Below are 54,741 nucleotides of genomic sequence, written 5' to 3' on the forward strand. Positions count from 1 at the left end.
CGCGTCGCGGTCATCGTCAACGACATGAGCGAGGTCAACATCGACGCCGCCCTGGTGCGCGGCGGCGAGGCAGCCTTGTCGCGCACCGAGGAACGCCTGGTCGAGTTGACCAACGGCTGCATCTGCTGCACCCTGCGCGACGACCTGCTCGAGGAGGTCGACCGGCTGGCCCGCGACGGCCGCTTCGACTACCTGCTCATCGAGTCGTCCGGCATCTCCGAACCCCTGCCCGTGGCGGCGACGTTCGCCTTCGCCCGCGACGACGGCGCCACCCTGGCGGAGATCGCCCGCCTGGACACCATGGTCACGGTCGTCGACGCCGCCGGCTTCCTGCCCGAGCTGACCAGCGGCGACGAACTCGTCGAGCGCGGCCTGGACCAGTACGAGGACGACGAACGCACCGTCAGCGACCTGCTGATGGACCAGGTCGAGTTCGCGGACGTCATCGTGCTCAACAAACTCGACCTCGTCGACGAGGAGTCGGCGGTGCAGCTGCGGGCGGCGCTCACCCGCCTCAATCCTGTGGCGCGCGTCGTCCCGGCCGTCCACGGCCGCGTGCGGGCCGAAGACGTACTGGGCACGGGGCTGTTCGACCTGGAACGCGCCCAACAGGCCCCCGGCTGGGTGCGGGAGCTCAACGGCGACCACGTCCCCGAGACGGAGGAGTACGGGATCTCCTCGACCGTCTTCCGCGCCGAACTGCCGTTCCACCCCGGCCGTCTGTGGACGTTCGTGACCGAGAAGCTCGACAGCGGCGCGTTCGGCGAGGTTCTGCGCTCCAAGGGGTTCTTCACGCTGGCCGGGCGCCGGCAGGTGACGGGCCTGTGGTCACAGGCCGGATCCGTCGCCCGCTTCGAGCCTTCCGGCGCCCGCGACACCGACAGCCCGGAAGGCCAGGAACTGGTCTTCATCGGCACGCATCTGCGCGCGGACGCGCTGCACGCGGCGCTGGGCGACTGCCTCATGGCCGACGGTGAAGGCCTGCCGCCCGTGGACCCGTTTCCCGCCTGGGACACCTACGGCATCGACGACACCTGCGAGCACGAGCGCCCGGAACCCGTGGCGCACGTCTGAGGAGCGCACGCCCCTGCCCTCAGTGGGAGTGAGGCTGGCGCTGGAACTCGTTCCAGGCGTGGCGCAGGGTGTCGATCACCTCCGGAGCGGCCCCGCGGCGCTCCAGGTACTCCCGGTACGTCTCGACGGTGGCCGCCGCGGGCCAGTGGGGGTCGTTCGCGACGGCGCGGGCGAAGGACCCCAGACGGTTCAGCTCGTCGGTGTGACTCGTGAGCCACCGCGTGAAGTCGGCTGTGTCGTTCATCGCATGTCTTCTCACAGAAGGAACGCCCACTGGTCCTCACCTGGCCGTCCGCCCCGCCGGCTGCCGTTTCTCCAGACTCCCACGAGCGCGCGGCAAGTCAAACCGGTCGTCGGGCGTCCCCTGGAGAGGCTCGCCTCGACGCTGTACGTATGCGGCCGGCGGCCCGCCGAGGGCGCGGTGGCGGGTACCGGGCTTGCGCCATACGGTGAACAGGTGCCCGCCCGTGACCGTCAGGAAGGGGCGCGCTGCATGTGCGCACACTCCCAGGACCCGGAGCCCCAGCCGGTGCTGTCCCCGCTGACGGGTGCGGCGATCTTCCTGGTCGTGACCATCGACCGGGGCGGCGAGCCGGTCGTACGGGACACGCTGTCCGAACTGAACGGGCTCCAGCGGGCGGTCGGTTTCCGGGCGACGCCGGACGGGAAACTGAGCGTGGTCGTGGGCATCGGTTCGGAGGCGTGGGACCGCCTGTTCGCGGGCCCGCGTCCGGCGGAGCTCCATCGTTTCCGCGAGCTGGCCGGAGCCCGGCACCGGGCGGTCTCGACCCCCGGCGACCTGCTGTTCCACATCCGCGCGGCCCGCCCGGACCTCTGCTTCGCACTGGCCGCCGAGATCATGGAACGGATCCGCGACGTCGTCACCGTGCGTGACGAGGTGCATGGGTTCAAGTACTTCGACGTGCGTGACCTGCTCGGTTTCGTGGACGGCACGGAGAACCCTACGGGCCGGGCGGCGAACGCGGCGGTCCTGATCGGCGACGAGGACCCGGAGTTCGCCGGAGGCAGCTATGTGATCGTGCAGAAGTACGTGCACGATCTGGAGGCGTGGAACGCCCTGCCGGTGGAGGCGCAGGAGATGGTGATCGGACGCAGGAAGCTGTCCGACGTCGAACTGGACGACGCGGTCAAGCCGGCCGACTCGCACGTGGCGCTGACCACCATCGAGGACCCGGACGGGACGAAGCACGAGATCCTGCGCGACAACATGCCCTTCGGAGCCGTGGGGCAGGGCGAGTTCGGTACGTACTTCATCGGTTACGCCCGTACTCCGGCCGTGATCGAGCGGATGCTGGAGCGCATGTTCCTGGGCGACCCGCCGGCCACCCACGACCGGATCCTGGACTTCTCCACGGCGGTGACCGGGTCGTTGTTCTCCGTGCCCACCAGTGACTTCCTCGACGACCTCCCCGATGCGCCGACCGCGCGCGAGGGTGAAGAGGGCAAGGAGCGCGAGGAGGGCGGCGGTGTCGAGGAGGCCGAGCCCGTGCCGGCGGCGGTCCGGCCGCCGGCCGTGGACGGCTCGCTGGGGATCGGCGATCTGAGGATGTGACAGGAGGCGAGCATCCGCGATGGACAATCTGCATCGTGAACTGGCACCCATCTCCGCCGCCGCGTGGGCCGATCTGGAGGAGGAGGCGCGGCGTACGTTCAAGCGGCACGTCGCGGCCCGCCGCATCGTCGACGTGCCCGAGCCGTGCGGCCCGGAGCTGGCGGGTGTGGGGACCGGGCACCTGCGGACCGTGGCGGCGCCGGCCGAAGGGGTCGAGGCGCGGGTACGGCGGTTCCAGCCGCTGGTCGAGCTGCGGGTGCCGTTCACCGTGGACCGGCAGCAGGTCGACGACGTCGCGCGCGGCGCCAAGGACGCGGACTGGCAGCCGGTCAAGGACGCGGCCCGGCAGATCGCCTTCGCCGAGGACCGCGCCGTGTTCGAGGGCTATCCGTCCGCGGACATCGCCGGTCTGCGGGAGAGTTCGTCCAACCCCGCCCTGACCCTGCCGGCCGAGGCGCGCCAGTACCCGGACATCGTCAGCAAGGCCCTGACCGCGCTGCGGCTCGCCGGTGTCGGCGGCCCGTACGCACTGGCGCTGAGCGCCACGGCGTACACCGCTGTCAGCGAGACGTCCGACTACGGCTACCCGATCATCAAACACATCGCCCGGGTGCTGGACGGCGACATCGTCTGGGCGCCCGCCATCGAGGGGGCCTTCCTGCTGTCGACGCGGGGCGGGGACTTCGAGCTGCGCCTCGGCCAGGACCTGTCCATCGGTTACCTGTCGCACGACGACACCAGCATCCGGCTGTACTTCCAGGAGGCACTGACCTTCCTTGTGTACACCGGCGAAGCCATCGTGGCCGCAAGAGAGTTGACTCCCTCGTCCGCCGCACCCGCTGAGGGTCGGGCATGAAAGCCGCCATCGTGGGGGCCGGCGCGGTCGGATCGGCCACGGCGCTGTCCCTGGTCGAACGCGGGGGAACCTGCCGGGAGATCGTGCTGATCGACCGCGACACCGCTCGCGCCGACGGCGTGGCCGCCGACCTGCGCTACGCCGCTCCACTGTCCCCCACGGTCGACGTACGCTCCGGCGGCTACGGTGACCTGGCCGGGGCCGCCGTCGTCGCCATCACCGCGGGGGTCAACGAGAAGGCCGGCGGCGCCACCGACCGGTCCGAGCCCCAGGGGCGCCTGCGGCTGCTGGAGACCAATGCCAGGGTCTTCGCCGACGTCGTCCCCCAGGTGGTCGCGGTCGCGCCGGAGGCGGTGCTGATGGTGGTCACCGACCCACCGGACCCGCTGGCCGACCTCACCCGTCATCTCGCCGGGCACGACCGGGTGTTCTCGACCGGCACCCTCATCGACAGTCTCCGGTTCCGCGTGCAGCTCGCCGACCGCCTGCGGGTGCGACCCCGTGACGTCCAGGCCCTTGTGGTGGGCGAACACGGCACCTCCGAGGTGCTGTTGTGGTCCTCGGCGGGTGTCGGCGGCATCCCTGTCGCCGAACTGCTCGCCCAGGACGGCCGGTCGGTCGAGGACATACGCGAAGAGGTCGAGAACGACATCCGGTACGCCAACATCACCATCATCGAGGGCACCGGCGCGAGCCAGTACGGCATCGGCGCCGTCTCCGCCCGGCTCGTCGAGGCGGTCCTGCGCAACGAACGCGCGGTGCTGCCGGTGGCCGCGTACTCCTCCGCCCACAAGGTCACGCTCTCCCTGTCCAGCGTTCTCGGAGCGGGCGGCGTCCAGCAGATGCACGAGCCCGCCATGACGTCCGAGGAGCGAGGGGCCCTGGAGGAGAGCGCCCGGGTGCTGCGCGAAGCGGCCGAGCGGGCCATTGCCGTGGGGGGTACGCTCGGATGAACGGGATCTCGGGACTCGTCGTGACGCACGGCGTCGGGGCGTGGAGCGCCATCAACGGTGTGGCGGGCGCCTACAGCGAGACATCGACTACGGCCCACGCGGCCCCCAACACCGCCCGGGCGTCCAGATCTGACCGCCTCGAGACGGCATGGTCGACGACGGCCCGGCCGGCAACCTCGGAGTGCCCGCCGGGCCGACGTCATCCGTGGGAGGAACGCCCTGGCACCGAGGGCCCGGCGTCCAGATGAGCCGCGATGCGTGCGATCGTCCGGGCGTTGTCCTCGAACAGATGCGCCTGCATGCCCGCCGCCCGGGCGGCCTCGACGTTGGCCGCCGCATCGTCGACGAAGAGACAGTTCCGCGGCGATACATCCAGGCTCTCGCATACGGCCTCAAAGGCCCGCGCGTCGGGTTTGCCGACACCGATCTCGTGCGAGTAGACGATCTGCTCGACCAGTTCGTCGAAGCGGTACATCTCCGTCTCCCGCTCCCGGGCACCGACGAAACTGTTGCTCAGGATGCCGAGCCTGCATCGCCCGCGCAGCGCCCGCACGTAGGAGATGAGTTCCTCGTTCGGTGTCCCCAGGTACTCGTGCCAGAGGTCGGCCATGAAGGCTTCGACCTGGGACGCGTCGAGACGCAAGCGCGCTGCCACTTGCTCGCGCACCTCTCGTTCGCCGACGCTCCCGACGCCTCCGGCGGCCCACACGTCGCGCATCCGCTCTGTCACGGTACCCAGTGGCAACTCCAGCCGTTCTTCCCACCTTTGCACCCATCCCGTGGCCGGCGTGAACTGCAGCACGCCGCCGATGTCGAGAATGACGCAGGTCGGGTTCACATGAACTCCCGCTGTTAGGGGGTCGGTTCGGTGGTGTGCCAGGGGGCGTTGGGGTGGGTGGGGCGGGCGTTGGTGGTCAAACGGAGGGCGTAGACCGGGGCGTCGGTGGTGTGGGGGACGGGGCCCAGGTAGTGGTGGCCGGTCATGTGGCACCAGGCGGGGAGGTCGAGCGGGGCGGCGGGGTCGGTGGCGATGACGTGTACGTGGGTGCCGGGGGCGGCGCCGTCGATGGCGGCGCGGAGTCTGAGCAGGAGGGTGACGCACAGGAGTCCGGTGCCGTCGACCGTGATGTCCGCCTCGCCGGCGGCGGCGGTCACCGGGTGCCTGCCGCGGAGGCGTTCGTCGCGTCGGTGACCGCGGCGGCGATCGCGGTCGCGGCTGCCGCGATCTCGTCCCGGGTGGTCCAGCGGCCGAGGGAGAGCCGGACGGCTTCCAGGGCCCGCACGGGATCGGTGCCCATGGCGGTGAGGACGGGCGAGGGGGTGTGGGTGCCGCTGTGGCACGCCGAGCCGGTGGAGGCGGCGATCCGGGGTGCGCCGTCCAGGACGCGGTGTCCCGGTACGCCGTCGATGCTGATGTTCAGCGTGTTCGGCAGCCGCTGTTCGGCGGGCCCGTTGAGCCGGACCCGTCCGGGCAGGGCGTCCACGAGTCGGTGGTGCAGTTCGTCGCGGAGGTCCCTGATCCGCTCGTGCGCACCGTCGGCGAGGTCGTCGGCGGCGAGCTGCGCGGCCGCGCCCAGGGCGACGGCGAGGGCGACGTTCTCGGTGCCGGCGCGCAGCCCGCGTTCCTGGCCGCCGCCGTAGACGACCGGCTCCAGTCGCACGCCGTCGCGCACGAACAGGGCGGCCGCACCCTTGGGCGCGTACATCTTGTGCCCGACGACCGTGAGCAGGTCGGCGCCCAACTCCCGTACGTCCAACGGGATTTTCCCGGCGGCCTGAGCGGCGTCGCAGTGGAACAGCGCTCCGGCCCGGTGGGCGGCGTCGGCCAGTTCCCTCACCGGCTGGAGGGCGCCGGTCTCGTTGTTGGCGGCCATGACCGACACCAGCACGGTGTCCTCGTCGAGCGCGGCGGTCAGCGCGGCCGGGTCAACCAGGCCCTCGCGGTCGACGGGCAGCACCGTGATCCGTGCGTCGTGGAGGCGTTCGAGGGCCTGGCAGGTGGCGAGGATCGCGGGATGTTCGGTGGCCTGGGTGATGACGTGGGGGCGGGTCCGGGTGGCGGCCAGGGTGGCTCCGCGCAGGGCGAGCAGGTCGGCCTCGGAGCCGGAGGCGGTGAAGACGATCTCGCCCGGACGGGCACCGATCAGCTCGGCGACCCGGGTGCGCGCCGCCGTGAGGGCGCGGCGGGGTTCGCTGCCGTAGGGGTGAGTGCTGGAGGGGTTGCCGAAGTGACCGGTCAGGTGGGGCAGCATGGCCTCCACGACGCGCGGGTCGACGGGCGTGGTGGCGTTGTAGTCGAGGTAGACCGGTCCGCCGGCCAGGCCCGGGTGCGGCGGCGGACGGTGGGTCATGCGCCGGCTCCCGCGTCCACGGGCAGCTCCGCCAGGCGCCATTCGAGCATGCCGTCGTTGAGGCGGATGGCTCGGCGTCCGTTCTCGGTGAGGAGGCGGACGGCGTCGTGGGCGAGGACGCAGTATTCGCCGCGGCAGTAGACGACGACCTCGGCGTCCTCGGGCAGCTCACCGACGCGGTCGGCCAGTTCCTCGACGGGGATGGAGACGGCGCCGGGAATGTGCCCGGCCCGGTACTCCTCGACCGGGCGCACGTCCAGGAGCACCACCTGCCCGGATTCCGCGCGGGTGCGCAGATCGTCCCGGGTGACCGTGCGGCCGCCACCGTCGCCGAGGTAGGCGTCGCGGGCGGCCGGAACGCCGGCCTGATGGGTCTCGGCGACCTTGCGCAGCAGGGCGAACAACTCGGCGACGTCGTCACCGGCGAGCCGGTAGTGGATGCGTACGCCCTCACGCCGGGTGCTGACGAACCCGGCTTGCTTGAGGGTCTGGAGGTGCGCGGAGGCGGTCGTCAGGTTCAGTCCCGCCGCCTTCGCGAGCGCGTCGACCGTGCGCTCGCCCTGGGCGAGGAGGTCGAGCAGTTCCAGCCGCTTCCCGCTGGCCAGCGCCTTCCCGCTGGCCGCGAACGCGTCGTAGAGCCGCGCCTTCGTGGCCGTCTCCGCCATGATCTCCTCCCTATCCTCCAAAATTCTATGGAATATGGTACCCGAGCTGCCGCCGGACAGCTGGGGGTCGTGGCGTTCGCCGCACGGGCGGCCGTGCCGTCCTCTTCACCGGTTCACCGGCTGTGGGCGGTGACGGCGATGGCCGGCAGGACGGCCAGGGCGAGGACACCACCGGTCAGGGCGAGGACGGGATAGCCGGCGAGGTCGACGACGATGCCGGAGGCCAGTCCGCCGGTGGCGCCCGCGATGGCGATGGAGACGTCGACCATGCCCTGGGTCTTGGCGCGGGTCGCCAGCGGCACCGCGTCGGTGATGATCGCGGTCCCCGAGACCAGGCCGAAGTTCCAGCCGAGGCCGAGCAGCGCCAGGGCGAGCGCCAGCAGGGCGACGGAGTCGCCGGGGACGACGGCGGCGACCAGGCCCGCGACGAGGAGGGTGACCCCGGAGGCGGCGGCGAGCGCGATGCGGCCGTAGCGGTCGACGAGGCGGCCGGTCAGCGGCGAGGGCAGGTACATCGCGCCGACGTGGATGGCGATGACCAGGCCGGAGGCGGCGGTGCCGTGGCCGTGGTCGTGCATGTGGACCGGGGTCATGGTCATCACCGCGACCATGACGAGCTGGGTGAGGATCATGACCAGGGCCCCGAGCACGACGCCGCCGCGCGGCTTCGCCGGCGCCTCCTCGGCGGCCGGGCCGGCCTGCGCCGGCCGCGCGGCGGGGGCCTGCTCCGCTTCGGCGAGGGTGCGGGCCAGCAGAAGGGGGTCGGGGCGCAGCCAGAGGGCCAGGACGAGGGCGGCCGCCGCGTACGCGGCCCCGGCGAGAAGGAAGGGCCCGGCCAGGCGGGGGATGCCGAGGGCGGCGGCGAGGTCGCCGGTGGGGGCGGCGAGGTTGGGACCGACGACGCCGCCGAGGGTGGTGGCGACCAGGACGGTGGACACGGCGCGGGCACGGTGGGTGGGGGCGGCGAGGTCGGCTCCGGCGTAGCGGGCCTGGAGGTTGGTGGCGGTCCCGGCACCGTAGACGAACAGCGCGATGAACAGCAGGACGGGGCTGCCGAGGCCCGCGGCGGCGAGGACGCCGGCACTGCCGACCGCGCCGGTGAGATATCCGGCGGCCAGGCCCGGGCGGCGGCCCCGGGCCTGGGATATACGGCCGACGCCTATCGCGGCGAGCGCGCTGCCCGCGGTGAACAGGGCGCTGGGCAGTCCGGCCAGACCCGTGGTGCCGAGCATGTCCTGGGCCAGCAGGGCTCCGACGGTGATGCCCGCCGCGAGCCCCGCCCCGCTGAGGACCTGGGAGGCGACGAGGACTTTCAGGATGCGGCGCTGCACGTCGGGGCCGGCGGCGAGAGTGGACGAAGCTGCGGTGCTCGTCACGGGTGGGGCTCCTTTCGGTGGCGGGCAGTTCCCGCCACCCGGTGGGATGGGGTGCGGGCCGGGCGGCCAGGCGTGGCCAGGCGTCGAGTGCCTGGGCGCGGTCGGCCGATCAGGTCGGCGGGGTCCCGGCCGTCAACGGACCCCGGGCACGGTTCTCGGTCATGTTTCTCCTTGTGGCGGCGGACGGAACGGTCGCACGTCTCCACGGCAACCGCTCCGATCAGGCTTTATACCGCCCGGAGACGGATGTGTGCCCCTCAGCGAGGATCCCGACCAAATTCCTCCATAAATCCATGGAATATCGTAGGTGACGACGGTGGGTGCAACCACATGCACTCCCCTCGCACCGCGTCCCGGACGGCCGCACCGGCCTGGCCGTCCTCGACGGCGGGCCCGCCGACCACGCCGCCGCCACCGGCGGCCACCTGACGCAAGACACACAGGAGAGCGACCGATGAACACCCCTCCCACCGTCGAGGCTTCGGCGGTCCCCGCGCCGGTACGGCTGGGCCTGCGGGAGAACTGGCTTCAGTTCACCCTGCTCGTCGTCGTCAACACCTGTGTGGGCGGCCTGGTCGGACTGGAGCGCACGACGGTGCCGCTCATCGGCACCGGGGTCTTCCATCTCACCAGCGACCTGGCCGTGTTCTCCTTCATCATCGCCTTCGGCATGACCAAGGCGTTCACGAACCTCGCCGCCGGGGCGCTCACCGCGCGATTCCGCCGCAAGCAACTGCTGGTGGCGGGCTGGCTCATCGGGATCCCCGTGCCCTTCGCCCTCGCCTGGGCACCCTCGTGGGGCTGGATCGTCGCCGCGAACGTCCTGCTCGGCGTCAACCAGGGCCTGACCTGGTCGATGACCGTGAACATGAAGATCGACCTCGTGGGCCCCGCCCGCCGGGGCCTCGCCACCGGTCTGAACGAAGCCGCCGGGTACGCCGCCGTGGGCGCCACCGCCCTGCTCACCGGCTACCTCGCCACGTCCTACGGCCTGCGCCCCGCCCCCGAGCTGATCGGCGTCGTCTTCGTCGTCGCCGGGCTCGCCCTGTCCGTCGTCGTCCGCGACACCGCCGTGCATGTCGCCCTCGAACTCTCCCAGCACCCCGCGCTTGTGCCCGCGGAGCGGAACACCGGCCTCGCACAGGCTTTCGCCCGCACCTCCTGGCGCCACCGCTCCCTGCGCGGTGCCAGCCAGGCAGGCCTGATCAACAACCTCAACGACGGCCTCACCTGGGGCGTCTTCCCCCTGCTGTTCACCGACCACGGCCTCGGTCTCGCCGCCGTCGGCCTGATCAAGGGCCAGTATCCGCTGCTGTGGGGCTTCGGGCAGATCGCCACCGGCCACTACGCCGACCGCGTCGGCCGCAAACCCCTCATCGTCACCGGCATGCTGGTCCAGGCCGCCGGCTTCGTCCTCGCCCTCGTCCTGCTCCCGCGTCCCCTGCTCGCCGGCATCGCCTCCGCCGTCTTCCTCGGCATCGGCACCGCCATGGTCTACCCCGCCCTGATCGCCTCCGTCTCCGACCACGCCCACCCCACCTGGCGGGCCAACGCGCTGGGGACCTACCGGTTCTGGCGCGACATCGGCTACGCCGCCGGAGCCCTCGTCGCCGGTGTCCTCGCCGACGCCCTCGGCCTGAACGCCACCGTCATCGCGGCCGCGGCCCTCACCGCCGCCTCCGGCCTGCTCGCCGCCCGCTGGATCACCGACCGCCCCGCCCACTGACCATCCGCACGCCGCGTCCCGGAGGGTACGCGTCCCCGCCGACCGCCTCCCCGGCAGCCGAAGCCGACGCCCGCATGGTTGAGTTGCGGACATGAGCACCCTCGCGGCCCACGCCATCAGCACCAGGCGGCTCGACCTGCTGCCGCTGCACGTCGAGCACGCCGAGGAGATGGCCGCGGTGCTGTCCGATCCGGCCCTGCACACCTTCATCGGCGGCACGCCGGACACCCCGCGAGCCCTGCGCTCGCGCTACGAGCGCATGACGGCCGGCTCTCCCGATCCGGCCGTCTCCTGGCTGAACTGGGTGATCCGGCTCCGGGAGGAGTCCTGCCTGACAGGCACGGTCCAGGCGACCGTCGGCCCCTCCGGCCACGGGCCCATCGCCGAGATCGCCTGGGTGGTGGGGGCCCCGTGGCAGGGACGAGGCATCGCCGGCGAGGCCGCCCGGGCACTCGTCGACTGGCTGGGCCGCCGGCCGGTGCGGACCGTCGTCGCCCACATCCACCCCGACCATCGGGCATCCGCTGCCGTCGCCACCGCCGCCGGGCTCGCGCCCACCGACGCATGGCACGATGGCGAGCGCCGTTGGTGCCTGAGCGTCAGCCGATGATTTCGGCAGGCTGCGTCACGGGCTTCAGCGCACCAGTTCGTCGGCCAGGAGGTCCATCAGAAGGCCGTCGTGCCAGGTGCCGTCCGTGCCGCGCTCGTACTGCCGCATGATGCCTACGGGCCGGAAACCGGCCTTGGTGTAGCAGCGGATCGCCCCGGTGTTGTCGGCTGCCGGGTCGATGACGAGGCGGTGGTAGCCGTGGGTGTCGACGAGATGACAGGCCAGGGTCCGTACGGCGTCGGTGCCCAGGCCCCTGCCGTGCACCGCGGGATCGAGGAAGATGTCGATGCCGGCGTGCCGGTAGTCCGGCTCCTCCTCGGCATGCCACTGGATCATGCCGATGGGCCGCTCCCGGAAGTCGACGGTCAGGCACCGGGTGTGAGGGTCCTCCAGATCGGCCGCGATGTCCGCCGCGAGGTCGTCCCCGCCCCTCCACCGTGCGCGTACTTCCGGTGTGGCCCGTATCTCGGCCAGGGCGGGGATGTCCTCGCGGGCCGTGGGGCGGAGGACGACAAAGGCGCCGCGCAGCTCGGTCATGACCAAAAACTTTACGGGAGTCGGCCACGCGCGGTGTGTTCGCATTTTCGCGGCGTCCCAAGACCGATGTGCGGGCCGACAGTTGCGATCGCGGGCGCGAGCCTGCTCGTGATCGAGATGCGGGCTGCGGGGGGCGGTGCCAAGAATCGATCTGAGAGGCAGTGACGCCGACTACAGAAAGGCAGTCGATCATGCGAAGCAGGATCATACGCGTTCTGACCGCCAGCGTCGCCGCAGGCATGCTCGCCAGCGGAGCAGCCGTGGCCTCTACAGGAACCGCCTTCGCGGTGCCGGCGAACGCCAAGGTGTCCGACAGCCACCACGCGTCCGCAGCGGACCCCACCAAGACGCCGCGCCACAAGAGGTGCCCGAAGGGTGAGCACTACAAGAAGGTCCACGGCAAGTGGGGCTGCCACAAGAAGTAGCCGCCGTGCCGGGCGCCGGGGACATTCGGCCGACATCCGTGCCGACTGCGCCACTCCCCGGCGCCCGTCATCGCGCGCGGTTTCCGCCCTCGGAACGCACCTCCGCCCTGCCGGCCAACAGCCGTCAGGGCGGAGGAGGTTGTGAACCCGGAATGAGGCGGGGCGTCAGACGGACACCGGGGCGGCCAGCTTCGGGTCGTCGTAGAGGCTCTCCGCGTGGTCGGCCGGGGAGGCCGAGGCGTTGTCGTACTTCGAGTGGTCCAGGATCTTCTCACGGGCCGAGACGAGCACCGGGACGAGCGCCTGACCCGCGACGTTGGTCGCCGTGCGCATCATGTCCAGGATCGGGTCGATGGCGAGGAGCAGGCCCACGCCCTCCATCGGCAGGCCGAGGGTGGACAGGGTGAGCGTCAGCATGACGGTCGCGCCCGTCAGACCGGCGGTGGCCGCCGAGCCGATCACCGAGACGAAGGCGATGAGCAGGTACTCCTTGATGCCGAGCTGCACATCGAAGATCTGCGCCACGAAAATCGCGGAGATGGCCGGGTAGATGGCCGCGCAGCCGTCCATCTTGGTCGTCGCGCCGAACGGCACGGCGAAGGAGGCGTAGTCCTTCGGGACGCCGAGGCGGATCGCCGACTGCTGGGTGACCGGCATGGTGCCGACCGAGGAGCGGGAGACGAACGCCAACTGGATGGCGGGCCAGGCGCCCTTGAAGAACTGGATCGGGTTCAGCTTCCCGACGACGGCGAGCAGCAGCGGGTAGACGCCGAACAGGACCAAGGCGCAGCCGATGTAGATGTCGGCGGTGAAGGTCGCGTAGTTGCCGAGCAGGTTCCAGCCGTACTGCACGATGGCGCGGCCGATGAGGCCCGCGGAGCCGATCGGGGCGAGCAGGATCACCCACCACAGGGCCTTCTGGAGCAGCTCCAGGATGGACTCGGAGAGCGTGAGGACCGGCTGGGCCTTCGGGCCGATCTTGAGGATCGCGATACCGGCGACGACCGCCATGAAGACGATCTGAAGCACGTTGAGCTCGGTGAACGGCGTGATGACGTCGGTCGGGATGATGCCGGTGAGGAAATCGAGCCAGCTGCCGGCGTGGTCCGGCTTGCCGCCGTCGGCCGGGGTGAGGGCGGAACCGGAACCCGGGTTGGAGACCAGCCCGATGACGAGGCCGATGACGACCGCGATCAACGAGGTGATCATGAACCAGAGGAGGGTGCGGCCGGCCAGGCGGGCCGCGTTGTTGACCTTCCGCAGGTTGGTGATCGACACCATGATCGCGAAGAAGACCAGCGGTGCCACGGCCAGCTTCAGAAGCTGCACGAAGATGCCGCCCACCTTGTCGAGGGTGGTGGCGAGCCAGGACACGTCGTAGGTGCGGGCGACGAAGCCGAGGATCAGGCCGACGACGAGACCGAGCAGGACTTGGGCCCAGAAGGGGACGGGTATCCGGAAGCCGGAGTTCGCGGGCTTCGGATCAGCGGTGTTCGCGGACACGGACACACTCCAGTAGGGACGCGCGGAAAAATGGGTTTGAGCGGGGACTTACAGGAGCGGCGCCCGGAAGAGACGTCAACAGCGCCGCTGCATCGATGAGTTCGCGGTCAGGCGCGACAAGCCGCGGACACGCAGCGGCAGAGATCGACATGCAGGCGCGCCACGAGCGGTACGCCCATGACGGCACGCCAGACGCCGTAGGAGGCGTCTGCGCGGTACGCGGCTGCTGTCTTCACGGTAAAACGTTAACACTTCTACTTTGAGAACCTCAAAGGGACCCTTTGGATCGAGGGTGCCCTTTTCCTGTCTTGCGGGGACCCCCTTCCTCCGAGGAGCCGGCTCTCGCAGGGATGCCCTCCTGCCGAAGCGCCGACATCCGGTCTGTTTCTGCGCCGCCGGGGCCCCAACAACGGCCTCGAGAGGCCCGCGGATGTGACGCCACCCATAGGACCCAGATCACGTCCTAAGCCCGGTCGTAGCGAGCATGTCGCCCCAAGCAGCAAAGAAAGCCCCACTATGGAACATTTCGGGCATTTACTACGTAGTCGGGTAGTACGTCACATCATTGCGCCCCGTCCGGTCGACGGCTAAACATTGCTGTCGTTGCTCCGAGCCACGGGACGCACGACCGGCGAATTCCGCCGGCTCCGCCCGCTCCGGCCCGTGCAGCGCGGGGCTCCGCCCCCACGCCGCCGCAATCGATTGCGGTAGCACCCCTGACGACGTCCCCCACTGGAGGGTTACTTCCGTATGACCACGGCCACTCGCACCAACCGCTTCGCCCGCCTGCGCACCCTCACTCTCACCGGCATCGCCACGACCGGCGCCGCTGCCGCCGCCCTGACCCTGATGCCGTCGCCCGCACAGGCCGCCGAAGCGACCCAGGTGCACGCCGCCTCCGTGGCCGCGGCCCGCTCCACCGACAGCCACACCGCCTACAGCGGCAAGACCGGCTACAGCAACAACCTCGACGGCTGGATCAAGCAGTCCCTGGCCATCATGAAGGCCAAGGGCATCCCCGGTAGCTACGAGGGCCTGCACCGCAACATCATGCGTGAGTCCGGGGGCAACCCCAACGCCCAGAACAACTGGGACATCAACGCCCGCAAGGGCACCCCCTCCAAGGGTCTCCTCCAGGTCATCTCCCCCACGTTCAACGCCTACCACGTCGTCGGCACGGCCCACAGCCTCACCGACCCGGTGGCCAACATCACCGCGGCGGCCAACTACGCGGCCCACCGGTACGGTTCCATCGACAGGGTCAACTCCGCGTACTGATCCCGCCCACGCGGTACTGATCCAGCGCACGCACACGCGCACGACAGGGCCGGTGCCGGCAGCGACAACCGCTGCCGGCACCGGCCCTTTCCGTCGCTGGAGGCGTCGGCACCCTGTGTAGTCACCGAAGGGGCGGACAAATGCCCAATAAAGTACCGTGTGATGGTCGCGGCGAGCGCGGCTCGCCACGAGGAAACAGCCGCGAGACAGGCGGCTGTGGGGAGGCCACCGCACCCGCACAGGCCAGGAGACGAACCCATGACATCACGTGTCCGGCAGATCAGGAGCCGCCGTTCCACAGCCCTGCGCTGCGCGGCACCGCTGGTCACCCTGGCGCTGGCCGCCACCGGCTGCGGTGCGTCGGTCACGCCCGGGCGAACAGGCGACTCGCCCCGCTCCCCCAGCACCAGCGACGCACCCCCCGCCGCGGCGAGCACGCCCTCGCCGACACGGGCCGCCACCTGCACCGACCGCTACTTCTCCGGAATGACCACCGCTCAGCGGGTCGGGCAGCTCCTCATGGGCGGGATCTCCGCGGCCCACCCCGACCAGGCCCAGCTGCGCACCCTGCGCGACAACCACGTGGGCGCCATCATGCTGACCGGCCGCAGCACCGCCGGCACGGCGGCGACCAGGAAGACGGTCGACGGCTTCCGGGGCCAAGCGGATCAGGTCGGCGGCCGCCGCGTCGGCCTGCTGGTCTCCACCGACCAGGAGGGCGGCCAGGTACAGGTGCTGAACGGCCCCGGCTTCTCGGCCATACCCAACGGCCTGACCCAGGGCAGCTGGCCGACCGCGACGCTGCGCAGCCAGGCCGCCGGATGGGCCAAGCAGCTGAAGGCCGCCGGGGTCGACCTCAACCTGGCGCCGGTCGCCGACGTGGTGCCGGCCGCCCTGGGCACCCGCAACATGCCCATCGGGTCGTTCAAGCGGGAATTCGGCCACACCCCGGAGACCGTGACCTCCCACTCCGGCGCCTTCGCCGCGGGCTTCGCGCAGTCGGGCGTGATGACCACGCTCAAGCACTTTCCCGGGCTGGGCCAGGTGATCGGCAACACCGACACCACGGCCAACGTGGTGGACTCGGTGACGACCGCGAGCAGCTCCAGCCTCGAGCCCTTCCGGGCCGGGATACGGTCCGGCTCCCCCTTCGTGATGATCTCGTCGGCCACCTACACCAAGATCGACCCCAAGCACCTCGCGGCCTTCTCACCGACGGTCATCAGTCAGCTGCTGCGCGGCAAGCTCGGCTTCAAGGGCGTGGTGATCTCGGACGACATCGGGAACGCGGTCGCGGTGCGGTCCTTCAGCCCCGCCCAGCGTGCCGTGAACTTCATCGCGGCGGGCGGAAACATGATCCTCACGGTGCGGCCGAGCACCGTGCCCGCGATGACGCAGGCCATCGAGGCCCGGATGCGGCAGGACGCGTCCTTCCGAGCCAAGGTCGACGACAGCGTGCGTCGGATCCTGGCCGCCAAGCAGTCCGCGGGACTGCTCGACTGCCACTGAGGGCCCTGCCTGAGAGTGCCACTGAGGTCCTGCCTGAGATCAGGCGCTCAGGTCAGGTGCTCAGGGTGCGTGATCAGGTACTCATCGTGCTCGGGTCAGGTACTCGGGATTACGCCTGAGATTCCTCAAGCGGCGGCTGCCATCGGGCGGCCGCTGCGGGCGAAGGCGTTCCAGAGCTGGACGAGCAGACGGATGACGAGCGCCTCGATCACGGCGACCGCCACCTGCGTGAGGAGCGAGGTCAACAGGTGTGGCACGGGGGTGCCGCCCTTCTTGTGCATGTTTGGGTCACTTACCTTTGTCCGGTACCGCGACGTCGCGCGAACCGACCGCAGGTGACCGCGGGATTAACTTTCGGTTGCGCCTGGGACCGGGGGCGCGCGGGGTCAGCCGGCCGTGGTCGCGACCATGAGCCCGAGACCGATCAGTACGACGCCCGTGGTCCGCCCCAGCATGCGGTGGGTCCCCGGCCTTTCGAGGACGCGCCCGGCCCTGGACAGCAGAAGAGCATAGCCGCCCAGCCAGGTGAGGCTCAGGGTGGCATGGAGGAGGACCAGCAGCGTCATGGCCCAGGCGGCGGGCAGCTGCGGCGGGGCCAGGGTGGGAAGCAGTCCGGAGTAGAAGACGGCGATCTTCGGATTGAGGGCGTTGCTGACCAGACCGGTCCGCCACGGGCTCCCGACGGCGGGGGAGCCGGTGCCCGGGAGGGCGGTCCGCGAGGCGCTGCGGCGGTTCTGCCACAGCGCCTGCGCGCCCAGGAAGACCAGGTACCCGGCGCCGAGGAGCTTGACGACCAGGTAGGCAGTGGGTGAGGCGGCGAGCACGGCCGCGAGTCCGGCCACGCTCAGCGCGCCCCAGAGCAGCAGCCCGGTCACGATCCCGCCCACGGTGCGCAGCGCGTCCCCGGGCCCGGCCACCAGGGCGCGCCGGGTGACCACCGCCATGTCCGGGCCGGGCACGACGGTCAGCAGGCCGAGAACACCGAGCGCGGCTGCGAAGTGGGTCAGCACGCCGGTCTCCTCCTGATCGGACTGACAGGGGTGGGCAACACAGGGGTCCTTCCGGTGGGGCGCGTTCAGTGGTCGGCGGCGGAGTGCGGGTTGGCGTCCCGGCCCTCGGTGCTCAGCAGCACGACCACCGAGGTCGCGTCGAGCCCCAGGGCCGTACGGCGCTCGTCGCCGCCCAAACCGGTCAGCACCGTGCGGAGGCCGGCGAGCGCGGCGGCCCCGCAGGGGCCCGAGGAGACCCCGAGGGCCGCGAGGCGGACGGCCGCGCGGGCGCTGTCGGCGTCGGGGACGGCCACAGCGGCGTCCAGCCCGCCGTGCAGGTAGGGCCAGGCGATGCTGGAGGGGGTGCCGCAGTTCAGCCCCGCCATGGTGGTGTCGCCGCCGGTGACGGTGACGGGTTCGCCGCGGGTGAGGCTTTCGAGCACGCAGGCCGCTGCCTCCGGCTCCACCGACAGCAGCGCCGGAGCGCGCCCCGAGGGGCGGCTGCGGTAGTGCGTGACCACGGCCTGGGCCAGGGAGCCCACGCCCACCGGAATCGAGACGAGGTCGGGGCCGTCGACGGCCCCTTCGGCCGCCAGTTGCTCGTCGATCTCCGCGCAGAGGGTCGAGTAGCCCTCGACGATCCACCCGGGGATCCGTTCGTAGCCGGGCCAGGCGGTGTCCTGGACCAGGACCGCGTCCGGCGCGGCGGCCGCCTCGGCGGCCCGGCGCACGGCCTCGTCGTAGGTCCCCAGGACCTCGGTCACCTCCGCCTTCTCGGCGGTTATGGCCGCCACGGCCTGCGGATGCACTCCCCGCGGCACGAAGACGTGGGCGTGCTGCCCGAGCAGGCGTGCCGTGCGGGCCACCGCCCGGCCGTGGTTGCCGTCGGTGGCGGTCACCAGCACGACCGGTCCCGCCTCCCCGCTGCTCGCGGCCCGCTCGGCAAGGGTCCGATGGACCGCCCAGGTCGCGCCCAGCGCCTTGAACGCGGGCAGCCCCAAACGGCACGACTCATCCTTGACGAAGACCCGACCGACGCCCGACTCGGATGCGAGTGAGGGGAGTTCGGTCAGTGGAGTGGGTGAGTAGCCGGGCAGCGCGGTATGGAAATCCCGCACCTCGGCGGGTGCGGGCCCACACCGCCAGGTGCGGGCCCGGGGGCGCACGGACCACGGCGGCGTACGGCGGCGGGAGGCGTTGTCAGACACACGTTCAGGGTCCGATGCCCTCCTATGATCGGTCCAGCGAATGTTTTCGACCTATAGTCGTCGGAGAAACCGATGGTTCAGCGGGTCGCTCCGCAACGACGAGGAGAGTCTCCGGCGATGTTCGATCTGCACCGGCTGCGGCTGCTGCGTGAGCTCAAGCACCGCGGCACCCTGGCCGCTGTCGCCGCCGCCTTGTCCTACGCCCCCTCCTCCGTCTCCCAGCAGCTCTCACAGCTGGAGGCCGAAGTCGGCGTTCCCCTGCTGGAACCGGCCGGTCGGCGGGTGCGGCTGACCGTGCAGGCCGAGATCCTCGTCGCCCACACCGAAGCGGTCCTCGAACGCCTGGAGCGCGCCGAGGCGGAGATCGCCACCTCGCTGTCCGATCTGACCGGAACCCTGCGCATCGCCTCGTTCCAGACGGCCGCCCTGGCTCTGGTCCCCACCGCGCTCGGCCTGTTGCGCGACCTCCACCCGCAACTGCGCGTCCACGTCACGCACATGGGGCCCGAAAGGGCCCTACCCGCCCTGCTGGCCCGAGACTTCGACCTGGTCCTCGCCGAAGAATACCCGGGCAACCCCAATCCGCGGTCTTCCGAACTCGAACAGGAGGACCTGCTCGACGACCCTCTGCACCTCGCACTGCCCGAACCGGCCGACAGCCCGGACACCGACAGTCCAATGGCGGCGCTGCGCTCGCTCCATGGGCACCCCTGGGTGATGGAACCCGAAGGCACGGCCGCACGGCACTGGGCCATGACCCTGTGCCGCAACGCCGGCTTCGAACCCGACGTACGGTTCGAGACCACCGACCTGCTGCTCCACCTCCGTCTCGTCGAGCAGAAGCACGCCGCCGCCTTCCTTCCGGACCTGGTCTGGTACGGGCACTCCCCTACGGTCGCTCTGCGGCAGCTCCCCCGCGGTCAGCGCGCGCGCCGTATCTCCACCGTCGTACGCCGCGGCCGCAGCCGTCACCCCGCCGTTCTCGCATGCCGCGACGCCCTCCTGCGTGCGGTCGCCCTCCACTCCGGCCGGGCATAGGGCGGCACAGCGCTCGAACTCATTTCGAGAGGGGCTGCGCGAAGCCGTCGACCTCGATGACGGCCCTGGTGAAATCGAGGGGTGCTTCCTGCGGCACGTTGTGGCCGGCCTTCAGCGTTTTGTGCGCGTACTTTCCGGAGAACCATTTGTTGACCCGGCCGGGTGGATTCTCCGTCGCCGTCGCTCTGGTTCCCGACGTCCTCCCGGGCAGAACGGCACCCGGCCGCGTCAGTCCTCCGCGTCGGGAACCTCGACAGGCGTCAGTGTCACGGTGCCGTCGTCCGCGACCGACCAGCCGGGGTTGTGGCACACCTCCCAGCGGTGGCCGTCGGGGTCGGCGAAGTAGGCGTGGTAGCCGCCGAACGCCGCGCGTTGCGGCTCCTTGAGGACCGTCGCCCCCGCCGCACGGGCCCGCTCCACGGCCGCGTCCACGTCGGCGGGCGCGTCGAGGTTCTGCGCGAGGGTGAAGGGGGTGCCGGCCACTGCCGCCTGCCCTGTGTCGGCGCCCAGGTCGGCCAGGGAGAAGAGCCCCAGGGCCAGCCCCCAGCCGACCTGGTAGAAGACGATCTCGTCCAGATCGAGCAGAGGCGTCCAGCCCAGGCCTTCGCTGTAGAACCGGCGGCTGACTGCCAAGTCCTCCACGCCCAAGGTCACCAAGTTCAACTGCTGCTTCATCAATCACCCCATATGCCGCGGGAATTGCCGTCCGGGCACCACGCTATCGCCCACGACGGGGGCGGCCCGGTACACGGCGTGGCGGCCCGTTGGTTGCCCCTTTGGTCGGAACCGATGCGTGAACTCCCGGCAGCACTGATCGTGTTGTGCCAGGTTGGGGGTAGATGTCGGCTTGATGGAGTACGTACGGGTCGGGAGGTGCGCGTGAGCGGGCTGGCGGCGTCGTTGTGGGACTTGGGCAACGGGCAGGGCGTGCGGCAGCTGTCCGAGCTGGGGCTGGCGCTGCTGTTGTCGAGCCTGATCGGCTGGGAGCGGGAGGCCAAGCAGAAGAGCGCGGGCCTGCGGACGCACACGCTGGTCGGTATCTCCAGCGCCTTGATGATGGAGGTCTCGCAGCACGGGTTCACCAATGTCCTGGGGCTGGAGAACGTCTCGTTCGACCCGTCCCGGGTGGCGGCGCAGATCGTCTCGGGCATCGGGTTCATCGGCGGCGGACTGATCTTCGTGCGCCGGGACGCGGTACGGGGCCTGACCACCGCGGCGACAGTCTGGCTGACCTGTGCGGTCGGCATGGCCTGCGGCGGCGGACTGCCCATCCTCGCGACGGCGACCACCATCGTGCACTTCCTGGTCGTCCGCGGATATCCGCTCCTGCTGTCCACCCGCCTGATGCCCGGCACGTCCACCAACATCTTCGAGGCGCGTCTGACCTACCGTACGGGCACGGCGCTGCTGCCGCGCCTGATGCAGGTCTGCACCCGTCGGGGCTTCCGCATCCTCCAGGTCGGAGTCGAGCGGCTGCCCGGCCGCACCGACGACGCCGCGAAGGTGCTGCTGGAGCTGGAAGGCACCGAGGATCCCGCGCAACTGGCGTCCGAGCTCTTCCAGGACGACGGGGTGATCGACGTGGAGATGACGACGGGCGACGAGGAATAGGCGGGTACCCGCGCCTCGTCCGCGCCCCCACCCGTGACCGGGCGGGTGCGGGATTCCGTCACACCCGGCATCGCAGGCAGGCGCGGACCTCACGGCCGCCGCGTGTGTGGTGGACCTCGGTCGACTCCGCGAGGTAGCGGACGATGCCGGTGCCGCGGCCGTGTTCGTCCGGGGCCGTCTCGCGGTGGTGGTGCTCCACGGCGGTTCCGGAGTCGCTGACGACGATGTGCAGGGTGCCGTGGTCGAGGAGGAGCAGCAGCGTCATGTGCTCGCGGCCGTACTGGGCGGCGTTCGCGGCGAGTTCGTCGACGATGAGGACGGCGGAGTCCCGCTCGCTCCGGGGGACGCGCCAGCACTCCAGCAGATCCGCCGCGAAGTGACGGGCGGCCGAGACGTGCGCCTCCTGGGCGGGGAGAGTGAGCATGGCCTGGTGACGGCAGTGCGAGAGCAGTGGTGGGCTCGGACAGGCGGGATCGGTCACAAACATGGTCTTGTGGCTCTTCTGTGGGGTGCGGAGGCCGGAATCCGAGGGGTGGCCCGGGAATCGGGTGGAATCGCTGCGGCGAGGCCCGAGTTGGCCCCTCATCCAGTTGCACGGAGAGCGGGTACCACGCGGTTCGGGACTGATTGCATCCTTTGCCATATTTCTGCGGGTGCGGGCTTTCGCGCGCCTACGCTCGCATCGTGACCAGCTTCCGACCGTCGCCCGTGACGATCTCGAAGTGCTGGATGGCTCCCGGTGAGAGCGGGACCGCTCCTGGAATCGTGGTGCCGGGAGGGTACTGGCCCGCCCGCCAGGTGGCGGCGTCCGCCCTGGCCCCGCCGGGCCCGATCGCCTGCAACCGGCAGATGACGCCCGCGGGCGCCCCTCCGGCGGAGACCTGGAGGACACTGCCCCACGCCGAGGGCGAGACCTTCACCGAGGCGGTGACACCGGTGACGGAATCGTGTCCGGAGAAGGTGCGTGACGGCGCCTGCGCGGTGGGGCCGGGCGGCGTCGCCTCACTGACCACGGATCCGCCGGCCGCGAGCCATGTGCCGCCGATCGACGCCGCGATGAGCGCCAGGGAGGCGGCGGCTCCGGCCCACTGGAGCCGCCAGGTCCTGCGGCGCCTGGCCGCGGCCTGGTGGAGCATCCGGTCGAGGAGGCTCTCTTCGGCCGCCTGAGGGGCGGCAGGCACGTCGGAACGTGCCGGAGGAGCGTCCGACGCGGTCTCGGCTGCCCGCCGCACCAGCCGGTCGGCGAGGTCCCGGCTGACGGCGGGCATCCCCCGACCCGCGGCTTCGGCTTCGACGTCGGCGGCAGCAGCTCCGGCTTCGGCTTCGGCTTCGGCTTCGGTAACCGTCGCGAGCAGGGCCGGCAGTCCCGCCAGCTCCGCGTGCTCGTGCCGACACTCGTCGCACACCGCGAGGTGGGCCCGCACCTCCTCGCTCTCCGCCGGGGACAGCGTGCCCAGGACGTATCCGCCCAGCGCCGGCCGGAGGGCGTCGTGGTCCGCGGTCATGGTCGCCACCTCCTCCACGCCGCCGTCATGGCTCGATCCCCCGTTCCCGGAGCGCGAGCCTGAGGGCGTGCAGGGCGTAGTAGGTCCGCGACTTCACGGTGCCCAGCGGGATGCCCAGGACATCCGCGGCTTCCGCCATGGTCCGGCCCCGGTAGTACGTCTCCAGCAGTACGGCGCGATGGTCCGGGGACAGCGTCCGCAGGGCGTCGGCCACGGCCCAGCTCTGCAGCGCCTGCTCGATCTGGTCCTCGCCCCGCGTCTGCTCGGCGGCCTGCTCCAGGGCCTCGCCGTCCACCTCGGGCGGCCTGGCCTTGCGGGCGCGGTGGCCGTCGATGACCACGTGCCGGGCGACCGTGCACAGCCATGCGCGCGCCGGACCGCGAGCCGGTTCGAACGCGGCGGGGTGCTGCCACGCGCGCAGCAGCGTCTCCTGCACGACGTCCTCGGCCCACTGCCGGTCCCCTGAGGTCAGTCGCAGCGCGTAGTGGAACAGGGGTCCCGCATGCTCGGCGTACAGGGTGCGGAGCAGTTCCTCGTCCGTGGTCGAAGCGGTCCCCATACCAGGGACACGGTGCGCGGAGCGGTCCGGATCGGCCGTTGGACCACGTTTTCGGTGAGTCCATGGCATATGCCGATCATCACGCAGATACGCCCCTTTGTCGTGCCGCACCCGGCAGGCCGCCGCCGTCACGGAGAGGCCCCCCAGTCGGTCACGGAGAGGCCCCGCAGCCGGGCACAGAGAAGCCACACAAAGGTGCTCGGACACCGAACCGCCCGCCGCAGCCGACCGAAACCGGCGCCCTGCTGCTCCTGGCCGCCTGGCAGGCTGCGGCTACGGGGTTCTGCGGCCACCCGCGGCCACGGCCGGGGACAGGTCGTTGACGAGCGCGTCGCGGGTGGCGACGGGCTTGAGTCCGTAGCTGCGTTCGACGGTGGCGATGATGGAGGTGGTGTCGTAGACGGTGTGGTCGACGGCCGAGCGCGGCAGCGAGCGGGAGATGATCAGTGCGGGGATGCGGGTGCCCGGGCCCCAGGTGTCATGGGCGCCGCGCGTGGGCGAGCCCGGTCCGGGGGGCGGCAGATGGTCCCACTGGCCGCCGAACTCGTCGTAGGTGACGACCACGAGCGTGTTGCCGGCCTGCGGGCCCTCCGTCACCGCCTTGAGCAGGTCGACGAGGTGGTCGCTGCCGTCCGCTTCGCTGGCGTAGCCGGGGTGTTCGTTCTCGGCGCCGTAGGGCTTGACGAAGCTGACGGCCGGCAGCGTGCCGGTCCTGGCCGCGCGCAGGAACTCCGTCTCGTCGCGCAGGTGGCTGCGCCCCGGCGTGCCGGGGGCGTAGTCGGCGAAGTAGTTGAACGGCTGGTGATGGTACTGGAAGAGCGGTCCGGGGTGCCCGGCCTCCGCGTCGTTCCAGCCGCCGGAGTACCAGTTCCAGGAGACGCCGGCGGCGGTGAGCCGGTCGCCGATGTTGGGGTACTTCGCGTCGTCGATCAGCGGGATCCGGGCGCCGCTGCCGTACGGTGCGCTGGCCGGCTGCACCGTGTTGACGGCCAGGTTGCCGCAGGCGTGCGCGTAGTCGGCCGGGTCACCGTCCGGGCAGGCGGTGGTCAGTGCACCGTCCGCCACCGGGCCGGTCGCCTTGTACAGCGGGTAGGAGGCGGGCATGCCGTTGCCGTCGAGGACCGTGTTCTTCGCGCCGGACGCTCCGGCGCTGGTGTCCTCCGGCGCCCGCGCGGCGATCAGGTACTGGTGGTTGAGGAAGGAGCCGCCGAACGCGCCCTGGAAGAAGTGGTCGGCCAGAACGTAGCGCGGGGCGCCCGGCGCGTGCAGGTAGCGGTGGACCGGCAGTGACGCGGTGTCGTAGTGGCCCATGGTGAGGCCGACCGCGTCGGAGGCGGTGACGTAGCGGTCCTGCCGGCCGCCGTCGATGGCGTACCGGTTCTGGTAGAAGCGGTGCACCAGGTCCCGGGTGCAGCCGCCGGGCAGGGCACCCGGGGAGTCCTTGACCACACCGTTGTCCGCGCGGACTCCGGGCGCGGGGCAGGTGCGGTCCTGCGGTCCGATGTGGTCGTCGATCGTGAACGGCTCGTTGGTGAACGCGCTCGCCTCCACCCCGTGGGCGGTGTCGCTACAGGTCGACTCCAGGGGCGGGCTGGTCAGGTTCACGTCGTTCTGGAGCAGGCAGCGATACGGCGTGCCGTCCTGGGCGCGTTGCGTGCGCTGCTGGGCGGTGGCCTGGGCCAGGCCCTCGACCTGCCGGCCGCCGACCGGTCCCCAGGTGCCGTAGAGGTTGTCGAAGGAGTGGTTCTCCTCGTAGATCACGACCAGGTGCTTGTAGCCGCCGGGCAGCGTGTGCGGCGCGGACTGCGCCGGTGCGGCGCCCGAGGCCGCCGAGGGCGTCATGGCCAGGATCAGGGCGGCCGTCGTACCGGCCGCGACAGCGGGCAGTCGGCGTCTGGCAGGCGGCCGGGGTCGTGTGCTGCGTCCCATAAGGCTCTCCAGCGGTGGTTGACGACATGTCAGTGTCCGGCGCCGGCATGCCTCGGGCAACCCGAGGCAGCCGGCGCGGAGAAAGGTAGTGGGTCGATGCGTCTTCCGGCAGGGGGCGCGCTCAGCCGTAGGCCTACGGCGGCCCGGTAGGTAGTGAGGACCGGGGCCGTACCCTGGGAAAACCCACGTGTCCCAGGCGTCTCGGGCATCGGCGTTTCGGCCACCCTGCCACCGCTCGGCGGCGGCTCCACTGCGGCGACAGCGCGAGCGAGCCCTTGCTCCGCAAGGGGCCCACCGCGTCCGGAATCGAGCGTGTTCGAATCTCCCGGCACCTCGTTGTACCGGGCACTGCCGAGCCATCCAGGCGCGGTGCGAGCCCCAAGGAGGGATGCAGGTGACGGTGACTGACGCCTCGACCGCGAACGGGAAGACACCTCCCCCGCCACCGCCGGCCACGATCACCTTCGAGGGCAAGCACGGCAGGAACCCGCTGGCGGAGGCCGGTTTCGGCGCCATGTGCCGCCGGCTTCCCGCCGTGCTCGGGCACACCGCGCGCATGGCCTGGTCCGTCGACAGGACCGGCGTCGTCCTCCTCCTGGCCTGCCAGCTCCTCACGGGCGCCACGGCCGCGCTCGTCCTCGCGTTCACCGCGCAGGCCATGACCCACATCCTCGGCACGGGCACCGTGTCCGAACGCCTGCACGGCGCGCTGCCCGCGCTGATCGTGGTGATGGCCGCCGCGGGCCTCGGCCGGATCAGCAGCGCCCTGTCCTCCTATGCCGACGGGCGGATCACACCGCTGCTGATGACCGAGGCGGACATCGCGCTCGTCGCCGCCGTGTGCCGGGTCGAGGCGTCGGCGTACGGCGAGAACGGCTTCGCCGACCGGCAGGAGGCCGCCGAGGTCGGTGTCACCCGGACCCGGTTCATGGTGCAGGACAGCCAGCGGTTCACGGCCGCCCTGATCCGCATGATCGCGGCGAGCGGTGTCATCACCGCCCTGCACCCGCTGATGCTGCCGCTGCTCCTGCTGGCCGTCGTCCCGGCCGGCGTCGGCGCCGTACTGTCGGCACGCGTCGACTACGAGACCCACTACCTCAACGTCGGCGACCGCAACGTGCGCTCCATGATGCGCTGGTGGGCCACCTACTCGCGCTTCGGGGACGAGGTCCGCGCCAACGGCATGACCGGCTACCTGGTCTACTGGTACCGCGCACTGTCCGACCGCATCGACCAGCGCACCCTCACCGCCGCGCCCCGCATGCTGCGCATCGTGCTGGCGAGCAGCGCCCTGGGCGGCGTGTTCCTGCTCGGCACCTGGGCCACCCTCGCCTGGCTGGCCACCACCGGTCGTGTCGCCCTCCCGGTCGCGGCCACCGCCGTGGTCGCCGTGCAGACCACGCTGGCCGCGCTCTCGCAGTTCGTCGTCAACGGCGCCGCCATGTTCCACACCTCGCTCTACCTCGCCGACATGCGGTCCTTCCTCGACATGGCCCGCGAACGCGCCCCCAGGCGCGGTGAACTGACCATCCCCGAACGCGTGGACGAGATCCGGCTCGACGAAGTCGTCTACCGGTACCCGGGCAAGGACGAACCGGCGGTCAACGGTGTGTCGCTCACCCTGCGCCGCGGCCAGATCCTCGCCGTCGTCGGCGAGAACGGCTCCGGCAAGTCCACCCTGGCCAAGCTCATCACCGGCATCCTCCTCGCGGACAAGGGCCGCGTCCTGTGGGACGGCACCGACCTCGCCGACGCCGACCCCGACGCCGTATGGCGGCGCACCGCCCTCGTCCCCCAGAACTTCGCCTGCTGGCCCCTGCGCACCCGCGAGAACATCACCCTCGGCCAGCCCCGCACCCACGACGACGGACCGGTCTGGGAAGCGGTCGAGGCCGTCGGCATGCGAGAGGCGGTCGAAAAACTGCCCCAGCAGCTCGACACCCTCCTCGCCAAGGAGCTGTGGGGCGGTGCCGAACTGTCCGGCGGCCAGTGGCAGCGCCTGGTCTGCGGACGGGCGCTGTACCGGCAGACACCGCTGCTGATCCTGGACGAGCCGACCTCGCAGATGGACCCGCGGGGCGAGCACGGCATCTTCGGGAAGATCAAGGCCATCGCCGGCGAACGCATCACCATCGTCGTCACGCACCGCCTGGAGAACACCAGGATCGCCGACCACGTCGTGGTCATGGAGGAGGGCCGCATCACCGAGCAGGGCCCGTACGACGAACTCGTGCAGGCGAACGGGGTCTTCGCGGACCTGCTGCGCCTGTCCCAGGACCGCTGACACCAGCCGGCACGACGGCGGCACGGCCCGCCCGCGGTCAGGCCTGTGCACGGCCGCGGGTTCCTGTTTCCGGTGGGATCGGGCCGCGCCGCGCGGGCCCCCGGTCGAGGTGCCGTCCGGTGTGCGAGGGTGACCCCATGAAAGCCGAGAACGCCGAGGCAGCCGAGGCCGGTTTCCCCGCTCCCGTCCGTGTCGTCGTGGCGGCTCCTCAACCGGACCGCGTGGTGCGCGCGGTGACGAACCTGGTGGCGGCGGCGGATCGGCCCGTCGAGGTCGAGGTCGTCGTCCACGGCGCCGGACTGGACCTCGTGCTGGGGGAAGAGGCGGGCGAACAGGTCACCCGGCTGCTGGAGACCGGGGCGCGGGTCCTCGCCTGCGCCAACAGTCTCTCGGGGCGCGGACTGACCGCCGACACCCTCGTGGCCGGCGTGGGGGTCGTACCGGCCGCCGTGTGGCACCTGGCGCTCCGTCAGCACGAGGGGTGGGCCCTGGTCCCGCTGTGATGACGCGCCCGGTCCCGGCTTCGATACGCCCGGGGGTACCTGGGCTATGGTGTCGGGACCGACGAAGTGGAGGAACGGCGATGCGTCGCAGGCGGCACGGTGCCATGGGCGCCGGCCTCGCGCTGCTCGTCCTGCTGGCCGCGCTGTTCTGCGCCACGACCGCCTCCCCGCCCGCGTTCCGGGCGGCGTCCTCCTCCACCGCGGCCGACCCGCACGTGGCACCGTGTCCCGAGACGCTGGACGACGCCGGTCACGGCGCGCCCGCCGCCGCGGGAAACGGGCCCTGCCTGAAGAAGGCGCAGCCGGAGCAACAGCACCCGCGGTTCGGTGCGCTGCTCGCCCGTGCCCTGCCGGCGCACGCCGACGACACGGCACCGGCGTGGACGTCCGCGCACCGGGACGTCCGGCGCCACGGACCGGAACCGTCTCCTCCCGACCTCACCGAACTCTCCGTACGACGGGTGTAGGCCCGCGCGCCGTGTCCGCGCGTCCCTGTCACCCCGTACGACCGGAGAGTCATCCGTTGTCCGTGTCCCGCTCCCCCCGTGCGGCGTGGGCCGCCCTGCGCTGCTGGCCCCGACGCCGCTGGGCCGCTGTCGCGGCGGCCACGCCGTTGGCGGTCCTCGTCCTGGGCGTGCCCACCGCCCTCGTCCCGACCCCGCTGTTCTCCCGCTCGGTGCCGCCGGTGTGGTGGAACTACCCGATGCTGCTCCTCACCGCCGTGCTGTCGGCCGTGGTGCTCGCCACCTATGTGCGAACCGGGCCCGTCGCGGGCCGTGACGACGCGACCGGACGTTCACTCGGGTCGGCCGGCGCGGTGCTGTCCTTCCTCGCGGTCGGCTGCCCCGTCTGCAACAAGGCGGCCCTGCTTCTGCTGGGGGCCTCCGGCGCGCTGAGTTACTGGGCCCCCCTGCAACCCGCGGTCGCGGTGCTCGCCCTCGTCCTGCTGGCCGAGGCCGCGCTGCGGCGCCTGGCCACCGAGGCGGCCTGCCCCGTGCGGCCCGTCGCCTGACCCCTGTCCTTCCCCTCTCCATCCAGTCTCCTTCTCCTCTACGCCCCTCTCCTTCGCACACTTCACTTTCGGAGGTGTCCCATGCCTTCCTCCCCTCGTGCCCACCGTCGCCGTCTGACCTGGATCGCCGTGGGCGGCGGTGCGGCCGCCGCCGTCGCCGTGGCCGCCGCCCTCGGCGGCGGTTCCGGGGACTCCGTGTCCCGGGACCGGCCGGCCGCCGCCGTCCCGCCGTCCGCCGCCGTGTCGCCGTCCGTCGCCGGAGCCACCCCCGACGAACAGCAGAAGTCGCTGCTCGCCCTGGCCCGCAGGGACCAGAAGGACCCACTGGCCCTGGGCCGCGCCGACGCGCCCGTCGTACTGATCGCCTACGAGGACTTCCAGTGCCCCTTCTGCGGCAAGTTCGCGCGGGAGACCAAGCCGGAACTCGTCCGGTCGTACGTGGACAAGGGCCTGCTGCGCATCGAGTGGCGGAACTTCCCCGTGTTCGGCGCCGAATCGGAGCGCGTCGCCCGCGCCTCCTGGGCCGCTGGACAGCAGGGGCGGTTCTGGCAGTTCCACGACGTCGCCTACGCCAAGGAGCGCCCGCGCAACAAGGGCGCCTTCTCCTCCTCCCGGCTTCGCGAGATGGCCCGCGAGGCGGGCGTCGCCGACCTCGACCGCTTCGAGGCCGACCTGAAGTCCCAGGCCGCCGAGGCGTCGGTGAGCAGGGACCAGGAGGAGGGATACGCGCTGGGGGTGTCCAGCACGCCCGCCTTCCTCGTCAACTCCACACCCGTCCTCGGCGCGCAGCCGCTGAGCACGTTCACCGCCGCCGTCGAGAAGGCCGCGAAGGAAGCCGGGCGATGAGCGGGATCACCGCCGCGACCGCCTTCCTCGGCGGCCTGCTGGCACTGCTCAGCCCGTGCAGTGCGCTGCTGCTGCCGGCGTTCTTCGCCTACTCCTTCACCGGCCGCACCCGACTGTCGCTGCGTACCGCCGTCTTCTACGCGGGGCTGTGCACCACGCTGGTGCCGCTCGGTGTGGCCGGCTCCTTCGCCAGCCGCCTGTTCTACGGCCACCGCGAGCTGCTGGTCCTGCTCGGCGGCTGGACGATGATCGCACTGGGACTGGCGCAGATCCTGGGCCTCGGCTTCGGCTCCCGCCGTCTTCAGCAGGCGGCGGGCACCCGCAGGACCGGGTCCGCCGTGTCCGTCTTCGCCCTGGGCGCCGTCTACGGACTGGCGGGCTTCTGCGCCGGTCCCATCCTCGGCGGCATCCTCACCGTCGCGGCGCTCGACGGCAGCCCGCTCCACGGCGGGCTCCTGCTGGCCGTCTACGCGCTGGGCATGGCCGTGCCGCTGTTCGTCCTGGCGCTGCTGTGGGACCGCTGGGACCTCGGGCGCCGGCGCTGGCTGCGGGGGCGCGCGCTGCGGTGGGGACCGCTGACCGTGCACACCACCTCGCTGGCCGGCGGGATCCTCTTCGTCCTGCTGGGCGTCGTGTTCCTGCTCTTCGACGGCACCTCGGCACTGCCCTCCCTCCTCGACATCGACACCGAGGCGGCCTGGGAGAGCGGCGCGAGGCGGCTCGGCGAGGCCGTCCCGGACCGGGCTCTCCTGCTGGTGCTGGCCCTGGCCGGCGCCGGTACGGCGGCGGTGGCCGTGCTGCGGCTTCGCCGGCTCCCGCGCGGGGAGGGCGGAGAAGGCACCGACTCCGCCGCCTGACCGGCCGGAAGATGCCCCGTGTGCCGTGCGCGGACGGGGCATCCCGCCGGTGTCCCGTCCGCGCACGGCACACGCGACTCCCGTCAGTCGTGGTCCGGGCGCAGCCGGCGGTTGGTTCCGGACCGGCCGATGTCCAGGTCCAGGAACGAGGTCGACGCGGTGCCGCCGTTCCAGAAGCCGAGCAGATCGACGTCGACGAGGCACAGTCGGTGTCTTGCCGCGAACTCGCGGCCGGCCGGGTGAAGACGCAGGAGGCGACGAAGACCGGGACGTCGGCTCGGTGCTCGGCTCGCGCGGCGCCGTTGAAGGTCTGGAGGTCACGGCTGCCGACGGTGCGGTGCTTGGCGTACCGCTTGCACTGGATGACGACGCGGCGGCCGTCGGGCAAGCGGCCGGTCACGTCCGCGCCCAGATCGCCGGCGCCGCCGACCCGCCGGACGTCGGTGCAGCCGTCCCGGCGGCACAGTTCGGCGACGTACTCCTCGAACTGCCGGTCGTCCATCGCCCACACCGCGTCCAGCGACCGGCGCGCCTGCCGCCGCGCCTCCTCGGCGAGTCGGGTCCTCTCCGCCTGTGCCTCGCGTCACCCGGCCCGTACCAGGCCCGTGACGACGGCCGCGGCCACGACGGCGGTCAACGCCACCAGCAGCGCGATCCCCATCCGGTTCCGTCCCCTCCCCCTTGCGGCGGCGCACCGCCGCACCCCCGGGCGGTGTGTTCCCCGTCGGCTACGATCTTCACAGCCTGACGTGTCCGACCTGTCACGGCTACGGCCGTGTTCAGCCGATCCACCGCACCTCTGAGGCGCCGGTCGCGCGCGGGACCGCGCAGCGGGCGGCGCGGCTGCGCGCAGAGAACCAATGAGGGAGACCGATGATCTTCATCACCGCCAAGTTCCGTGTCCGCCCCGAGTACGCCGACCAGTGGCCGCGGATCGCCGCCGAGTTCACCGCGGCCACCCGCGCCGAGCCGGGCTGCCTGTGGTTCGACTGGTCCCGCAGCGTCGAGGACCCGACGGAGTACGTCCTGGTCGAGGCCTTCCGCGACGACGAGGCGGGGGCGGCCCACGTGCAGTCGGAGCACTTCAGGGCCGCGCAGCGGACCCTGCCGCCCCATCTCGCCGAGACGCCTCGGATCGTCAACACGACCCTGGCGCAGGACGACTGGTCGCTGCTGGGCGAGATGGCCGTCTCCGGACAGGAATGACCCATCGCCTCGCGGGAGTTCTCCCGCGAGGCGGTTCGACGAGGGGGCGGGTCAGCCCAGTTCGACGCGCTCGCCGGTGTGCCTGACCACGGTGACGGTGTCGTCCGAGGTCGAGGTCCACTCGGTCACCGGTGTGAAGTGCCCCGCGTCCAGGTCCTCCTGTGAGACGACGTGGTACGGGAAGGCGCACGTGTAGGAGGCGTGGGCCGCGAGGCCGCGCCACCGGCAGTTGCGTGAGTCGGCCGCCGGGTCGAGGTCCTTGAGGTTCCCGCTCGGCACCACCGTGGTGGCCGCGTCGGACAGGTTGGTGACGGTGTAGGTGAAGACCAGCCTGTCACTGGCCTGGTAGCCGTCGTTCCGCGGGTTGGTGAGCGTGCCGCCGGTCACCTGGATGCGGCCCGGTGTGTTCTCGTCGGCCGTCTTCGGCACCTCGACGGTGAAGGAACCCCGGGAGGTGCGCCCCTTGGTGTCCGTGAGCGTGGCGGTCACGGGGTAGGTGCCCCCGGTCGCGTCCTCGGGGACGGTGAGGTCGACGGTGACGGTCTTGGAGGAGCCGGGGGGGATCCGGTCCGGCGGCGTCAGTTCGTACGTCCAGCCCGCCGGCACCCCGAGGGTGAGGTCCTTCACCTGGAGGGCCGACCCGCTCTGGTTCGCCACCGTGAGATCGAAGGCCGCCGTGCCGCCGCGTTCGACCGTGAGGTTCTCGGCCGTGAGCGGCGCGGCAACGCCCTGGAGCCAGGCGAGGTTGAACCGGGCGAAGCGGATGCCGCCGTTGCCGCCGTCGGGCTCGTAGAGCAGGCCGACGTTGCCGTCGGGCAGGGTCGCCAGGGTCGAGTAGGCCATGCCGTCCGGCTGGAAGACCCGGGCGACCGGCCACGTCTCGCCGTCGTCGAAGCTCATCCGGACGATGCCGTTGGCCCGTTGGCTGGTGGAGCCCGCGTTGGAGAACAGCAGCACCTTGGCGCGGTCCGACCCCTGCGGCGCGTTGGGGAAGGCGCGGGCGATGGAGGCGTTGTTCGCCGGGTCGGGCAGTTCCCGGTCGACGGTCACCTTGCCGTAGGTGACGCCGCCGTCGTCGGAGATCGCGACCTTGCGGTATCCGGAGCGGCCGGAGTCGCGGGAGTTGAGCATGACGCGGCCGTCGGAGAGCTCCACGGTCTTGTTCTCGTCCATGCCCGAGCCGACCGGTTCGCCGGCCTTCCAGGTCCTGCCGTGGTCGTCGGAGTACACGGACACGGCCTGGAAGACACCGGCGCCGTTGATGATCGTGTACTGCTGGAGCAGCCGCCCGGCGTACTTGCCGTACTTCAGCTGGATGCCCTGGCCCGACGCGGCGAACCGGGAGCGCCAGCCGAGGTCGGCGGTGACGTCCGAGGTGATGACCTCGTGCTGCCAGGTGAGGCCGTCGTCGTGGGAGACGCTGACCTCGGCGTGGAGCACGTTGCGGTCCTGGGGGTCGACGCCGGGCCGGGACCCGCCGAAGCCCTGGTCGAAGGACTTCACGTGGAAGTTGAAGATGTCGCCGGTGGAGCGGTCGACGAGGTAACTGGGGTCCGAGTAGCCCTCGATGGGCGCTTCCCGCTTGCCCCCGTGGACGATCGTCTGCTCCCCCCACGTGGCGCCGTCGTCGGTGGAGCGGCGCTGCAGGATGGAGTTGGGGCCGGGGGCGTCGATCGCGGTGGGCCGGCCGTCGTAGGCGGCGAGGATGTCACCGCGGTTGGTGACGGCCAGCGCCGGGATGCGGTAGTTCGGGAAGCCCTCGCCGTTGGCCGCGAGTTGCTGCTCCGCGTAGAAGGGCTTGCCGGCCTGAGGGGGCGTGGCATCGAAGTCCGGTGCCTGCTTGGTGGCCGCGGTCGCGGGCACGCCGCCCGCCAGTGCCACGACGGTGGAGAGCCCCACCAGACCTGCTCCCCATCGGAGCCTTCGCCGGAAGTGAGACATCGCTGTCCTATCGCTCAGAACGGCAGGGCGTCTGCCGTCGACGCGGATCATATGATGTCTGACGTCTGACGTGAACCCCTTCAGTTCTCTGTGCTGTGCCACGACGGAACACGGCTCGCCACGGCGCTGAATCCCCGTCAGGTACTCGCCGGAGACGGTCTCGACGTGGGCGGCATCGTCAACCACACTCGTCACAAAGGCTGTTGTGTGACTCTCCAAGACGACGGTGAAGGGATCGACGGTATGAAGCCCACGTTCCGACGTCCTGTCCGGCGCGGCCTCGCCGCCGTGCTAGCCGCCACCGCCGCGCTCGCCATGGCGGCACCGGCGACGGCCGCGGACGCCGGCACCGCCGGGTCCCGCGCACCCGCGGTGCCGCTGCGGGTGGCGACCTACAACATCCACGCCGGGGCCGGCGAGGACGAGGTCTTCGACCTCGACCGCACCGCACGGGCGATACGCGATCTGCACGCCGACGTGGTCGGCCTCCAGGAGGTCGACGTCCACTGGGGCGCCCGCAGCGACTTCGCCGACGAGGCCCGGGCGCTGGCGGAGAAGCTGGGCATGCGGGTGTTCTTCGCACCGATCTACGACATGGACCCGGCCACCCCGGGCGCGGACCGCCGCCAGTTCGGCGTCGCCGTGCTGAGTCGCCACCCGGTGCTCGAGGCCGAGAACCACGAGATCACCCGGCTCTCCACCCAGACGCCCGATCCGGTGCCGGCCCCGGCGCCCGGCTTCGCCGAGGTGACGCTCAACGTCAGGGGATCGCACGTGCACGTCTACGACACGCACCTGGACTACCGGGCCGACCCGTCCGTCCGCAGGGCCCAGGTCGGGGACATGCTCGACGTGCTCGCCGCCGACCGCGGCCCGAAGATCCTGGTCGGGGACTTCAACACCGGGGCGAACGCTCCGGAGTTGGCACCGCTGTGGCAGCGGCTCAGGGACGCCGCCCCGGACGGCGGCGGGACGTACCCGGCCGTCCGTCCGCAAAAGCGCATCGACTTCGTGACCGTCTCCCCCGACATCACCGTGGCCCGCGCCCGAGAGATCGCCACGGAGGCGTCCGACCACCGCCCCGTGGTCGCGGACCTGGAGCTGCACCGGCGCGGCCGCTGAACATTCACGCCAGCGCCGGCGTCCACGACGCGCCGGCCCGTCTCACCCGCCCCAACGCGACGCGGGCGTCACTCCGGTGCCGGCTGCACCGCGCGGCAGGCCATCTGGAGGGCGAGTCGGTGGCCGGGATCGTCCAGGTCCACGCCGAGCCGGTCCCGCACCTGTCGCAGCCGGGCGGTCACGGTGTTGCGGTGGATCCCCAGGGCACGTGCCGTGGCCGTCGACGAACCGCCGTTCTCCAGGAAGACCCGCAAGGTGGTCAGGAGGTGGGCGTGGTCCGCGTCGCGCAGCGGCGCGAGCGCGGTCTCGGCGAAGGCCTGAGTGATGTCGGACTGCTGCCAGGTGGCCAGCAGCCGGGCGACCTCGAGTTCGTCGGTGAGCTCCACGGACGGACGGAACTCCCGGACGCCCGCCAGGCGCGCGGCGTTGCGGACTTAGGTGAGCGTGTCCGCGAGCCCGCCCGGCCCCTGGTGCAGCCAGCCGATGCCGGCCACCGGCCGTCACCGCCCGGGCAGTTCGGCGAGTGCCCTGCGGACCTCGCGCAGCAGCAGCCGGGCCTCGTCCGGCGCGGGTTGGCGGACGCTGCTGGTCCACAGGGCCCAGCCGCCATCGCGTTCGGCGACGGCGTGCGCGGCGACGCCGTGCCGGGCGAGGGCCGCGTTGGGCGGCCTCGCCCGCTGACCGACGGGAACGGGATCGCCCGAACTGCACGCTCACCTTCCGGTGTCCACGGCTCCGGTGTCCACGGCGATCCGGCCGGCGGCGGTGGCCGCCGAAGCGTGGGCCGCGACCCGTGCGGGAGCGGTCGCCGCGGTGCGGGCACGGAGTTCGCGACACGGCGAGAGGCGTTCTCACGGGGCGAGAACGAGGTGTGCGCGAGAGCCCTCGATACGGCACGGTCGAGGTCTCGTGCGAGGCGGGGACGATCGTTTACGCTGACGCCCCCGCCGCTCCGCACGGCGACCGCTGACGCCCCATGGGCAGGCCGAGGAGGGCTTCATGACAAAAGTGGTCCCTTGCGGTGCGGGCGACGCGGGTGGTGCGGGCCGGTCCGGGGTGTCACCAGGCGTCTCGTTCCAGCGCGGCCTCAACGTGCTGATCAGCGTGGCCGAGTCGGGTGAGGCCCGGGTCGAGAAGATCGCCGCCGACGCCGGGATCCCGGTGAGCACCGTCTACCGGTATCTGCGCACCCTGCGCGAGCTGGACCTGGTGGAGGAGCGCGCGGGCACCTACGCTCCCGGCTGGCGGCTGCTGGAGATCTCCGGTCAGCATCTGACCCACACCCGCCTGGTCGAGTTGGGTCACGGGCTGCTCCAGGAGCTGACGGACGCGACGGGCGAGACGGCCGTGCTGACCGTGCGGGTCGGCACACGGGCCATGTGTCTGCGGCAGACCCAGTCGCCCCACCCGATCCGGATGGCGTTCCGGATCAACCAGTTGCTGCCGCTCTACGCGGGAGCGGGCCAGCGCCTGCTGCTGGCCCATGCGCCGCGTGCCGTGATCGACCACGTGCTGGAGCAGCCGCTGCGCGGCATCACCGCCCGCACCCTGGGACGCGCCCAGCTGGCCACCGAGATCGACCGGGTCCGCCAGAGCGGTTTCCTGGTCACCAGGGGCGAGTTGAGCGAGGGCGCGGTGGCGGTGGCGGTACCCGTCGTGGCGGGGGGCGAGGTGCTGTGCGCGCTGACCGTGGCCGGGCCCGAGAACCGGTGCGGCTCGGCCTGGCGCCGGCACGCCCAGAGCAGGCTGCGGGCGGCCGGCCGACAGCTCGGCGAGCTGCTGGAGCACCGGGCCGCGCCGCTGCCCATCGGGTGAACGCCGGCCGCGGGCACCCGCCGGACGGTCCCCCGCGGCTCCTCAGGCCGGGGTGACCCGGACCGGCAGGCGCGTCCAGCCCCGCAGTGTGTTGTGCAGGAACGGCACCGGCTCACCCACGAGTTCCACCGTCCGCACCCGCCGGGCCAGTTCGCTGAACAGGACGTCCATCTCCAGCCGGGAGATCGGCTGGCCCACGCACTGGTGGATGCCGATGCCGAACGCCAGGTGCCCGGAGGCGTCCCGCTCGATCCGGTACTCGCCCGCGTCGTCCCCGAACCGGCGCGGATCACGGTTGGCCGCGCCCATGAACAGCGCGATCTTCGTGTCCTCGGCGAGGGGCACCCCGTGGAACGCCGCCTCGCGGGAGGTGGTGCGGAAGAAGGACTGGAAGGGCGACTCGAAGCGCAGCGCCTCGTCGACGGCGAACCGGGCCAGCGCGGGGCTCTCGTGCAGGGCCGCCCATTCGGAGGGGTGGGTGGCCAGGCATTTCATGGTGTTGCCGATGGCCAGTACGGTCGTGTCCAGGCCTGCCGACAGCAGGGCGCGCACCAGCCGGGTCGCCTCGTCCGGGGTGATCACGCCCTGGTCGGCGTACTCCCAGATCTTGGCGCCGAGGCCGTCCGGGGTCAGGTTCTCGCGGGCGCAGTTGCTCATCACCCACTCGACGGTCCCCTCGCCGGCGGCGAAGTACCGTGCGTAGCGGGCGTCTTCGGGGCCGAACGCGGAGAAGTTCATGGCACCGTGCGGCAGCAGGTTCTCCGCTCGCCCTTCGCGGGGTATGCCGACCGCGTTGCCGAACACCTCGATCGGGAACAGCTCGGCCAGTTCGGTGATGGCGTCGAACTCGCGCTGTTCCAGGACCCGGTCCACGAGCCGCACGGCGAACTCATGGAATACGGCACGCAGCACCCGGATGTTGCGGGGGGAGATCACTCCGGCCATCGCGGTGCGCAGCGGGGTGTGCGCGGGCGGGTCCGAGTCGAGGATGCCCGCGGGGCGCCACGGCGGCTCCTGGTGGTAGTTGCGCGGACCGACCCCGGCGCCGGAGATGAAGGTCTCGTGGTCGGCGAGGATCTGCCGGCACTGCTCGAAGCGGGTGAAGGCGTGGACGCCGTACCGCTCCAGCCAGACCGCCGGTCCCGCCTCGCGCATGCGGTCGAACAGCGGGTACGGATCGGTCAGGTTGGCGTCGTCGTAGGGGTCGTCCGGGATGGATGCGACGACGCCGTCGGCGGCGGTGCTGGTCATCAGGCCCCCTCGGGTGGGCGCGGGTGGTGGTCGAGTCGCGGGCCGGCGGTGTGCGCGGGCGTGCCGGACGACGGGCGCCGGGCTGCGCCGCCTCGTGCCGGGCACCGCGCAGGAACGGTAGTTCGGCGGCGGGCGTCCGGGACACGGCTGTTATCGCCTGCTGAGAAAGGCCGTTGCCGCGTGGCGGCCGCGCTCCGCACGATGCGGCGGTCGGTGCGCCTCGAAACGCGCCCCGCACAGGCCGAGTCGGAGACGGAGGAGCCATGTCGGCGCAGCAGTTCGTGACCGTCACGGTCGAGGAGGTGACGACGGAGGCGGCGGGAGTCGTCTCCCTCGTCCTGGCGGCGCGCGACGGCCGGGCCCTGCCGCGGTGGACGCCGGGGGCCCATATCGACGTCGTGCTCTCCCGCGATCTGATCCGGCAGTACTCCCTGTCGTCGGCTCCGGACGAGGCACGCTGGCGGATCGCGGTGCTGCGCGAACCCGGCGGGCGCGGCGGCTCGGTCCACCTGCACGACCGTGTGCGCGCCGGGGACACCCTGCTGGTGAGCACCCCCCGCAACACCTTCCCGCTGGACCTCGGAGCCGACCGCTGCGTCCTCGTCGCGGGAGGAATCGGGATCACGCCGCTGCTGCCGATGGCGGCCGCGCTCGACGAGGCGGGCAAGGACTGGACGCTGCTGTATCTGGGGCGGGCCGCCGCCTCCATGGCGTTCACCGCGGAGCTGGCCCGGTACGGGGACAGGGTGCGGCTCCACCGCGACGACGAGTCGGGCGTCGCCGACATCACGGCGGAGCTCGACAAGCTGGGAGCGGCGGACGCCGGCGTGTACGCGTGCGGTCCGCCCGGACTGCTCACCGCCGTCGAGGACTACGCCAGGACCCGCCCCGGGACCAAGCTCACCGTGGAGCACTTCACCGCCGATCCCGGCGGCGCGCGCCGCGAGGGCGACCGGCCGTTCACGGTGCGGACCCGCGACGGCCGCGAGATCACCGTGGGTGCCCGCCAGTCGATCCTCGACGCGCTGTCGCAGGCGGGCGTGCGGACGCTCAGTTCCTGCCGGGAAGGCGTCTGCGGGACCTGCGAGACGGCGGTTCTCGGGGGCGAGCCGGACCACCGTGACCGGGTGCTCGGCGAGGAGGAACGCGCCGCGGGCGAGACCATGATGATCTGCGTCTCGCGGTGCCTGGGCGAACGCCTGATCCTGGACGTATGACTACCGGCGGCTCACCAGCGGCGTCCGAAGCGGAGCCGGGGCGGTGACAGCACCGACGACAGACCGTGCCCACCGCCCGGCACCGCGCGCACGCCGGCCTCCGCACGAGCCGGACCGCCGCGTACGGCGGGAGGGTCCACGGTGTCGTCCCGATCGAAACCGAGCCGGTTCACCACCTCCACCACGCCGTCGACGCTGTCGCACAGCCGCACGGTGACCGGGATCAGGCTCCTGTGCTCCACCGTGCCGCTGAGTACGACCCGGCCCTCGGCGACCTCGACCGCGAGCGCCGAGGGCCGCAGGCCCAGCGTCCGTACGATGACGTCCTCCAGGATTTCCCGCTGGATCTCGCGGTCCCGGCGCAGGAACAGCCGCACCAGGTCGCTGCGGCTGATCACGCCGATCAGCCGGCCGTCGCCGTCCACCACCGGCAGGCGCTTGACCTTGTGCCGCTCCATCGTCCGTGCGGCACGCACGGCGTGCCAGCCGGGCTCCGCGACGACGGCGGGGCTCGTCATCAGCTCCCCCGCGTTCCTCCCGACGCCTCCGCGGGTCTGCTTGCGGAGCAGGTCCGCCTCGGACACCACTCCGATCGGCCGGTCCTCGTCGTCGACCACCGGGACGGCGGTGATGTCGTACTCGTCGAGGACGCGTGCGATCTCCTTGAACGCCGTGCCCGGTCGCACACTCACGGCGGTGGGGCTCATCAGCTCGCCCACGCTGCGTCGTCTCATCACTCGGCGCCCTTCCTGTCGCCTCCAGTCCACCGCACGCGCCGCCTTGCCGCCGAGGCCGAACAGTCCCTGCCAGGACCCCGAAAGTCCCTTCGTCCCCCGCGTGGTCATCCGTTTCGGCCGATGGCGGATTCTCGCCCGCTGAGAACGGCTCGTTGGCGCCTGCCGGTCGCCGCCCTAGCTTCCAGGCACCGAGCCGCCGTCCCGCGTACCCCGCGCACCGGAGCGCGAACCGGTGGCCGGCCGACAGGGCCCGCGCCGTCCCAGCCGCTTCACCGCGGTACGGGGCCGCGCGCCGAGGACTTCGACAGGAGCCGTCCATGCCTCTTTCCCGCCGTCGGGGCGCGTCCTGTACCGCGCTCGTCATGGCCACCGCCGGCGCCTGCCTGCTGGCCGCCTGCGGCTCCGCCACGAAAGCACCACCGGACCGCGCCGCCGCCGCCACGAACGCGCCGCTGCACTCGCTCATGCGGAACGCGGCGGCCGGAAAGACGACCCTCGACGTCGCCAGCAACATCGAATACCCGCCGTTCGAGTCCTACGCGGCCGACAACACCACAGTGCAGGGCGTCGACCGTGAACTCGCGGACGAATTCGAGAAGTTGCTGGGCGTCAAGCTGGTCTTCCACAACACCGCGTTCGACGCGATCATCCCCGGCCTGGCCGCCGAGCGCTACGACCTGGCGATGTCGGCGATGTCCGACACCGTCGAGCGGCAGAAGCAGGTCGACTTCGTCGACTACCTCCAGGCCGGCGGCGGCATCATGCTGCCCAAGGACAACCCCCGCAAGGTGGCCGCCCTCGACGACCTGTGCGGTCTGAAGGTGGCCATCGACAAGGGGACGACGGAGGTCCAGGACGGTCAGGACCAGATCAAGAAGTGCCGGGCGAACGGCAGGCCCGCGCCCGAGATCTCCATCTTCCCCGGGCAGAACCAGATGGTGCTCGCCCTCCAGAGCGGACGGGCCGACGCGGCCCTGATCGACTCGACCGCGGGCGGCTACGTGGCCGGTCAGACCGGCGCGTTCACGATGCTCCCGCCGTACGAGAGCGGCAGCTTCGGCATCGTCTTCCGCAAGGGCGACACGGCACTCGAGCAGGCGTTCGCCAAGGCACTGGAGCGGCTGGCGCAGGACGGCACCTACCAGAAGATCCTGGCCAAGTACGGCCAGGAGACGGGCACTCTGGACCGCTTCCCCATCAACGGGGTGACGTCATGAGCAGCCCCGCCCCCACCGTCGAGGCCAAGCCGGCCGGGCAGGAGGGCGACCCGGTCGTACCGGCCCGCCACCCTGGGCGCTGGCTCGCCCTGCTGGCCCTCGCCGTGCTCGCCGCGATGGCCCTGCACCTGCTCGTCACGAACGAGCGGCTCGAGTGGCCGGTGGTGTGGCAGTACCTGTTCTCCGAGCCGATCCTCACCGGCGTCGCCCGCACGCTCGAACTCACCGGCATCGCCATGGTGATGGGGCTGGTCATCGGGATCGTGGTCGCGATCGGGCGGCTCTCCCCCAACCCCGTCCTGTCCAAGGTGGCCTGGCTGTACTCGTGGTTCTTCCGCGGGACGCCCCTGCTGGTGCAGTTGCTGTTCTGGTTCTACCTCTCCGCGCTGCTGCCCCGGATCTCGATCGGGATCCCGTTCGGGCCGGAGCTGGCCTCGGCCGGCACCAACAGCCTGATCACGCCGTTCCTCGCGGCCACCCTGGGCCTCGGCCTCAACGAGGGCGCGTACATGAGCGAGATCGTCCGTTCCGGCATCCTCGCCGTGCCGCGCGGCCAGACCGAGGCGGGGCAGGCGATCGGCATGAGCCGGGGCCAGGTGATGCGCCGCGTCGTGCTGCCCCAGGCCATGCGGGTGATCATCCCTCCGACCGGCAACGAGACGATCGGCATGCTGAAGTACACCTCGCTGGTGCTGGTGATCGGCTACGCCGAACTGCTCACCTCCGCGTCGCTGATCTACTCCCGCACCTTCCAGACCATTCCCCTGCTGATCGTCGCGGCGTTGTGGTACCTGACGATCACCGCGGTGCTCTCCGTCGCACAGTACTACGTCGAACGGCACTTCGGGCGCGGCTTCCAGGTCACCTCCTCGCGCCGGACCCGGCCGTCGCGGCTGCTGCGCGCTCGGCCCGCCGCCCCCGTCGAAGCCACCACGTCACTGCGGAGCGCGTCATGAGCGAGCCCATGTTCGAAGCGAGTGACGTGCACAAGTCGTTCGGTCATGTCGAAGTGCTGCGCGGAGTGAGCATGCGGGTCGCCCGGGGGGAGGTCGCCTGCCTGCTCGGTCCCTCCGGTTCGGGCAAGAGCACGTTCCTGCGCTGCATCAACCACCTGGAGAAGCTCGACGCGGGGCGCATGTGGGTCGACGGGGACCTCGTCGGGTACCGCCGCGTCGGTCACCGGCTGCACGAGCTGAACGATCGTGAGGTGGCCCGCCGCCGGGCACGGATCGGCATGGTGTTCCAGCAGTTCAACCTCTTCCCGCACCGCACCGCGCTGGAGAACGTGCTGGAAGGCCCGGTCACCGTCAAGGGCGCGCGCCGGCGGGACGTGCTGGACGAGGCGCACGCTCTGCTGGAACGGGTGGGGATGGCCGACAAGGCGCGGCACTACCCGGGCCAGTTGTCGGGCGGCCAGCAGCAGCGCGTGGCGATAGCCCGGGCGCTGGCCATGCGTCCGGCGCTCATGCTGTTCGACGAGCCCACCTCGGCGCTGGACCCGGAACTCGTCGGCGAGGTGCTGGACGTGATGCGCGACCTGGCCGAGGGCGGCATGACCATGATCGTGGTGACCCATGAGATGGCCTTCGCGCGCGAGGTCGCCGATGTCGCGCACTTCATGTCCGACGGCGTGCTCGTGGAGAGTGGTCCACCCGCCGCGGTGCTGGGCGATCCGCGCCACGAGCGCACCCGTACCTTCCTGTCGAAGGTCCTGGCGTGAGCGCGCGCGGCGGTGGACGCGGAGTCGGCGTCCGGCTGCGGGAGGCGCCCGACGGACGCGCGCGGACGGTCCGGACCACCGGAGAGCGGCGTGTCCGCCGCCGCGGCCAGGACCCGTCCGGCCCCGGCCGGATCCCGCGCCCCCGGCGCGCGGACCCCGGCGCGACGACCGGAACGGACGTCATCCGCAGCCGACGGGTCGCGATGCCTGCCCACGACGGCCTGCTCCCCGGTGGGGTGCTCGCCCGCCACGGCCTGCTCCCCGTCGGGACCCTCACCCGCCAAGGCCTGCTCCCCGTTGAGGTGCCCTCCCGTCATGGCATGCTCCCCGTCGAGGTACGCGCCTCCGACGGCCTGCTCCCCGGTGGGACCGTCACCCGCCAAGACCTGCACCCCGGCGAGGTGCCCTCCCCTCATGGCATGCTCCCCGCCGAGGTACGCGCCTCCGACGGCCTGCTCCCCGGTGGGACCGTCACCCGCCAAGACCTGCACCCCGGCGAGCTGCCCTCCCGTCATGGCATGCTCCCCGTCGAGGTACGCGCCTCCGACGGCCTGCTCCCCGGTGGGACCGTCACCCGCCAAGACCTGCACCCCGGCGAGGTGCCCTCCCCTCATGGCATGCTCCCCGCCGAGGTACGCGCCTCCGACGGCCTGCTCCCCGGCGAGGTACCCGCGCCCGACGAGGCGCCCGTCCGCCACAGCCCGCACCCCGACGAGGCGTTCGTCTGTGGCGGCCTGCACCCCGGTGGGGTGGTGGCCGCATGACGCCGCGCCCCCGTGCGGGAGTTCTGCGTCTGCCCGCCTACGGCGGTGGCCGGGTCGGGGACGAGCCGACGCATCGGCTGGGTTCCAACGAGTCGCCGTTTCCGCCGTCGGCCGCGGTGCGGGCCGCGATCGCGGCCAGTGCCGGTGCCGCCCACCGCTACCCGCCGCTGCGGCCCGCCGAACTCGAAACGCGCCTCGCCGGCCACCTGGGAGTCCGCCCGGAACAGGTACTCACCGGCGGCGGCTCCATCGCCGTACTGGAGCAGTTGGTGCGCGCGTTCGCCGGCCCCGGGGACCGGGTCGCCTACGCGTGGCGCTCCTACGAGACCTACCCGATCCTGGTCGCCGCCGCGGGCGCGACCCCGCTGGAGGTGCCGCTGCGCGACGCGGCGCCCGACCTGTCCGCGGTCGCGGCGGCGCTGACGCCCGCCGTACGCGTGGTCCTCGTCTGCAATCCCAACAACCCGACCTCGACCGTGCTGCCGCCGGGCGCCCTGGCCGCCTTCGTCGCGGCCGTTCCGGAGGACGTGCTGATCGTCGTGGACGAGGCGTACCGCGAGTTCGTGCCGGCGGGCGGATCCGACGACGGGGTGCGGCTTCAGCGGTCGTGTCCGAACGTCGCCGTACTGCGGACCTTCTCCAAGGCCTACGCCCTCGCCGGTCTGCGGGTGGGCTACTGCGTGGCCGACCCCGCGGTGCTCGACGCCGCCGGGCGCGTGGCGCTGCCGTTCACTCTGAGCGCGCCCGCGCTCGCCGCCGCGCTGGCGACCCTGGACGAGCCGGAGCTGACGGCACGTCGGGTACGGTGGCTCACCGCCTCGCGGGACCGGCTCGTCGCGGAGTTGCGCGCGGCGGGCCTGGAGGTGCCGGCGTCCGGGACCAACTTCGTCTGGCTGCCGTTCGGGGACACGAGCCGGGAGTTCCTGCGGCAGTGCACGCTCGCCGGCATCGCCGTGCGCGTGTTCCCCGGTGAGGGCGTGCGGATCACCGTCGGCGACGAGGACGCCAACGCCGCCGTGGCCGCCGCGGCCCGGCGCTGTTCTCACCCCCTGAGAACAGCCGATTGCAGCCCCTGAGACGACACGTAGCCTCTGCGCAGGAGGAACCCATGACCGAGCCAGTGACCTTGGGCGAAGCGCCCGTTTCCCTCGACGATCTCCTCGCCGTCGCACGCGGCGGCCGTCGGGTCGTCGTCGGCGAGAGCGCCGTGAAAGCCATGCGTGCGAGCGAGCAGTGGGTCGACTCGATCGTCGAGGGCATGCGGGCCGGCGAGCCGGTGGAGCCGATCTACAGCGTCAACACCGGCTTCGGTTCGCTGGCCGGACGGCAGGCGTTCGCCACCGCCGAGGACGCCGCCGAGCTGTCCCGCCGGCTGATCGTCTCCAACGCCAGCGGGGTGGGCCGCTATCTGGACCAGGAGGTGGTGCGCGCCGCCATGCTGATCCGGGCCGCGAGCCTGACCCGCGGCCACTCGGCCGTCCGGCCCGAGCTGCCCGAGACCCTCACGCGGATGCTCGCCGCCGGGGTGCACCCGGCGGTCCCCGAATACGGCTCCCTGGGCGCCAGCGGCGACCTGATCCCGCTGGCCCACCTGGCGATCGTGCTGTCGCGTCCGGCCGGCGAGGACGTCGAACTCGACAGCGGCGAGGCCTTCCGGGACGGCGAGATCGTGAGCGGTCTCGAGGCCATGCGCCACGCCGGGATCGAGCGGATCGTGCTGCGCGCGAAGGAGGGCCTCGCCCTGACCAACGGCACGTCGTTCTCCACGGCGCAGGTGGCCCTCGCCCTCGCGGACGCGCGGAACCTGCTCGCCACCGCCGAGATCACCGCGGCGATGTCCATCGAGGCGCTGATGGGCTTCGGGGACGCGTTCCTCCCGCAGATCCACCAGGCCCGCGGGCACCGCGGCCAGATCGAGTCCGCGGCCCGCATCCGGCAGTTGCTCGGCGACAGCGGCCTGATCGACGGCGACGTGGACCGCGACCCGGTGCGGCGGCCGCCGCAGGACGCCTACTCGCTGCGCTGCACACCGCAGGTGCTCGGACCGGTCCGCGACACACTGCGTTTCGTGCACGGCATCGTGGAAACCGAGATCAACGCGGCTACCGACAACCCGCTCGTGTTCCCGGACCTTCCGGCGACTCGTGGCCTCAAGGCGGTCTCGGGCGGCAACTTCCATGCCCAGTACCTCGCGTTCGCCGCGGACTTCCTCGCCATCGCCGTCACTGAGATCGGCAGCATCGCCGAGCGCCGGCTGTTCCGACTCGACGACGGCTCCCTCAACCGCGGGCTGCCGGACATGCTCGTCGCCAGCGAGAAGGTGGGCATGGACTGCGGCTACATGCTGCCGCAGTATCTCGCGGCCGCGCTGGTGTCGGACTGCAAGACGCTGGCCCATCCCGACAGCGTCGACTCGATCCCGACCTGCGCGAACCAGGAGGACCACGTCTCGATGGCGAACAACGCCGGCCGGCACGCCCGGCAGGTGGTCGCCAACATCGAGGCCGTCGTCGGCATCGAGCTGCTGATGGCCGCGCAGGCACTCGAACTGCGCCTGGCCGAACAGGGCGCCGACGCCTCGGTGCTGTCCAGCGCGAGCCGGGCGGTCCTCGAACTCGTACGCACCACCCGGTCCGCCGACGGGCGGGCCATCGACCACATCACGCGGGACGTCGTCCTGTACCCCCGGGTCCGCGCGGCCGTCGACCTGGTGCACAGCGGCTCCGTCGTCGAGGCGGTGCGGGCCGTGCACCCCGAAGGAGCACCCTGACCGCCCGCGGGGCGGTTGTTGGAGCCCGTCGTCGACTTCGTCGTCATCGAATGTGCGCTCGCGCGTCCGGCCGTCGCACCGGTCGGACGCCGGGCTCAGGCGGCCGGGTAGCGGTGAAAGCCGCGGCCGGTCTTCTTGCCGAGGTGGCCGGCCTCCACCATGCGCTGCAGCAGCGGGGGCGGAGAGTACAACGGCTCCTTGAACTCGGCGTACAGCGACTCGGCGATCGCCTGCGTGGTGTCGAGCCCGATCAGGTCCGCGAGCGCCAGCGGGCCCATCGGGTGCGCGCAGCCGAGGACCATGCCCTGGTCGATGTCGGTGGCGGAGGCGAAACCGGATTCGAGCATCCGGATCGCGGACAGCAGGTACGGCACGAGGAGCGCGTTCACCACGAATCCGGCGCGGTCCGTGGAGCGGATGACCCGCTTGCCGAGCACGGCGGTGGCGAAGCGCTCCGCGCGTGCCCGGGTCCGCTCGCCCGTCACCAGGGAGGGCACCAGCTCCACCAAGGGCAGAACGGGGACCGGGTTGAAGAAGTGGATGCCGATGACGTGCTCGGGCCGGGTGGTGGCCATGCCGAGTCGGACGATCGGGATCGACGACGTGTTGGAGGCGAGGACGGCGTCCTCGCGTGCGACGACCTTGTCCAGGACGGCGAAGACGTCGACCTTGGCCCGCTGGGTCTCGGCGACGGCCTCGACGACCAGGTCGCGGTCCGCGAAGTCCCCGAGATCGGTGGTCAGTCGGATCCCGGCAAGGACCTGTTCGCGGTCGGCCTCCGACAGCTTTCCCCTGCGCACGCCATGGGCCAGTGACTGTTCGATGCGCCGCCGCCCGGCGGCGAGCGCGTCGGGTCCGCTCTCGGCGACGAGGACGTCCAGGCCGGCCCGGGCGCAGACCTCGGCGATGCCCGAGCCCATCTGTCCGGCGCCGACGACGCCGATCCGCTGCGGGAGGTCCGCAGCACCCTGAATGTCCACGAGTCATGTCCCTTCGCTGGTGAACGGGGCGGGGCCCGGTGGCCCCCTACGACCGCCCGCGCGGCGGGGGTTCCGAACGGCGCGGGCGTACCGGACGGGACGGAGGCGGCCGTGGTCACGCGGTGTATGCCGTCAGCGACGTACCCGGCGGGACGTCCGGGTCCAGGCCGTCGTCGGCGTGGTCGACGACGGCGCGCTCGCCCTCCACGTCCAGCGATCGGCAGACCAGCAGATACAGGCCGGCCGAGACGACCAGGCCGACGATCATGGTGATGTCCAGGCCGCCCATCCAGCGGGCCACGGGCCCCATACTGTCGCCGACGACCGCGAACGGCATCATCGAGGCGAAGCCGACGGCGTAGGACACCAGCCCGCGCCAGCTCCAACGGCCGTAGGTTCCGCGCGGGTTGAAGATCTCCCGGATCGAGTAGTGGCCGCGGCGCACCACGTAGAAGTCGACCAGGTTGATCGCCGTCCACGGGGTGAAGAGGTAGCCGAGCACGACGAGGAAGTGTTCGAACTGCTGGAGGAACGTCTCGTCGGAGCCGAAGGCGATCGCCGTGGACACCAGGCCGATCACGAGGAGGGTGGCGACGCGCTTGGCGACGGTGGGTTTGATCCGGCGCACCGAGTCCATGCTCGACAGCAGGGTCAGGCTGCCGCCGTAGAAGTTGAGGGTGCCGATGGTGATCAGCGGCAGGACCGAGGCCAGCAGCAGCGTCATGCCGAATCCGTGGAAGACCTCGTTTCCGGCGGAGATGATCGACTCGACGAGCGTCAGCTTCGGGAACAGCCCGGCGGCCACGGTGCCGACCAGCATCATCCACGCGCCGCCGATCGTCGCCCCGAGGTAGGTCCACCAGAACGAGGAGCGCACGCCCACCGTCGGCGGCAGGTAGCGGGAGTAGTCGGAGACGTAGATCGACCAGGAGAGCTGGTAGACGGCCGCGGTGAAGAACTGGACCAGGAAGGGGGACAGGGCGAAGGCACCCAGGTCGAGCTGCGCGGAGCTGAACGGGTCGGCCACGACGACGCCCACGGTGAACACGATCAGGGCCACGAACATGAGGTACGTCAGCCAGCGCGACGCCCGGTGGATGAAGTCGTAGCCGATCACCGCCAGGACGATGCCCACCACGGCGTAGCCGATGTAGCTCGCCCCGTTGGGCACGTGGGCCAGGTGCTCCAGCGTGCGGCCGACCAGGATCTCGTTGAACGCGGTGTACCCGACGTACGTGGTGAGCGCGGTGACCCACACGAGCAGGGCGCCGACGAAGCCGAACTGCGGGCGGGACTGCACCATTTGGGGCAGGCCGAGCTGCGGGCCCTGGGTGGAGTGGAAGGCCATGAAGAACGTGCCGAAGGCGCTGCCCAGGACGACGGCGATCGCCGTCCAGATCAGGTTGCCGCCGAGGGCGACCCCGATGGCGCCGGTGGCGACCGTGGCCAGGTGCGCGTCACCGGCGAACCACACCGGGAACAGGTGCCAGACCTTGCCGTGGCGTTCGGCCAGGGGCACGTAGTCGATGGAACGGGTCTCGATGACCGGTCGGCCGCTGGGGGGCTCGGCCGCAGCTGCGGGGGTGGAACGCGAGGTGACGGTCATGTCTGGTCCTCGGTGGGGGTGCGGGTGGCCTGGTTGAGGGACGCGTACGCGAGCTGTTCCAGCAGCAGGGAGGACTCTCGTGGGGAGTCCGTCGCGACGTCGATGACGCGCTTGGTGACGGCCACCGCGAGGGGTGGCAGCGCGGCCAGTTCGCCTGCGATGCCGTGGGCCGTCGCGAGGTGCTCGCCGGTCTCGCAGACCTCGGTGACCAGGCCCCAGGCGAGGGCCTGCTCGGCGTCCAGGCGGCGTCCGCGCAGCACCAGTTCACGGGCGCGGGCCGGTCCGACGGCGCGGACCGTGCGGTAGGTGCCGCCGGAGCTGGGCAGGATACCGATGCCGACCTCGGGCAGACCGAACACGGCGGTCGGGTCCGCCACCCGGAAGTCCGTGGCCAGGGCGAGTTCCAGGCCGCCGCCGAGGCAGTAGCCGGCGATGGCGGACACGGTGGGCTGCGGCAGGGCGGCCACCTTCTCGTACACCGCGCCCGAGTCGCGGTAGTACGCGGCGATCGCCTCCGGGGTCATGTCGCGCAGCTCCCCGGTGTCGGCGCCCGCGGAGAAGACCCGGTCGCCGCCGGTGAGGACGACGGCACGGCTGGTGGTGACGGCCTTGTCGTCCAGGGCGCGCAGCAGCTCGCGTTCCAGGTGCGTGGAGAGGGCGTTGAGTTTCGTCTCCCGGCGCAGCGTCAACACGGCGGTGCAGCCGCTGCGCCGGATCTCGACGGTGCCGGCGCTCACGCGCGGGTGCTTCCGGTCGTCGGGAAGTCGAGCATGCCCAGGCCGCGCTTGCTGATCTCGTTGGCGATGACGAGGCGCTGGATCTCGGAGGTGCCCTCCCAGATGCGGTCGACGCGCAGTTCGCGGTAGAGCCGCTCCACGGGGTAGTCGCGCATGTAGCCGCGCCCGCCGAAGATCTGCACGGCCCGGTCGGCGACCCGTCCCGCGGCCTCGGAGGCGGACAGCTTGGCCATGGCAGCCTTGGCGTGCAGCGTCTTGCGGTCGCCGCCCTGGTCGAACTCCCAGGCCACCTGGTGGACGAAGGCGCGGTTGACGGCGATGTCCACGGCGCTGTCGGCGAGCATGCCCTGGATCAACTGGCGCTCGATCAGGGCCTGGCCGCCCTGGACGCGTTCGCGGGCCCACTCGGTGGCCAGGGCGAGGGCGCGTTCGGCGGCGCCGACGGTGCGGGCACCGATCATCAGGCGTTCCTCGGTGAACCAGCTGCGGGTCAGGTCGTAGCCGCCGCCGACCTCGCCGAGCACCGCGTCCGCGCCGACCTCGACGCCCTCGAAGACGTACTCGGGGTGCTCGTAGACGAAGGTGTGCATGTAGCGGGGAACGCGCTTGAGGCGAACGCCCGGCAGGTCCTTGTCGACGAGGAAGAGGGTCGGCGCCCGCTCCTCGCCGACCAGGGCCAGGACGACGAAGAAGTCCGCGGCGTCGCCGACCGTGACGAACCACTTCTCGCCGTCGATGCGGTAGCCGTCCGCCGTCCGTGTGGCGGTGGTGGCGATGCCCTGCGGGTCGGAGCCGGCGTCGGCCTCGGTGATGGCGACGGCGTCGCGGCGCTGCCCGAGGATGCCGGGCACGAGGTAGCGCTCCCGCTGTGCCGGGGTGCAGGCGGACAGGGCGTTGGCGGGCCGCCACACGGTGTCCCACAGGGCGTTGGTGAGCTTGCCCAGCTCTTCCTGGACGACGACCTGCTCCAGGACGCTCAGTCCGGCGCCGCCCCACTCGGTGGGCATGTTGACGGCCTGCAGCCCACTGGCGAGCACGTCGTCGCGGATCCCGCGCAGCACCTCGGGTGTCAGTCCGTTGTTCGCCTCGCAGGCGTCCTCGTGAATCATGATCTTGTCCGCGAGGGCGGCGGCGCGTTCCTTCAGCTCGGTCAGGCGCGGGGTGTAGGCGAAGTCCATAAGGGGTCTCTCCTCGTAATGACTGAGTGATGACTGACGAGTGGTGACGGCGGTCAGGAGCCGAGGACGATCCGGGCGTCGAGGCCCAGGCAGCCCTTCGGGGTGACGAGCAGGGGGTTGACCTCCAGGTCGGAGATCTCGGGGTGCGCGGCGGCGACGGCCGTGATGGCCTCGACCGCTCGGGCGGCCGCCGGAAGGTCCACGGCGGACCGGCCGCGTACGCCGCGCAGCAGGGGCGCGGCCGCCAGACGGGCCAGCAGGGCCTGGGCCTCGGCCGCGGTCACGGGCGCCAGGGCGAGCCGGACGTCGCGCAGCACCTCGGTGAAGACACCGCCGAGCCCGACGAGCGCGACGGGACCGAAGCGGGGGTCCCGGCGGACGCCGACGATGAGTTCGACGCCGCCGCCGGTGTCGGCCATGGCCTCGACGCAGAAGCCGGGCGGGTCGAGGCGGCGTGCCATGTCGGCGTGCGCGGCCCGGACCGCGGTCTCGTCGGCGAGGCCGAGCGCGACGCCGCCCGCGTCGGACTTGTGCAGCAGGCCCATGGCCTTCAGGACGACCGGCCCGCCGATCTCCCGGGCGGCGGCGGCCGCCTCGTTCTCGGTACGGACCAGGTGAGCGGCGGGGAAGTCGAGCCCGCCCTCGCGGAGCAGTTCGCGGGCGGTCCAGTAGTCGTCGGCGGCCACGGGCACGGCGGGCTCCGGCAGTGCCGGGACGTGCGGGGCGGACCGCTCGGCACGTTCGGCGATCTGCCCGAGGACCCGGGCCGCGTGCTCCACGGAGCCGAAGACGCTCACTCCCTGATCCTTGAGCTCCCTGGCGGCGGGCCGCTCCGCGTACATCGTGTGCACGGCGACGGGCTTGCCGCGGGTGCGGATGTGCTCGGCCATCACGCGGGCGGTGGCGGTCTCGGCGTCCGCGAGTGCCTCGCCGTAGCCGCCGTAGCCGCCGAAGTAGCCCGTGACCAGGACGGCGTCGACCTCGTCCGCGCTCAGCGCCAGGTCGAGCACCCGGCCGAAGGAGGTGATGTCCTGCTCCCCTGCCCCGGCGAGGTCGACCGGGTTCGCGGTGCCCGCGGAGGGCGGGAGTTCGGCGGCCATCGCGGAGGTGAGGCGGGCGCCGAACTCCGGGACGAGCAGGCCGTGCGCCTCGGCCACGTCGCTGGCGAGGGAGGCGTGGCCGCCGCCGTCGGCGATGACGGCGACCCGGCGACCGCCGCCGCGCCGGTTGCGGTGCAGCGCGCCGAGCAGGTGGGCGAGTTCGGCGACGGTGGCGACGCGGTCCACGCCCGCGGCCCGGCACGCGGCGTCGATGACGGCGGAGTCGCTGGTCAGGGCTCCGGTGTGGGAGCGTGCGCCGCGCATGGACGCCTGTCCGGCGCCGACGGTGAGCAGTACGACGGGCTTTCCGGCCCGTACGGCGTCGGCGGCGGCGCGGGCGAAGGCCCGGCCGTCCCCGAAGTCCTCGCAGTACAGGGCGATCAACTCGGTGCCGTCGTGTTCGGTGTAGCCGCGGACGAGGTCGGCGGCGGTGAGGTCGGCCTGGTTGCCCAGGGAGGCGAACCGGGAGAAGCCGAGGCCGTCCCGCTCCAGGTGGCGGCCGAGTTCGAGGGCCATGTTGCCGCTCTGGGACACGAATCCGACGGGGCCCGCGGGCATGTCGTTGGACGCCAGGCGCAGTCCGCTGGTGGTGTCGAGCACGCCCAGGCAGTTGGGGCCGAGCAGGACGGCGCCGGCCTGCCTGATGCGCGCGGCCAGGGCCGCCTCGCGCTGCCGGCCCTCCTCGCCGAGTTCGGCGAAGCCGGCGGTGATGCCGACGATCGCGCGGGCACCGGCGGCGAGCGCGTCGTCCACAGCGTCGCCGAACGCGGCGGCGGGCACGGCGATCACGGCGAGGTCCACGCCTCCCGGGGCGTCGACGGCGCGGCGGTGGACGGGGCGGCCCAGCACGTCCTCGCCGCGCCGGTTGACCAGGTGGACCGGGCGGCTCCGGTCGCCGCGCAGCGCCTGGACGGCGATCCAGTTGCCGTACTTCGTCTGGTCGTTGCTGGCGCCGATGACGGCGACCGAGGCCGGATCGAAGAGCGCGGACACGTCCCGGGCGTCGCCCGGCGCGGAAGTGCCTTCGGGGAGCGCGACGGTCACGGGGCCACCTCCGTGGGGTCCGGGGCGTTGAGGGAGCGCGTGTTCGGGGTGTCCGGGGGTCGGTGGGTGTGGGGCGGGCCGGGGAGGGCTTCGGGCGAGCCGGGGGCGTGGGGCGAGCCGGGGGCGTGGGGCGCGTCCGGGGAGCCCGGTGCTTCCGGGGAGCCAGGTGCTTGCTGAGAGCCGGGGGTCTCCGTCAGGAGGGCCGGTGCCGGTTGGCCCGTGCCCCAGGCGTCGGTGCCGCCGTCCACGACGATCGTCGTTCCGGTGACGTACGAGCCGCCGGGCGAGGCGAGGAAGGACACGGGCCCGGAGACCTCTTCGGGGCGTCCCAACCGGCCGAGCGGTACGGCCCGTTCCCAGGTGCGGCGGTCCTCCTCGCCGTACGCGTCCTCCATCCCCTCGGTGGCGATGGTGCCCGGGGCGACGCATACGGTGCGGATCCCGTAGCGGCTCCACTCCAGGGACAGTCCGGCGGCGAGGTTCTCCAGGGCGGCGCGGGCGGACGTGGCGTGGACCATGCCGGGGATGCCGCGCCGCGGCGAGAAGGCGATGAAGAACACGACGCCGGAGCGGTTCGGGATCATCGAGCGGACCGCGACCTCGCGGGTCATGGCCCAGCCGGCGTCGACGGCCAGATCATGCACCGCACGCCAGCCTTTGGGGGTGATCTCCTCCGCGGGGGCGGTGAACTGGCCGCCGGCGTTGTTGACGAGTACGTCGATGCGGCCGAAGGCCTCGAGGGCGGCGTCCACGACCCGGGGGGCCGCGCCCTCCTCACGGACGTTCGCGGGTACGGCCAGACAGGTACCGCCGGCGGCCTCGATCCGGGCGCGTACGTCCTCCAGCGGGCCGCTGCGGCGGCCGCAGATCACAATGCGCGCCCCGCAGGCGGCGAAGTCGGCGGCGATGGCCCGGCCGATACCCGTGCCGCCGCCCGTGATCAGCACGACTTTGCCGTCGTGTACATCAGGGCGCAGTGGTGTCGTCCCCACAGTGCTCTCTTTCGTGCCGGGCCTGGTGTCCGGATCGCGGCCGGAACCCTGGCGTTGGGACATCGACTGACTGATGCGCCGGTTGGCGATTGCCCCTCACTCTGAGACGCACCGAAAGGCACTGTCAATAGGTTCACTGCCTGCGGTTTTCATCAACTGGAGCAGCCCTGGGCCAGCACCCGCGCATACCTGGGGTGTTGCGATTTGAGCAATCACGCGGTTAGGGTTCGGCGGCATGGGAGAAACAGCGCAACGCGTGCGTCAGGTGATCGAGGCGGTCGCGGACACGCACCGGGATTTCGCGGTGCGCATCGGTCTGGAGCCGACCAAGCTCTCCAAGTCGCTCCGGGGCAACCGCCGCTTCACACCGGAGGAGTTGGCGGCCGTCGCCGCGACGGGCGGGGTCAGCGTCGACTGGCTGGTGCACGGCCGGGGCACGGGACCGGCTCCGGCGACCGGGCAACAGCCCGCGGAACCGGCGCGGGAGACCGGCGAAGCCGAGCGGGCGGGGGACGAGCGCCGGCGCAACGAGTTCCTGGACGCGGCCTGGAAGCTCATCTCGGAGCA

56 protein-coding genes and 1 pseudogene (1 of these 57 only partly in view) are annotated in these 54,741 nt (G+C 71.9%); 29 read left to right on the forward strand and 28 right to left on the reverse strand.

All coding sequences use genetic code 11. The features are described from left to right. Positions 1-1,074 (forward strand): GTP-binding protein (locus ACWEK3_RS26155; RefSeq protein WP_453250705.1); only part of this gene is annotated, 1,074 nt, incomplete at its 5' end. Between the two features lie 19 nt (positions 1,075-1,093). Here ACWEK3_RS26155 and ACWEK3_RS26160 read toward each other — a convergent pair. After that, positions 1,094-1,318 (reverse strand): YozE family protein, encoded by a 225-nt coding sequence (locus ACWEK3_RS26160; RefSeq protein WP_450547095.1) that lies wholly within the window; start codon positions 1,316-1,318, stop codon positions 1,094-1,096. Positions 1,319-1,567: 249 nt separating this feature from the next. Between ACWEK3_RS26160 and ACWEK3_RS26165 the strand changes: the two genes are divergently transcribed. The 3 genes from ACWEK3_RS26165 to ACWEK3_RS26175 are packed head-to-tail and all read left to right on the forward strand — an operon-like array spanning position 1,568 to position 4,456. Continuing rightward, complete coding sequence (locus ACWEK3_RS26165) at positions 1,568-2,647, forward strand: Dyp-type peroxidase (protein ID WP_453250706.1); 1,080 nt, start codon at positions 1,568-1,570, stop codon at positions 2,645-2,647. Positions 2,648-2,666: 19 nt separating this feature from the next. Then, positions 2,667-3,503, forward strand: coding sequence for a family 1 encapsulin nanocompartment shell protein (locus ACWEK3_RS26170; RefSeq protein WP_450547093.1), 837 nt, complete (start codon positions 2,667-2,669; stop codon positions 3,501-3,503). After that, on the forward strand, positions 3,500-4,456 hold the full coding sequence (locus tag ACWEK3_RS26175) for a lactate/malate family dehydrogenase (RefSeq protein WP_450547092.1): 957 nt from the start codon (positions 3,500-3,502) through the stop codon (positions 4,454-4,456). Before ACWEK3_RS26170 ends, ACWEK3_RS26175 begins: the two co-directional genes overlap by 4 nt. Positions 4,457-4,655: 199 nt before the next feature. On the opposite strand, the gene ACWEK3_RS26180 is transcribed toward ACWEK3_RS26175, so the two are convergent. The 5 genes from ACWEK3_RS26180 to ACWEK3_RS26200 form a co-directional block, all read right to left on the reverse strand. Continuing rightward, positions 4,656-5,294 (reverse strand): HAD-IA family hydrolase, encoded by a 639-nt coding sequence (locus ACWEK3_RS26180; RefSeq protein ID WP_453250707.1) that lies wholly within the window; start codon positions 5,292-5,294, stop codon positions 4,656-4,658. Positions 5,295-5,308: 14 nt separating this feature from the next. Further along, complete coding sequence (locus ACWEK3_RS26185) at positions 5,309-5,611, reverse strand: sulfurtransferase TusA family protein (RefSeq protein WP_450547090.1); 303 nt, start codon at positions 5,609-5,611, stop codon at positions 5,309-5,311. Next, complete coding sequence (locus tag ACWEK3_RS26190) at positions 5,608-6,807, reverse strand: cysteine desulfurase family protein (protein ID WP_453250708.1); 1,200 nt, start codon at positions 6,805-6,807, stop codon at positions 5,608-5,610. The genes ACWEK3_RS26185 and ACWEK3_RS26190 overlap by 4 nt, the downstream gene beginning before the upstream one ends. Further along, complete coding sequence (locus ACWEK3_RS26195; RefSeq protein ID WP_453250709.1) at positions 6,804-7,472, reverse strand: ArsR/SmtB family transcription factor; 669 nt, start codon at positions 7,470-7,472, stop codon at positions 6,804-6,806. The genes ACWEK3_RS26190 and ACWEK3_RS26195 overlap by 4 nt, the downstream gene beginning before the upstream one ends. A gap of 113 nt (positions 7,473-7,585) precedes the next feature. After that, on the reverse strand, positions 7,586-8,848 hold the full coding sequence (locus tag ACWEK3_RS26200; RefSeq protein WP_453250710.1) for an MFS transporter: 1,263 nt from the start codon (positions 8,846-8,848) through the stop codon (positions 7,586-7,588). Positions 8,849-9,168: 320 nt separating this feature from the next. Between ACWEK3_RS26200 and ACWEK3_RS26205 the strand changes: the two genes are divergently transcribed. The 3 genes from ACWEK3_RS26205 (at position 9,169) to ACWEK3_RS26215 (ending at position 11,184) form a co-directional block, all read left to right on the forward strand. Continuing rightward, complete coding sequence (locus tag ACWEK3_RS26205; protein WP_450547086.1) at positions 9,169-9,306, forward strand: hypothetical protein; 138 nt, start codon at positions 9,169-9,171, stop codon at positions 9,304-9,306. Then, positions 9,303-10,574 (forward strand): MFS transporter, encoded by a 1,272-nt coding sequence (locus ACWEK3_RS26210; protein ID WP_453250711.1) that lies wholly within the window; start codon positions 9,303-9,305, stop codon positions 10,572-10,574. Before ACWEK3_RS26205 ends, ACWEK3_RS26210 begins: the two co-directional genes overlap by 4 nt. A gap of 91 nt (positions 10,575-10,665) precedes the next feature. Further along, positions 10,666-11,184, forward strand: a complete 519-nt coding sequence (locus ACWEK3_RS26215) for a GNAT family N-acetyltransferase (protein WP_453250712.1) — start codon at positions 10,666-10,668, stop codon at positions 11,182-11,184. A 24-nt stretch (positions 11,185-11,208) separates the two neighbouring features. Here ACWEK3_RS26215 and ACWEK3_RS26220 read toward each other — a convergent pair whose 3' ends face one another. Further along, positions 11,209-11,721 carry a GNAT family N-acetyltransferase gene (locus ACWEK3_RS26220; protein WP_450547083.1) on the reverse strand — a complete coding sequence of 171 codons (513 nt, stop codon included), beginning with the start codon at positions 11,719-11,721 and terminating at the stop codon, positions 11,209-11,211. A gap of 191 nt (positions 11,722-11,912) precedes the next feature. Here ACWEK3_RS26220 and ACWEK3_RS26225 point away from each other — a divergent pair, with 191 nt between their 5' ends. Then, positions 11,913-12,146 (forward strand): hypothetical protein, encoded by a 234-nt coding sequence (locus ACWEK3_RS26225; protein WP_450547082.1) that lies wholly within the window; start codon positions 11,913-11,915, stop codon positions 12,144-12,146. Positions 12,147-12,311: 165 nt separating this feature from the next. On the opposite strand, the gene ACWEK3_RS26230 is transcribed toward ACWEK3_RS26225, so the two are convergent. Continuing rightward, the gene (locus tag ACWEK3_RS26230) at positions 12,312-13,649 is read right to left on the reverse strand and encodes a dicarboxylate/amino acid:cation symporter (protein WP_384438489.1); all 1,338 of its coding nucleotides are present in this window, start codon (positions 13,647-13,649) and stop codon (positions 12,312-12,314) included. Positions 13,650-13,756: 107 nt separating this feature from the next. Beyond that, positions 13,757-13,885, reverse strand: a complete 129-nt coding sequence (locus ACWEK3_RS26235; protein WP_453250713.1) for a hypothetical protein — start codon at positions 13,883-13,885, stop codon at positions 13,757-13,759. Positions 13,886-14,399: 514 nt separating this feature from the next. Between ACWEK3_RS26235 and ACWEK3_RS26240 the strand changes: the two genes are divergently transcribed. Both ACWEK3_RS26240 and ACWEK3_RS26245 read left to right on the forward strand, forming a co-directional pair. Beyond that, complete coding sequence (locus ACWEK3_RS26240) at positions 14,400-14,927, forward strand: transglycosylase SLT domain-containing protein (RefSeq protein WP_450547081.1); 528 nt, start codon at positions 14,400-14,402, stop codon at positions 14,925-14,927. Positions 14,928-15,185: 258 nt separating this feature from the next. Continuing rightward, on the forward strand, positions 15,186-16,436 hold the full coding sequence (locus ACWEK3_RS26245) for a glycoside hydrolase family 3 N-terminal domain-containing protein (protein WP_450547554.1): 1,251 nt from the start codon (positions 15,186-15,188) through the stop codon (positions 16,434-16,436). A gap of 125 nt (positions 16,437-16,561) precedes the next feature. Here the strand turns inward: ACWEK3_RS26245 and ACWEK3_RS26250 are convergent, their stop codons facing one another. The 3 genes from ACWEK3_RS26250 to ACWEK3_RS26260 form a co-directional block, all read right to left on the reverse strand. Beyond that, on the reverse strand, positions 16,562-16,717 hold the full coding sequence (locus ACWEK3_RS26250; RefSeq protein ID WP_361419721.1) for a hypothetical protein: 156 nt from the start codon (positions 16,715-16,717) through the stop codon (positions 16,562-16,564). Positions 16,718-16,822: 105 nt separating this feature from the next. Beyond that, on the reverse strand, positions 16,823-17,446 hold the full coding sequence (locus ACWEK3_RS26255; protein ID WP_450547555.1) for a LysE family translocator: 624 nt from the start codon (positions 17,444-17,446) through the stop codon (positions 16,823-16,825). A gap of 65 nt (positions 17,447-17,511) precedes the next feature. Further along, positions 17,512-18,633, reverse strand: coding sequence for a diaminopropionate ammonia-lyase (locus ACWEK3_RS26260; RefSeq protein WP_450547556.1), 1,122 nt, complete (start codon positions 18,631-18,633; stop codon positions 17,512-17,514). Positions 18,634-18,750: 117 nt separating this feature from the next. Between ACWEK3_RS26260 and ACWEK3_RS26265 the strand changes: the two genes are divergently transcribed. Then, the gene (locus ACWEK3_RS26265; RefSeq protein WP_450547557.1) at positions 18,751-19,671 is read left to right on the forward strand and encodes a LysR substrate-binding domain-containing protein; all 921 of its coding nucleotides are present in this window, start codon (positions 18,751-18,753) and stop codon (positions 19,669-19,671) included. A 228-nt stretch (positions 19,672-19,899) separates the two neighbouring features. Here ACWEK3_RS26265 and ACWEK3_RS26270 read toward each other — a convergent pair whose 3' ends face one another. Continuing rightward, positions 19,900-20,346: a VOC family protein gene (locus ACWEK3_RS26270; protein ID WP_450547558.1), complete on the reverse strand. Its 447-nt coding sequence runs from the start codon at positions 20,344-20,346 to the stop codon at positions 19,900-19,902. Between the two features lie 204 nt (positions 20,347-20,550). Here ACWEK3_RS26270 and ACWEK3_RS26275 point away from each other — a divergent pair, with 204 nt between their 5' ends. Continuing rightward, on the forward strand, positions 20,551-21,282 hold the full coding sequence (locus ACWEK3_RS26275) for an MgtC/SapB family protein (protein ID WP_450547559.1): 732 nt from the start codon (positions 20,551-20,553) through the stop codon (positions 21,280-21,282). A 58-nt stretch (positions 21,283-21,340) separates the two neighbouring features. On the opposite strand, the gene ACWEK3_RS26280 is transcribed toward ACWEK3_RS26275, so the two are convergent. From ACWEK3_RS26280 to ACWEK3_RS26295, 4 genes are all read right to left on the reverse strand, one after another. Further along, positions 21,341-21,706: an ATP-binding protein gene (locus tag ACWEK3_RS26280; RefSeq protein ID WP_450547560.1), complete on the reverse strand. Its 366-nt coding sequence runs from the start codon at positions 21,704-21,706 to the stop codon at positions 21,341-21,343. Positions 21,707-21,953: 247 nt separating this feature from the next. Next, complete coding sequence (locus ACWEK3_RS26285) at positions 21,954-22,787, reverse strand: zf-HC2 domain-containing protein (protein ID WP_453250714.1); 834 nt, start codon at positions 22,785-22,787, stop codon at positions 21,954-21,956. Between the two features lie 25 nt (positions 22,788-22,812). Then, positions 22,813-23,346, reverse strand: coding sequence for a sigma-70 family RNA polymerase sigma factor (locus tag ACWEK3_RS26290; RefSeq protein WP_453250715.1), 534 nt, complete (start codon positions 23,344-23,346; stop codon positions 22,813-22,815). Positions 23,347-23,619: 273 nt separating this feature from the next. After that, positions 23,620-25,275, reverse strand: coding sequence for an alkaline phosphatase family protein (locus ACWEK3_RS26295; protein ID WP_453250716.1), 1,656 nt, complete (start codon positions 25,273-25,275; stop codon positions 23,620-23,622). A gap of 388 nt (positions 25,276-25,663) precedes the next feature. Between ACWEK3_RS26295 and ACWEK3_RS26300 the strand changes: the two genes are divergently transcribed. From ACWEK3_RS26300 to ACWEK3_RS26325, 6 genes are all read left to right on the forward strand, one after another. Further along, positions 25,664-27,559 (forward strand): ATP-binding cassette domain-containing protein, encoded by a 1,896-nt coding sequence (locus ACWEK3_RS26300; RefSeq protein ID WP_450542073.1) that lies wholly within the window; start codon positions 25,664-25,666, stop codon positions 27,557-27,559. A 137-nt stretch (positions 27,560-27,696) separates the two neighbouring features. Continuing rightward, positions 27,697-28,062, forward strand: a complete 366-nt coding sequence (locus ACWEK3_RS26305) for a DsrE family protein (RefSeq protein ID WP_376548905.1) — start codon at positions 27,697-27,699, stop codon at positions 28,060-28,062. A gap of 80 nt (positions 28,063-28,142) precedes the next feature. Continuing rightward, positions 28,143-28,529, forward strand: coding sequence for a hypothetical protein (locus ACWEK3_RS26310; RefSeq protein WP_453066645.1), 387 nt, complete (start codon positions 28,143-28,145; stop codon positions 28,527-28,529). Positions 28,530-28,591: 62 nt separating this feature from the next. Beyond that, positions 28,592-29,074: a hypothetical protein gene (locus ACWEK3_RS26315; protein WP_365418669.1), complete on the forward strand. Its 483-nt coding sequence runs from the start codon at positions 28,592-28,594 to the stop codon at positions 29,072-29,074. Between the two features lie 81 nt (positions 29,075-29,155). Then, positions 29,156-29,920 (forward strand): DsbA family protein, encoded by a 765-nt coding sequence (locus ACWEK3_RS26320; protein WP_453250717.1) that lies wholly within the window; start codon positions 29,156-29,158, stop codon positions 29,918-29,920. Beyond that, positions 29,917-30,777: a cytochrome c biogenesis CcdA family protein gene (locus tag ACWEK3_RS26325; RefSeq protein ID WP_450542078.1), complete on the forward strand. Its 861-nt coding sequence runs from the start codon at positions 29,917-29,919 to the stop codon at positions 30,775-30,777. Before ACWEK3_RS26320 ends, ACWEK3_RS26325 begins: the two co-directional genes overlap by 4 nt. 280 nt (positions 30,778-31,057) lie before the next feature. On the opposite strand, the pseudogene ACWEK3_RS26330 reads toward ACWEK3_RS26325, so the two are convergent. Then, a pseudogene (locus tag ACWEK3_RS26330) lies at positions 31,058-31,279 on the reverse strand (restriction endonuclease); the annotation flags it as partial. A 371-nt stretch (positions 31,280-31,650) separates the two neighbouring features. Here ACWEK3_RS26330 and ACWEK3_RS26335 point away from each other — a divergent pair. Then, positions 31,651-31,983, forward strand: a complete 333-nt coding sequence (locus ACWEK3_RS26335; RefSeq protein ID WP_376548896.1) for a putative quinol monooxygenase — start codon at positions 31,651-31,653, stop codon at positions 31,981-31,983. A 51-nt stretch (positions 31,984-32,034) separates the two neighbouring features. Here the strand turns inward: ACWEK3_RS26335 and ACWEK3_RS26340 are convergent, their stop codons facing one another. Next, positions 32,035-33,882, reverse strand: coding sequence for an exo-alpha-sialidase (locus ACWEK3_RS26340; RefSeq protein ID WP_453250718.1), 1,848 nt, complete (start codon positions 33,880-33,882; stop codon positions 32,035-32,037). A 285-nt stretch (positions 33,883-34,167) separates the two neighbouring features. On the opposite strand from ACWEK3_RS26340, the gene ACWEK3_RS26345 reads away from it, so the two are divergent. Continuing rightward, on the forward strand, positions 34,168-35,046 hold the full coding sequence (locus ACWEK3_RS26345; protein ID WP_453250719.1) for an endonuclease/exonuclease/phosphatase family protein: 879 nt from the start codon (positions 34,168-34,170) through the stop codon (positions 35,044-35,046). Between the two features lie 68 nt (positions 35,047-35,114). Here the strand turns inward: ACWEK3_RS26345 and ACWEK3_RS26350 are convergent, their stop codons facing one another. Next, positions 35,115-35,432: a PucR family transcriptional regulator gene (locus ACWEK3_RS26350; RefSeq protein WP_450542083.1), complete on the reverse strand. Its 318-nt coding sequence runs from the start codon at positions 35,430-35,432 to the stop codon at positions 35,115-35,117. Positions 35,433-36,045: 613 nt separating this feature from the next. On the opposite strand from ACWEK3_RS26350, the gene ACWEK3_RS26355 reads away from it, so the two are divergent. Then, positions 36,046-36,861: an IclR family transcriptional regulator gene (locus tag ACWEK3_RS26355; RefSeq protein ID WP_361419668.1), complete on the forward strand. Its 816-nt coding sequence runs from the start codon at positions 36,046-36,048 to the stop codon at positions 36,859-36,861. Positions 36,862-36,903: 42 nt separating this feature from the next. Here the strand turns inward: ACWEK3_RS26355 and ACWEK3_RS26360 are convergent, their stop codons facing one another. Continuing rightward, on the reverse strand, positions 36,904-38,112 hold the full coding sequence (locus ACWEK3_RS26360) for a cytochrome P450 (protein ID WP_453250720.1): 1,209 nt from the start codon (positions 38,110-38,112) through the stop codon (positions 36,904-36,906). A 263-nt stretch (positions 38,113-38,375) separates the two neighbouring features. On the opposite strand from ACWEK3_RS26360, the gene ACWEK3_RS26365 reads away from it, so the two are divergent. Further along, positions 38,376-39,329, forward strand: coding sequence for a PDR/VanB family oxidoreductase (locus tag ACWEK3_RS26365; protein WP_453250721.1), 954 nt, complete (start codon positions 38,376-38,378; stop codon positions 39,327-39,329). Positions 39,330-39,340: 11 nt separating this feature from the next. Here ACWEK3_RS26365 and ACWEK3_RS26370 read toward each other — a convergent pair whose 3' ends face one another. Beyond that, a complete protein-coding gene (locus ACWEK3_RS26370; RefSeq protein ID WP_450542089.1) occupies positions 39,341-40,063 on the reverse strand; it encodes a CBS domain-containing protein in 723 nt (240 codons plus the stop codon). Positions 40,064-40,383: 320 nt separating this feature from the next. Here ACWEK3_RS26370 and ACWEK3_RS26375 point away from each other — a divergent pair, with 320 nt between their 5' ends. From ACWEK3_RS26375 to ACWEK3_RS26400, 6 genes are read left to right on the forward strand one after another with little or no spacing between them, the layout of a single operon-like run. Beyond that, positions 40,384-41,283: an ABC transporter substrate-binding protein gene (locus ACWEK3_RS26375; RefSeq protein WP_450542091.1), complete on the forward strand. Its 900-nt coding sequence runs from the start codon at positions 40,384-40,386 to the stop codon at positions 41,281-41,283. Further along, positions 41,280-42,239: an amino acid ABC transporter permease gene (locus ACWEK3_RS26380; protein WP_453250722.1), complete on the forward strand. Its 960-nt coding sequence runs from the start codon at positions 41,280-41,282 to the stop codon at positions 42,237-42,239. Before ACWEK3_RS26375 ends, ACWEK3_RS26380 begins: the two co-directional genes overlap by 4 nt. Before the next feature lie 8 nt (positions 42,240-42,247). Further along, positions 42,248-43,003, forward strand: coding sequence for an amino acid ABC transporter ATP-binding protein (locus tag ACWEK3_RS26385; RefSeq protein ID WP_450542159.1), 756 nt, complete (start codon positions 42,248-42,250; stop codon positions 43,001-43,003). Further along, complete coding sequence (locus ACWEK3_RS26390; RefSeq protein ID WP_453250723.1) at positions 43,000-43,767, forward strand: hypothetical protein; 768 nt, start codon at positions 43,000-43,002, stop codon at positions 43,765-43,767. The genes ACWEK3_RS26385 and ACWEK3_RS26390 overlap by 4 nt, the downstream gene beginning before the upstream one ends. Beyond that, positions 43,764-44,843 (forward strand): histidinol-phosphate transaminase, encoded by a 1,080-nt coding sequence (locus tag ACWEK3_RS26395; RefSeq protein WP_453250724.1) that lies wholly within the window; start codon positions 43,764-43,766, stop codon positions 44,841-44,843. The genes ACWEK3_RS26390 and ACWEK3_RS26395 overlap by 4 nt, the downstream gene beginning before the upstream one ends. A gap of 32 nt (positions 44,844-44,875) precedes the next feature. Continuing rightward, positions 44,876-46,537, forward strand: a complete 1,662-nt coding sequence (locus ACWEK3_RS26400) for an HAL/PAL/TAL family ammonia-lyase (protein WP_453250725.1) — start codon at positions 44,876-44,878, stop codon at positions 46,535-46,537. Positions 46,538-46,632: 95 nt separating this feature from the next. Here the strand turns inward: ACWEK3_RS26400 and ACWEK3_RS26405 are convergent, their stop codons facing one another. The 6 genes from ACWEK3_RS26405 to ACWEK3_RS26430 form a co-directional block, all read right to left on the reverse strand. Beyond that, positions 46,633-47,511 carry a 3-hydroxybutyryl-CoA dehydrogenase gene (locus tag ACWEK3_RS26405; RefSeq protein WP_450542161.1) on the reverse strand — a complete coding sequence of 293 codons (879 nt, stop codon included), beginning with the start codon at positions 47,509-47,511 and terminating at the stop codon, positions 46,633-46,635. A gap of 121 nt (positions 47,512-47,632) precedes the next feature. Beyond that, a complete protein-coding gene (locus ACWEK3_RS26410) occupies positions 47,633-49,123 on the reverse strand; it encodes a purine-cytosine permease family protein (protein ID WP_453250726.1) in 1,491 nt (496 codons plus the stop codon). Then, positions 49,120-49,860, reverse strand: a complete 741-nt coding sequence (locus tag ACWEK3_RS26415; RefSeq protein WP_453250727.1) for an enoyl-CoA hydratase/isomerase family protein — start codon at positions 49,858-49,860, stop codon at positions 49,120-49,122. The genes ACWEK3_RS26410 and ACWEK3_RS26415 overlap by 4 nt, the downstream gene beginning before the upstream one ends. After that, positions 49,857-51,038 (reverse strand): acyl-CoA dehydrogenase family protein, encoded by a 1,182-nt coding sequence (locus ACWEK3_RS26420; RefSeq protein WP_453250728.1) that lies wholly within the window; start codon positions 51,036-51,038, stop codon positions 49,857-49,859. The genes ACWEK3_RS26415 and ACWEK3_RS26420 overlap by 4 nt, the downstream gene beginning before the upstream one ends. 53 nt (positions 51,039-51,091) lie before the next feature. Next, positions 51,092-53,182, reverse strand: a complete 2,091-nt coding sequence (locus ACWEK3_RS26425; RefSeq protein ID WP_453250729.1) for an acetate--CoA ligase family protein — start codon at positions 53,180-53,182, stop codon at positions 51,092-51,094. Continuing rightward, complete coding sequence (locus ACWEK3_RS26430) at positions 53,179-54,174, reverse strand: SDR family oxidoreductase (RefSeq protein WP_453250730.1); 996 nt, start codon at positions 54,172-54,174, stop codon at positions 53,179-53,181. The genes ACWEK3_RS26425 and ACWEK3_RS26430 overlap by 4 nt, the downstream gene beginning before the upstream one ends. A gap of 235 nt (positions 54,175-54,409) precedes the next feature. Here ACWEK3_RS26430 and ACWEK3_RS26435 point away from each other — a divergent pair, with 235 nt between their 5' ends. Next, positions 54,410-54,741, forward strand: partial view of a TetR family transcriptional regulator C-terminal domain-containing protein gene (locus ACWEK3_RS26435; protein ID WP_450542112.1) — the beginning only. The gene runs 556 nt beyond the window's last position; the window shows 332 of its 888 coding nt (coding positions 1-332); the start codon lies at positions 54,410-54,412; the stop codon falls past the right edge of the window.

The organism is Streptomyces sp. NPDC004721 (assembly GCF_053601495.1).

Excerpts from the sequence above, each read along its gene's own strand:
- ACWEK3_RS26335 (WP_376548896.1), top strand. The coding sequence starts at position 31,651 with ATGATCTTCATCACCGCCAAGTTCCGTGTCCGCCCCGAGTACGCCGAC.
- ACWEK3_RS26245 (WP_450547554.1), top strand. The coding sequence starts at position 15,186 with ATGACATCACGTGTCCGGCAGATCAGGAGCCGCCGTTCCACAGCCCTG.
- ACWEK3_RS26385 (WP_450542159.1), top strand. The coding sequence starts at position 42,248 with ATGTTCGAAGCGAGTGACGTGCACAAGTCGTTCGGTCATGTCGAAGTG.
- ACWEK3_RS26295 (WP_453250716.1), bottom strand. The coding sequence starts at position 25,275 with ATGGGACGCAGCACACGACCCCGGCCGCCTGCCAGACGCCGACTGCCC.
- ACWEK3_RS26300 (WP_450542073.1), top strand. The coding sequence starts at position 25,664 with ATGCAGGTGACGGTGACTGACGCCTCGACCGCGAACGGGAAGACACCT.
- ACWEK3_RS26220 (WP_450547083.1), bottom strand. The coding sequence starts at position 11,721 with ATGACCGAGCTGCGCGGCGCCTTTGTCGTCCTCCGCCCCACGGCCCGC.
- ACWEK3_RS26165 (WP_453250706.1), top strand. The coding sequence starts at position 1,568 with ATGTGCGCACACTCCCAGGACCCGGAGCCCCAGCCGGTGCTGTCCCCG.
- ACWEK3_RS26360 (WP_453250720.1), bottom strand. The coding sequence starts at position 38,112 with ATGACCAGCACCGCCGCCGACGGCGTCGTCGCATCCATCCCGGACGAC.
- ACWEK3_RS26265 (WP_450547557.1), top strand. The coding sequence starts at position 18,751 with ATGTTCGATCTGCACCGGCTGCGGCTGCTGCGTGAGCTCAAGCACCGC.
- ACWEK3_RS26410 (WP_453250726.1), bottom strand. The coding sequence starts at position 49,123 with ATGACCGTCACCTCGCGTTCCACCCCCGCAGCTGCGGCCGAGCCCCCC.
- ACWEK3_RS26310 (WP_453066645.1), top strand. The coding sequence starts at position 28,143 with ATGCGTCGCAGGCGGCACGGTGCCATGGGCGCCGGCCTCGCGCTGCTC.
- ACWEK3_RS26240 (WP_450547081.1), top strand. The coding sequence starts at position 14,400 with ATGACCACGGCCACTCGCACCAACCGCTTCGCCCGCCTGCGCACCCTC.
- ACWEK3_RS26305 (WP_376548905.1), top strand. The coding sequence starts at position 27,697 with ATGAAAGCCGAGAACGCCGAGGCAGCCGAGGCCGGTTTCCCCGCTCCC.
- ACWEK3_RS26400 (WP_453250725.1), top strand. The coding sequence starts at position 44,876 with ATGACCGAGCCAGTGACCTTGGGCGAAGCGCCCGTTTCCCTCGACGAT.
- ACWEK3_RS26215 (WP_453250712.1), top strand. The coding sequence starts at position 10,666 with ATGAGCACCCTCGCGGCCCACGCCATCAGCACCAGGCGGCTCGACCTG.
- ACWEK3_RS26285 (WP_453250714.1), bottom strand. The coding sequence starts at position 22,787 with ATGACCGCGGACCACGACGCCCTCCGGCCGGCGCTGGGCGGATACGTC.
- ACWEK3_RS26380 (WP_453250722.1), top strand. The coding sequence starts at position 41,280 with ATGAGCAGCCCCGCCCCCACCGTCGAGGCCAAGCCGGCCGGGCAGGAG.
- ACWEK3_RS26365 (WP_453250721.1), top strand. The coding sequence starts at position 38,376 with ATGTCGGCGCAGCAGTTCGTGACCGTCACGGTCGAGGAGGTGACGACG.
- ACWEK3_RS26225 (WP_450547082.1), top strand. The coding sequence starts at position 11,913 with ATGCGAAGCAGGATCATACGCGTTCTGACCGCCAGCGTCGCCGCAGGC.
- ACWEK3_RS26420 (WP_453250728.1), bottom strand. The coding sequence starts at position 51,038 with ATGGACTTCGCCTACACCCCGCGCCTGACCGAGCTGAAGGAACGCGCC.
- ACWEK3_RS26395 (WP_453250724.1), top strand. The coding sequence starts at position 43,764 with ATGACGCCGCGCCCCCGTGCGGGAGTTCTGCGTCTGCCCGCCTACGGC.
- ACWEK3_RS26375 (WP_450542091.1), top strand. The coding sequence starts at position 40,384 with ATGCCTCTTTCCCGCCGTCGGGGCGCGTCCTGTACCGCGCTCGTCATG.
- ACWEK3_RS26210 (WP_453250711.1), top strand. The coding sequence starts at position 9,303 with ATGAACACCCCTCCCACCGTCGAGGCTTCGGCGGTCCCCGCGCCGGTA.
- ACWEK3_RS26190 (WP_453250708.1), bottom strand. The coding sequence starts at position 6,807 with ATGACCCACCGTCCGCCGCCGCACCCGGGCCTGGCCGGCGGACCGGTC.
- ACWEK3_RS26280 (WP_450547560.1), bottom strand. The coding sequence starts at position 21,706 with ATGCTCACTCTCCCCGCCCAGGAGGCGCACGTCTCGGCCGCCCGTCAC.
- ACWEK3_RS26345 (WP_453250719.1), top strand. The coding sequence starts at position 34,168 with ATGAAGCCCACGTTCCGACGTCCTGTCCGGCGCGGCCTCGCCGCCGTG.
- ACWEK3_RS26355 (WP_361419668.1), top strand. The coding sequence starts at position 36,046 with ATGACAAAAGTGGTCCCTTGCGGTGCGGGCGACGCGGGTGGTGCGGGC.
- ACWEK3_RS26250 (WP_361419721.1), bottom strand. The coding sequence starts at position 16,717 with ATGCACAAGAAGGGCGGCACCCCCGTGCCACACCTGTTGACCTCGCTC.
- ACWEK3_RS26370 (WP_450542089.1), bottom strand. The coding sequence starts at position 40,063 with ATGAGACGACGCAGCGTGGGCGAGCTGATGAGCCCCACCGCCGTGAGT.
- ACWEK3_RS26175 (WP_450547092.1), top strand. The coding sequence starts at position 3,500 with ATGAAAGCCGCCATCGTGGGGGCCGGCGCGGTCGGATCGGCCACGGCG.
- ACWEK3_RS26320 (WP_453250717.1), top strand. The coding sequence starts at position 29,156 with ATGCCTTCCTCCCCTCGTGCCCACCGTCGCCGTCTGACCTGGATCGCC.
- ACWEK3_RS26170 (WP_450547093.1), top strand. The coding sequence starts at position 2,667 with ATGGACAATCTGCATCGTGAACTGGCACCCATCTCCGCCGCCGCGTGG.
- ACWEK3_RS26325 (WP_450542078.1), top strand. The coding sequence starts at position 29,917 with ATGAGCGGGATCACCGCCGCGACCGCCTTCCTCGGCGGCCTGCTGGCA.
- ACWEK3_RS26160 (WP_450547095.1), bottom strand. The coding sequence starts at position 1,318 with ATGAACGACACAGCCGACTTCACGCGGTGGCTCACGAGTCACACCGAC.
- ACWEK3_RS26195 (WP_453250709.1), bottom strand. The coding sequence starts at position 7,472 with ATGGCGGAGACGGCCACGAAGGCGCGGCTCTACGACGCGTTCGCGGCC.
- ACWEK3_RS26270 (WP_450547558.1), bottom strand. The coding sequence starts at position 20,346 with ATGAAGCAGCAGTTGAACTTGGTGACCTTGGGCGTGGAGGACTTGGCA.
- ACWEK3_RS26290 (WP_453250715.1), bottom strand. The coding sequence starts at position 23,346 with ATGGGGACCGCTTCGACCACGGACGAGGAACTGCTCCGCACCCTGTAC.